At 54.7% G+C, this 56,732-nt stretch carries 58 protein-coding genes and 4 tRNA genes (1 of these 62 running past the window's edge); 57 read left to right on the forward strand and 5 right to left on the reverse strand.

The genetic code is table 11. The annotated features are described in order from the left end of the window. The first annotated feature begins 94 nt into the window (after positions 1–94). The 49 genes from birA to bfr all read left to right on the forward strand — a co-directional run bounded on the left by birA (position 95) and on the right by bfr (position 35,517). Entirely contained in the window at positions 95–1,054 is a 960-nt protein-coding gene (gene birA / locus EXW71_RS24450) for a bifunctional biotin--[acetyl-CoA-carboxylase] ligase/biotin operon repressor BirA (protein WP_134660482.1), read from the forward strand. After that, a complete protein-coding gene (locus tag EXW71_RS24455; RefSeq protein ID WP_123714346.1) occupies positions 1,044–1,793 on the forward strand; it encodes a pantothenate kinase in 750 nt (249 codons plus the stop codon). The genes birA and EXW71_RS24455 overlap by 11 nt, the downstream gene beginning before the upstream one ends. Positions 1,794–1,800: 7 nt before the next feature. Then, positions 1,801–2,247, forward strand: coding sequence for a hypothetical protein (locus EXW71_RS24460; protein WP_134660483.1), 447 nt, complete (start codon positions 1,801–1,803; stop codon positions 2,245–2,247). Between the two features lie 143 nt (positions 2,248–2,390). Further along, a tRNA-Tyr gene (locus EXW71_RS24465) sits at positions 2,391–2,475 on the forward strand. A gap of 24 nt (positions 2,476–2,499) precedes the next feature. Beyond that, positions 2,500–2,573: transfer RNA gene (locus tag EXW71_RS24470), tRNA-Gly, on the forward strand. A 26-nt stretch (positions 2,574–2,599) separates the two neighbouring features. After that, positions 2,600–2,675: transfer RNA gene (locus tag EXW71_RS24475), tRNA-Thr, on the forward strand. A 162-nt stretch (positions 2,676–2,837) separates the two neighbouring features. Further along, positions 2,838–2,913 (forward strand) — tRNA-Trp (locus EXW71_RS24480). Between the two features lie 45 nt (positions 2,914–2,958). Further along, positions 2,959–3,327: a preprotein translocase subunit SecE gene (gene secE, locus EXW71_RS24485; protein ID WP_003194658.1), complete on the forward strand. Its 369-nt coding sequence runs from the start codon at positions 2,959–2,961 to the stop codon at positions 3,325–3,327. 9 nt (positions 3,328–3,336) lie between these two features. Beyond that, a complete protein-coding gene (gene nusG, locus EXW71_RS24490; protein WP_134660484.1) occupies positions 3,337–3,870 on the forward strand; it encodes a transcription termination/antitermination protein NusG in 534 nt (177 codons plus the stop codon). Between the two features lie 117 nt (positions 3,871–3,987). Continuing rightward, on the forward strand, positions 3,988–4,419 hold the full coding sequence (rplK, locus tag EXW71_RS24495; protein WP_003176435.1) for a 50S ribosomal protein L11: 432 nt from the start codon (positions 3,988–3,990) through the stop codon (positions 4,417–4,419). After that, positions 4,419–5,114, forward strand: coding sequence for a 50S ribosomal protein L1 (gene rplA, locus EXW71_RS24500; protein ID WP_025132370.1), 696 nt, complete (start codon positions 4,419–4,421; stop codon positions 5,112–5,114). The genes rplK and rplA overlap by 1 nt, the downstream gene beginning before the upstream one ends. Positions 5,115–5,312: 198 nt before the next feature. Continuing rightward, on the forward strand, positions 5,313–5,813 hold the full coding sequence (gene rplJ, locus EXW71_RS24505; protein ID WP_123714343.1) for a 50S ribosomal protein L10: 501 nt from the start codon (positions 5,313–5,315) through the stop codon (positions 5,811–5,813). 78 nt (positions 5,814–5,891) lie between these two features. Continuing rightward, the gene (gene rplL / locus EXW71_RS24510; RefSeq protein WP_123714342.1) at positions 5,892–6,257 is read left to right on the forward strand and encodes a 50S ribosomal protein L7/L12; all 366 of its coding nucleotides are present in this window, start codon (positions 5,892–5,894) and stop codon (positions 6,255–6,257) included. Between the two features lie 219 nt (positions 6,258–6,476). Then, the gene (gene rpoB / locus EXW71_RS24515; protein WP_123714341.1) at positions 6,477–10,550 is read left to right on the forward strand and encodes a DNA-directed RNA polymerase subunit beta; all 4,074 of its coding nucleotides are present in this window, start codon (positions 6,477–6,479) and stop codon (positions 10,548–10,550) included. Between the two features lie 64 nt (positions 10,551–10,614). After that, positions 10,615–14,814, forward strand: coding sequence for a DNA-directed RNA polymerase subunit beta' (rpoC, locus tag EXW71_RS24520; RefSeq protein WP_123714340.1), 4,200 nt, complete (start codon positions 10,615–10,617; stop codon positions 14,812–14,814). A 216-nt stretch (positions 14,815–15,030) separates the two neighbouring features. After that, a complete protein-coding gene (rpsL, locus tag EXW71_RS24525) occupies positions 15,031–15,402 on the forward strand; it encodes a 30S ribosomal protein S12 (RefSeq protein ID WP_002555494.1) in 372 nt (123 codons plus the stop codon). A 118-nt stretch (positions 15,403–15,520) separates the two neighbouring features. Next, on the forward strand, positions 15,521–15,991 hold the full coding sequence (gene rpsG / locus EXW71_RS24530) for a 30S ribosomal protein S7 (RefSeq protein ID WP_002555493.1): 471 nt from the start codon (positions 15,521–15,523) through the stop codon (positions 15,989–15,991). 30 nt (positions 15,992–16,021) lie between these two features. Further along, entirely contained in the window at positions 16,022–18,127 is a 2,106-nt protein-coding gene (fusA, locus tag EXW71_RS24535; protein ID WP_123714339.1) for an elongation factor G, read from the forward strand. A 30-nt stretch (positions 18,128–18,157) separates the two neighbouring features. Next, the gene (tuf, locus tag EXW71_RS24540; protein ID WP_123714338.1) at positions 18,158–19,351 is read left to right on the forward strand and encodes an elongation factor Tu; all 1,194 of its coding nucleotides are present in this window, start codon (positions 18,158–18,160) and stop codon (positions 19,349–19,351) included. A gap of 158 nt (positions 19,352–19,509) precedes the next feature. Then, positions 19,510–19,821, forward strand: a complete 312-nt coding sequence (gene rpsJ / locus EXW71_RS24545; RefSeq protein WP_003186070.1) for a 30S ribosomal protein S10 — start codon at positions 19,510–19,512, stop codon at positions 19,819–19,821. Between the two features lie 81 nt (positions 19,822–19,902). After that, positions 19,903–20,538 (forward strand): 50S ribosomal protein L3, encoded by a 636-nt coding sequence (gene rplC, locus EXW71_RS24550; protein ID WP_003194649.1) that lies wholly within the window; start codon positions 19,903–19,905, stop codon positions 20,536–20,538. A 12-nt stretch (positions 20,539–20,550) separates the two neighbouring features. Beyond that, on the forward strand, positions 20,551–21,153 hold the full coding sequence (gene rplD / locus EXW71_RS24555) for a 50S ribosomal protein L4 (protein WP_003176424.1): 603 nt from the start codon (positions 20,551–20,553) through the stop codon (positions 21,151–21,153). Continuing rightward, positions 21,150–21,449 carry a 50S ribosomal protein L23 gene (gene rplW, locus EXW71_RS24560; RefSeq protein ID WP_002555488.1) on the forward strand — a complete coding sequence of 100 codons (300 nt, stop codon included), beginning with the start codon at positions 21,150–21,152 and terminating at the stop codon, positions 21,447–21,449. Before rplD ends, rplW begins: the two co-directional genes overlap by 4 nt. Before the next feature lie 14 nt (positions 21,450–21,463). Beyond that, the gene (gene rplB, locus EXW71_RS24565) at positions 21,464–22,288 is read left to right on the forward strand and encodes a 50S ribosomal protein L2 (RefSeq protein ID WP_003186055.1); all 825 of its coding nucleotides are present in this window, start codon (positions 21,464–21,466) and stop codon (positions 22,286–22,288) included. 16 nt (positions 22,289–22,304) lie between these two features. After that, the gene (rpsS, locus tag EXW71_RS24570; RefSeq protein WP_002555486.1) at positions 22,305–22,580 is read left to right on the forward strand and encodes a 30S ribosomal protein S19; all 276 of its coding nucleotides are present in this window, start codon (positions 22,305–22,307) and stop codon (positions 22,578–22,580) included. Between the two features lie 11 nt (positions 22,581–22,591). Further along, positions 22,592–22,924, forward strand: coding sequence for a 50S ribosomal protein L22 (rplV, locus tag EXW71_RS24575; protein WP_003103908.1), 333 nt, complete (start codon positions 22,592–22,594; stop codon positions 22,922–22,924). A 13-nt stretch (positions 22,925–22,937) separates the two neighbouring features. After that, complete coding sequence (gene rpsC / locus EXW71_RS24580; RefSeq protein ID WP_003176422.1) at positions 22,938–23,624, forward strand: 30S ribosomal protein S3; 687 nt, start codon at positions 22,938–22,940, stop codon at positions 23,622–23,624. A gap of 12 nt (positions 23,625–23,636) precedes the next feature. Next, entirely contained in the window at positions 23,637–24,050 is a 414-nt protein-coding gene (rplP, locus tag EXW71_RS24585) for a 50S ribosomal protein L16 (RefSeq protein ID WP_003176421.1), read from the forward strand. Beyond that, a complete protein-coding gene (rpmC, locus tag EXW71_RS24590) occupies positions 24,050–24,241 on the forward strand; it encodes a 50S ribosomal protein L29 (RefSeq protein WP_002555481.1) in 192 nt (63 codons plus the stop codon). The genes rplP and rpmC overlap by 1 nt, the downstream gene beginning before the upstream one ends. 2 nt (positions 24,242–24,243) lie before the next feature. Next, positions 24,244–24,510 carry a 30S ribosomal protein S17 gene (gene rpsQ, locus EXW71_RS24595; RefSeq protein WP_003176419.1) on the forward strand — a complete coding sequence of 89 codons (267 nt, stop codon included), beginning with the start codon at positions 24,244–24,246 and terminating at the stop codon, positions 24,508–24,510. A 23-nt stretch (positions 24,511–24,533) separates the two neighbouring features. Beyond that, entirely contained in the window at positions 24,534–24,902 is a 369-nt protein-coding gene (rplN, locus tag EXW71_RS24600) for a 50S ribosomal protein L14 (RefSeq protein ID WP_002555479.1), read from the forward strand. Positions 24,903–24,913: 11 nt separating this feature from the next. Further along, positions 24,914–25,228 carry a 50S ribosomal protein L24 gene (gene rplX, locus EXW71_RS24605; RefSeq protein ID WP_007896770.1) on the forward strand — a complete coding sequence of 105 codons (315 nt, stop codon included), beginning with the start codon at positions 24,914–24,916 and terminating at the stop codon, positions 25,226–25,228. Positions 25,229–25,250: 22 nt separating this feature from the next. Continuing rightward, positions 25,251–25,790, forward strand: a complete 540-nt coding sequence (rplE, locus tag EXW71_RS24610) for a 50S ribosomal protein L5 (RefSeq protein ID WP_003194642.1) — start codon at positions 25,251–25,253, stop codon at positions 25,788–25,790. A 13-nt stretch (positions 25,791–25,803) separates the two neighbouring features. Next, entirely contained in the window at positions 25,804–26,109 is a 306-nt protein-coding gene (gene rpsN, locus EXW71_RS24615) for a 30S ribosomal protein S14 (RefSeq protein ID WP_003176414.1), read from the forward strand. 208 nt (positions 26,110–26,317) lie between these two features. Further along, the gene (gene rpsH, locus EXW71_RS24620; protein WP_010566853.1) at positions 26,318–26,710 is read left to right on the forward strand and encodes a 30S ribosomal protein S8; all 393 of its coding nucleotides are present in this window, start codon (positions 26,318–26,320) and stop codon (positions 26,708–26,710) included. A gap of 12 nt (positions 26,711–26,722) precedes the next feature. Then, positions 26,723–27,256, forward strand: coding sequence for a 50S ribosomal protein L6 (gene rplF, locus EXW71_RS24625; RefSeq protein ID WP_003194640.1), 534 nt, complete (start codon positions 26,723–26,725; stop codon positions 27,254–27,256). Positions 27,257–27,266: 10 nt separating this feature from the next. Next, positions 27,267–27,617 carry a 50S ribosomal protein L18 gene (rplR, locus tag EXW71_RS24630; RefSeq protein WP_003186037.1) on the forward strand — a complete coding sequence of 117 codons (351 nt, stop codon included), beginning with the start codon at positions 27,267–27,269 and terminating at the stop codon, positions 27,615–27,617. Between the two features lie 3 nt (positions 27,618–27,620). Then, the gene (gene rpsE, locus EXW71_RS24635; RefSeq protein ID WP_003176409.1) at positions 27,621–28,121 is read left to right on the forward strand and encodes a 30S ribosomal protein S5; all 501 of its coding nucleotides are present in this window, start codon (positions 27,621–27,623) and stop codon (positions 28,119–28,121) included. Positions 28,122–28,123: 2 nt separating this feature from the next. Continuing rightward, a complete protein-coding gene (rpmD, locus tag EXW71_RS24640) occupies positions 28,124–28,300 on the forward strand; it encodes a 50S ribosomal protein L30 (RefSeq protein WP_003176408.1) in 177 nt (58 codons plus the stop codon). Positions 28,301–28,303: 3 nt separating this feature from the next. Continuing rightward, on the forward strand, positions 28,304–28,741 hold the full coding sequence (rplO, locus tag EXW71_RS24645) for a 50S ribosomal protein L15 (protein ID WP_003176407.1): 438 nt from the start codon (positions 28,304–28,306) through the stop codon (positions 28,739–28,741). Further along, on the forward strand, positions 28,742–30,070 hold the full coding sequence (secY, locus tag EXW71_RS24650; RefSeq protein ID WP_016969470.1) for a preprotein translocase subunit SecY: 1,329 nt from the start codon (positions 28,742–28,744) through the stop codon (positions 30,068–30,070). It begins immediately after the preceding gene. A 27-nt stretch (positions 30,071–30,097) separates the two neighbouring features. Next, entirely contained in the window at positions 30,098–30,214 is a 117-nt protein-coding gene (gene rpmJ, locus EXW71_RS24655) for a 50S ribosomal protein L36 (protein WP_002555468.1), read from the forward strand. A 129-nt stretch (positions 30,215–30,343) separates the two neighbouring features. Next, positions 30,344–30,700 (forward strand): 30S ribosomal protein S13, encoded by a 357-nt coding sequence (rpsM, locus tag EXW71_RS24660; protein WP_003194635.1) that lies wholly within the window; start codon positions 30,344–30,346, stop codon positions 30,698–30,700. A gap of 30 nt (positions 30,701–30,730) precedes the next feature. Next, on the forward strand, positions 30,731–31,120 hold the full coding sequence (gene rpsK, locus EXW71_RS24665) for a 30S ribosomal protein S11 (RefSeq protein ID WP_002555466.1): 390 nt from the start codon (positions 30,731–30,733) through the stop codon (positions 31,118–31,120). 18 nt (positions 31,121–31,138) lie between these two features. Continuing rightward, positions 31,139–31,759, forward strand: coding sequence for a 30S ribosomal protein S4 (rpsD, locus tag EXW71_RS24670; protein WP_003176404.1), 621 nt, complete (start codon positions 31,139–31,141; stop codon positions 31,757–31,759). Positions 31,760–31,781: 22 nt separating this feature from the next. Next, complete coding sequence (gene rpoA / locus EXW71_RS24675) at positions 31,782–32,783, forward strand: DNA-directed RNA polymerase subunit alpha (protein ID WP_003176403.1); 1,002 nt, start codon at positions 31,782–31,784, stop codon at positions 32,781–32,783. Positions 32,784–32,824: 41 nt separating this feature from the next. Further along, complete coding sequence (gene rplQ, locus EXW71_RS24680; RefSeq protein WP_003176402.1) at positions 32,825–33,211, forward strand: 50S ribosomal protein L17; 387 nt, start codon at positions 32,825–32,827, stop codon at positions 33,209–33,211. 237 nt (positions 33,212–33,448) lie between these two features. Further along, the gene (locus tag EXW71_RS24685; protein WP_123717351.1) at positions 33,449–34,897 is read left to right on the forward strand and encodes a catalase; all 1,449 of its coding nucleotides are present in this window, start codon (positions 33,449–33,451) and stop codon (positions 34,895–34,897) included. Positions 34,898–35,052: 155 nt separating this feature from the next. After that, entirely contained in the window at positions 35,053–35,517 is a 465-nt protein-coding gene (bfr, locus tag EXW71_RS24690; RefSeq protein ID WP_015886133.1) for a bacterioferritin, read from the forward strand. 66 nt (positions 35,518–35,583) lie between these two features. Here bfr and uvrA read toward each other — a convergent pair whose 3' ends face one another. After that, positions 35,584–38,418, reverse strand: a complete 2,835-nt coding sequence (gene uvrA, locus EXW71_RS24695; RefSeq protein WP_134660485.1) for an excinuclease ABC subunit UvrA — start codon at positions 38,416–38,418, stop codon at positions 35,584–35,586. 178 nt (positions 38,419–38,596) lie between these two features. Here uvrA and EXW71_RS24700 point away from each other — a divergent pair, with 178 nt between their 5' ends. From EXW71_RS24700 to EXW71_RS24725, 6 genes are all read left to right on the forward strand, one after another. Next, positions 38,597–39,991 carry an MFS transporter gene (locus tag EXW71_RS24700; RefSeq protein WP_071489835.1) on the forward strand — a complete coding sequence of 465 codons (1,395 nt, stop codon included), beginning with the start codon at positions 38,597–38,599 and terminating at the stop codon, positions 39,989–39,991. 9 nt (positions 39,992–40,000) lie between these two features. Then, positions 40,001–40,516 (forward strand): single-stranded DNA-binding protein, encoded by a 516-nt coding sequence (locus tag EXW71_RS24705; RefSeq protein ID WP_003232445.1) that lies wholly within the window; start codon positions 40,001–40,003, stop codon positions 40,514–40,516. Between the two features lie 131 nt (positions 40,517–40,647). After that, positions 40,648–41,934: a site-specific integrase gene (locus tag EXW71_RS24710; RefSeq protein ID WP_134660486.1), complete on the forward strand. Its 1,287-nt coding sequence runs from the start codon at positions 40,648–40,650 to the stop codon at positions 41,932–41,934. Next, positions 41,927–43,489 carry a site-specific integrase gene (locus tag EXW71_RS24715; RefSeq protein ID WP_134660487.1) on the forward strand — a complete coding sequence of 521 codons (1,563 nt, stop codon included), beginning with the start codon at positions 41,927–41,929 and terminating at the stop codon, positions 43,487–43,489. The genes EXW71_RS24710 and EXW71_RS24715 overlap by 8 nt, the downstream gene beginning before the upstream one ends. Beyond that, a complete protein-coding gene (locus EXW71_RS24720; protein ID WP_134660488.1) occupies positions 43,482–45,551 on the forward strand; it encodes an integrase in 2,070 nt (689 codons plus the stop codon). Before EXW71_RS24715 ends, EXW71_RS24720 begins: the two co-directional genes overlap by 8 nt. Then, positions 45,544–46,008: a hypothetical protein gene (locus EXW71_RS24725; RefSeq protein WP_134660489.1), complete on the forward strand. Its 465-nt coding sequence runs from the start codon at positions 45,544–45,546 to the stop codon at positions 46,006–46,008. Before EXW71_RS24720 ends, EXW71_RS24725 begins: the two co-directional genes overlap by 8 nt. 1 nt (position 46,009) lies before the next feature. Here EXW71_RS24725 and EXW71_RS24730 read toward each other — a convergent pair whose 3' ends face one another. Continuing rightward, complete coding sequence (locus tag EXW71_RS24730; protein ID WP_134660490.1) at positions 46,010–46,285, reverse strand: helix-turn-helix domain-containing protein; 276 nt, start codon at positions 46,283–46,285, stop codon at positions 46,010–46,012. A gap of 526 nt (positions 46,286–46,811) precedes the next feature. Here EXW71_RS24730 and EXW71_RS24735 point away from each other — a divergent pair. Next, a complete protein-coding gene (locus tag EXW71_RS24735; protein ID WP_134660491.1) occupies positions 46,812–47,282 on the forward strand; it encodes a hypothetical protein in 471 nt (156 codons plus the stop codon). Positions 47,283–47,625: 343 nt separating this feature from the next. Further along, on the forward strand, positions 47,626–48,741 hold the full coding sequence (locus tag EXW71_RS24740) for a hypothetical protein (RefSeq protein ID WP_134660492.1): 1,116 nt from the start codon (positions 47,626–47,628) through the stop codon (positions 48,739–48,741). 244 nt (positions 48,742–48,985) lie between these two features. Here EXW71_RS24740 and EXW71_RS24745 read toward each other — a convergent pair whose 3' ends face one another. From EXW71_RS24745 to EXW71_RS24755, 3 genes are all read right to left on the reverse strand, one after another. Next, positions 48,986–49,771, reverse strand: coding sequence for a hypothetical protein (locus EXW71_RS24745; RefSeq protein ID WP_134660493.1), 786 nt, complete (start codon positions 49,769–49,771; stop codon positions 48,986–48,988). 430 nt (positions 49,772–50,201) lie between these two features. Beyond that, positions 50,202–52,019, reverse strand: a complete 1,818-nt coding sequence (locus EXW71_RS28875) for a hypothetical protein (RefSeq protein WP_218569378.1) — start codon at positions 52,017–52,019, stop codon at positions 50,202–50,204. A 430-nt stretch (positions 52,020–52,449) separates the two neighbouring features. Beyond that, positions 52,450–56,732: the 3' portion of a hypothetical protein gene (locus EXW71_RS24755; protein WP_134660494.1), read on the reverse strand. Its footprint extends 313 nt past the window's final position; the window shows 4,283 of its 4,596 coding nt (coding positions 314–4,596); its start codon lies beyond the right edge, outside the window — the gene reads right to left on this strand; the stop codon is at positions 52,450–52,452.

Consider the following 56,732-nt stretch of genomic DNA (forward strand, 5'->3'; position numbering starts at 1 on the left):
ATACAAAGGGCCGATGACTGCTCGCGCTCGGCCTTTCTATGCAATGGCTTTGTGCATGGCTATCATGCGTGCCTCATCGTGAGGCGATATTTGCATGTTGACGTTGCTAGAACTTCTAAAAGATGGCCGATTCCATTCTGGTGAGGCGCTGGGTGCCGCTCTGGGTATAAGCCGTAGTGCTGTTTGGAAGCAGCTCCAGCATCTTGAGGCTGAGTTGAATCTGCCCATCCATAAAGTCCGAGGCAGGGGATATCAACTTGCGTCCCCATTGGCGTTCCTGAATGCCGAAGAAATTGCAGTCAATACAGGTTCTATGGAGTGGCCTGTCTACATTTCCGATTCTATTGATTCCACTAACGCCGAGGCTTTACGTCTTGTCGATGGCGGCTGCGTTGCGCCGTTCCTGGTACTTGCTGAGCAGCAAACGGCAGGGCGTGGAAGGCGCGGTCGCAAATGGGTCAGTCCGTTCGCGCAGAATCTGTATTACAGCCTCGTATTGCGTGTTGATGGAGGGCTGCGTCAGTTGGAGGGCCTTAGCCTTGTCGTGGGCTTGGCGGTCATGCAGGCTCTGCGTGAGTCAGGTGTGCATAGGGCTGCTTTGAAGTGGCCAAACGATGTTTTGGTTGAGGATAAAAAAATTGCCGGTATTTTGCTGGAGTTGGTGGGGGATCCTGCTGACATCTGTCACGTTGTGCTCGGCATCGGTATTAATGTGAATATGCAGAAAGCGGTCGAGGTTGATCGGCAGTGGACTTCGGTTCAATTGGAGACCGGCTCTTCTATTGATCGAAACCAATTGGTTGCCAGGCTGGGTTTGCAATTGGGGGGCTATCTGGACCGACATAAAAGCCATGGCTTCGCTGCTCTCCAGGAAGAGTGGGAGCAAAATCATTTGTGGCAGGGTAGGGCTGTGTCTCTCATAGCGGGCGTCAACCAAATTGATGGGGTAGTGCTGGGTATCGATCATCAGGGGGCATTGCGCTTGAATGTTGATGGTGTCGAGAAAACATACAGCGGTGGTGAGTTAAGCCTGAGGTTGCGTGATGATTCTTGAGCTCGACTGTGGGAATAGCTTCATCAAGTGGCGTGTGCTGGGGCCGGATAAAGCCGGAGTCTTGGCCGAAGGTGTCGTTGGTTCGGATGCTTCATTGATTGAGAGCCTGCTCTCAGTTCCAGGTCTATTGCTGACGCGTTGCCGGCTGGTGAGTGTTCGAGCGCTCGAGGAGACCGATAAGCTGGTTGAGGTGCTGCAGCAGGCGTTTGGCGTCACCGTCTCGTGCGCAGCTTCAGCGCGCGAAATGGCAGGGGTGCGTAACGGCTATGACGAGTTCGAGCGACTGGGGCTTGATCGTTGGTTGGCAATGCTTGGGGCATTCAAGTTGAGCTCAGGTGCTTGTTTGGTCCTTGATTTCGGCACGGCGGCGACGGCGGATTTTATTGCGGCCGATGGTGAGCATCTGGGCGGCTTTATTTGTCCAGGGATGCCCCTGATGCGCAGCCAGCTGCGCACGCATACGCGAAAGATCCGCTACAACGATGCTGCTGCTGAGCAGGCGCTGGAGCAGTTCTCTCCGGGGCGTACCACTGTAGAAGCTGTTGAGCGAGGTTGTACGCTAATGCTGAGGGGGTTTGTGCTGACTCAGCTTGAGCTGGCTCGAAGCTATTGGGGGGATGAATTCTCGGTGTTCCTGACGGGTGGGGATGCTGACCTGGTCTCTGAGGTCGTTCCGCATGGGCGGCTCGTTCCGGATCTGGTGTTCGTTGGCCTGGCGATGGCGTGCCCTTTGTCCTGAGGTGTTTATGCGTTGGCTGTTTTTACTTTTGCTTGTGCTCAATGTCTTCTACTACATCTGGCATCAGCAAGAGGCTCCTTTGCGTGCGAAGGATGTCACTCCGTTGAGTCTTTATAAGGGGGCTCAGCAAGATATCCGACTGCTGAGCGAGTCTTCCGATGCGGTTTCCCGGCGCGATCGAGCCAAGGCTCCGGATGCTCAAAGTACCTGCTTATACATAGGTGGGTTCTCTGATCTGCGGCAGGCCCAGTCGCTTGAGCAGCGCCTCATAAGCTTGGATATAAAGGCCAAGGTCCAAATGCTGACCGTTCCGGATGCTGTCGGTTACTGGCTTCGCGTGTCTCCTGAAAGCAGGCGTCTGGCTGACGATCTACCATTTGAAAACCTTGCTAAGGAATTCAATGAGTTAAAACATAAAATAATGTTGTGCGAAGGCGTTGCAAGTCTCGAATAGTTTGCATAGAATGGCGCCCGCTTCGCAGTGAAGGCCTTTACGGTCTACAGTGTGAGGCGAAGGTCAATGCAGCTAACCTCATATTTTTAAATGAGAAAATGCTTGACAGAAGGTCGGCGTAATGTAAAATGCCGGCTCGCTTAGGAGGGGTTCCCGAGCGGCCAAAGGGATCAGACTGTAAATCTGACGTCTACGACTTCGAAGGTTCGAATCCTTCCCCCTCCACCATTTTTAGCGTGAGCTGCAAGCTCCGCGGGTATAGTTTAGTGGTAGAACCTCAGCCTTCCAAGCTGATGATGCGGGTTCGATTCCCGCTACCCGCTCCAAGTTTGCAGGTTGTGCAAGGTGTTTAGCTCTTGTAGCTCAGTTGGTAGAGCACACCCTTGGTAAGGGTGAGGTCAGCGGTTCAAATCCGCTCAAGAGCTCCATATGACAAGGCAGATATGAAAATATCTGCCTTTGTTTTAACAGCTTATCTCGGCTTGATCCTGTTGTGCTTGGCTTCGTTGTCAGGTGGTTTCAAGTCTCTTGGGGTTGGTTGTTGTAAAGTCTTTTTCAGGCCTGCATAATGGTCGGCCTGATTTTGTTTTAGGTCAGTAGCTCAATTGGCAGAGCGACGGTCTCCAAAACCGTAGGTTGGGGGTTCGATTCCCTCCTGACCTGCCAGATTCACGTGGTGTGTCTGGCTTTCTTTTCACAGGATCTTCATAGATGACTCCTAAGGCTGAAGCTCAAAGCTCTCGTTTCGATCTGGTCAAGTGGCTTGCTGTAGTCGCATTGGTGGTCGTAGGCGTTGTTGGCAATCAGTACTACTCTGCTTCGCCGATCCTGTATCGCGTGCTCGCTTTGCTTGCTCTTGCTGCTGTAGCTGCCTTTGTAGGCCTGCAGACTGCCAAAGGCAAGTCTTTCGCGGTCCTGGTAAAGGAAGCTCGCACCGAAATTCGTAAAGTCGTTTGGCCGACTCGCCAAGAAACCACTCAGACCACATTGATTGTCGTGGCTGTTGTTCTGGTTATGGCGTTGCTGTTGTGGGGGCTCGATTCCCTGCTCGGCTGGCTTGTTTCCTTGATTGTTGGCTAAGGGTGTCCCGTGGCTAAGCGTTGGTACGTTGTGCATGCTTACTCGGGTTACGAGAAGCACGTTATGCGCTCTTTGATAGAGCGCGTAAAGCTCGCAGGCATGGAAGAAGGCTTCGGCGAGATTCTGGTTCCCACTGAAGAAGTGGTTGAAATGCGGAATGGCCAGAAGCGCAAAAGCGAACGCAAGTTCTTCCCTGGCTACGTGCTGGTTCAGATGGACATGAATGAGGGTACTTGGCACTTGGTCAAGGACACTCCTCGCGTCATGGGTTTCATTGGCGGTACCGCCGATAAACCTGCTCCTATCACCGATAAAGAGGCAGAAGCAATTCTGCGTCGTATTGCGGATGGTAGCGACAAGCCTAAGCCGAAGACGCTGTTCGAGCCGGGTGAGGTTGTTCGTGTCACAGATGGTCCGTTTGCTGATTTCAACGGCACCGTCGAAGAAGTTAACTACGAAAAGAGCCGGATCCAAGTGGCGGTGCTCATTTTCGGTCGCTCTACTCCGGTAGAGTTGGAGTTCAGCCAGGTCGAGAAGGTCTAGCTGAGCAAGCATCCCAACCCCGCAGCCTTAGGCTGTGGGGTTTTGTCGTCACTGGGATAAACGCGCAAGTAACCGGGGAGCCTTTCGAGGCGTCTGAACCCGTAATTGGAGTGCCTCATGGCCAAGAAGATTACCGCTTACATCAAGCTGCAAGTGAAGGCCGCTCAGGCCAACCCTAGTCCACCCGTCGGTCCAGCTCTGGGTCAGCACGGCGTGAACATTATGGAATTCTGCAAGGCCTTCAACGCCCGTACTCAGGGTCTTGAGCCAGGTCTGCCGACTCCAGTGATCATCACTGTATACAGCGACCGTAGCTTCACTTTCGAAACCAAGTCGACCCCGGCTTCGGTTCTGTTGAAGAAGGCTGCAGGTCTGACTAGCGGTTCCGCTCGTCCTAACACCGTTAAAGTCGGCACTGTAACTCGTGCTCAGCTGGAAGAAATCGCGAAAACCAAAAACGCGGATCTGACTGCAGCTGATATGGATGCAGCCGTGCGTACCATCGCCGGTTCTGCTCGTAGCATGGGCCTTAACGTGGAGGGTGTGTAATGGCTAAGCTGACCAAGCGCCAAAAGGCTATCGCCGGCAAAATCGAAGCGGGCAAGGCCTACAACTTTGTAGACGCCGCCGCCCTGCTGACCGAGCTGTCGACTGTCAAGTTCAGCGAGTCCGTTGACGTTGCTGTAAACCTGGGTGTTGACCCACGTAAATCCGACCAGGTCGTTCGTAGCGCAACTGTGCTGCCACACGGTACTGGCAAGACTGTACGTGTTGCTGTGTTCACCCAAGGCCCGGCAGCTGAAGCTGCTCTGGCTGCTGGCGCTGATCGCGTTGGTATGGACGACCTGGCTGCCGAAATGAAAGGCGGCGACCTGAACTATGACGTAGTTATTGCCTCCCCGGATGCAATGCGCGTCGTTGGTCAGTTGGGTCAGGTCCTGGGTCCACGCGGCCTGATGCCTAACCCTAAAGTCGGCACCGTAACTCCAGACGTAGCTACCGCGGTTAAGAACGCCAAAGCTGGTCAGGTTCGTTATCGCACCGACAAAAACGGCATCATTCACACCTCCGTTGGCAAAGTCGGCTTTGATGCCGTCAAGCTGAAGGAAAACGTTGAGGCCCTGATCGCTGATCTGAAGCGTATCAAGCCAGCCTCCTCGAAAGGTATCTACGTTAAGCGCGTTACCCTGAGCACCACTATGGGCCCAGGTCTGGTCATCGACCAAGGCTCGCTGGACGTATAAAACACAGATTGACGCACGATATGCGTCAATCGAAAAAATTGGGGTCCCTGCCTGGCGGGGGCTATCCAAGACCGTAGGCGGCGCAAGTCTTAAACCACAAGCCTACGCAGATGGTGCTCCCGGTTCCTTACCGAATCAGACACCAAAACGACATCCGGCTTCGGCCAGATGAAACGGTAACAAGCAGGAGTTAAACCCGTGGCAATTAATCTCGAAGACAAGAAGGCCATCGTCGCTGAAGTCAACGAGGCTGCCAAAGCTGCTCTGTCCGCTGTCGTGGCTGATGCCCGTGGTGTGACAGTAGGCGCTATGACCGGACTCCGTAAAGAGGCTCGTGAAGCTGGCGTATACGTACGTGTTGTACGTAACACTTTGCTCAAGCGCGCTGTTGCTGACACTGAATACAGTGTTCTCAATGACGCGTTCACCGGCCCGACTCTGATTGCGTTCTCCACAGAGCATCCAGGCGCTGCTGCCCGTTTGTTCAAAGAGTTCGCCAAGAGTCAGGATAAGTTCGAGATCAAGGCAGCTGCGTTCGAGGGCAAGTTCCTCGCAGCTAACCAAATCGACGTACTGGCAACACTGCCGACCCGCGACGAAGCCATTTCGCAGCTGATGAGCGTGATTCAAGGCGCTACCAGCAAGCTGGCTCGTACTCTGGCTGCAGTTCGCGAGCAAAAAGAAGCTGCCGCAGCCTAAGGCTGAGCCACTTCTTTCGCGTATTTTTGTTTATTTCGATGGCCGCCTAGGCCGTCCCCCAATTCAGGAAATACAGTAATGTCTATCTCCCAAGAAGATATCCTCAACGCCGTAGCTGAAATGTCGGTTCTGCAGGTTGTTGAGCTGATCAAAGCTTTCGAAGAAAAATTCGGCGTTTCCGCTGCTGCTGCTTCCGCTGGTCCAGCTGTTGCTGTTGCCGCTGCTGAAGAGCAAACCGAATTCAACGTCATGCTGACCGAAGCTGGCGAGAAGAAAGTAAACGTGATCAAGGCAGTACGTGAACTGACCGGTCTGGGCCTGAAAGAAGCCAAGGCTGTAGTTGACGGCGCTCCTGCCATGGTTCTGGAAGCTGTTGCCAAAGACGCAGCTGACAAAGCCAAAGCAGTACTGGAAGAAGCAGGCGCTAAAGTCGAGCTGAAGTAAGCATCGACCTTGCGTCTCCAGCCCAAGCGTTAAGCTGAAGGCTGATGGCTGGTGGCTCTTGCCACCGGCCTTTTTCCGTTCTTGGCTGTCGACTCGGTCGCCGCCATTAACGTGCTGTAGCCACCCAATGCGGTGGTGCAAACCATGGGGTTTGCGAGATTTTCTGGCTGCTCCCGTCGGAGGGGCCAAACAAGCAGGTGACCAAGCTGGGGAACGCTGATGGCTTACTCATATACTGAGAAAAAACGTATCCGCAAGGACTTTAGCAAGTTGCCGGACGTCATGGATGTCCCGTACCTTCTGGCTATCCAGCTGGATTCGTATCGTGAATTCTTGCAGGCGGGAGCGACCAAAGATCAGTTCCGCGACGTGGGCCTGCATGCGGCCTTCAAATCCGTTTTCCCGATCATCAGCTACTCCGGCAATGCTGCGCTGGAGTACGTGGGTTATCGCCTGGGCGAACCGGCATTTGATGTCAAAGAATGCGTGTTGCGCGGTGTTACGTACGCCGTACCGTTGCGGGTAAAAGTCCGCCTGATCATTTTCGATAAAGAATCGTCGAACAAAGCGATCAAGGACATCAAAGAGCAAGAAGTCTACATGGGTGAAATCCCATTGATGACTGAAAACGGTACCTTCGTAATCAATGGTACCGAGCGTGTAATCGTTTCCCAGCTGCACCGTTCCCCGGGCGTGTTCTTCGACCACGACCGCGGTAAGACGCACAGCTCCGGTAAGCTCCTGTACTCCGCGCGCATTATTCCGTACCGCGGTTCGTGGTTGGACTTCGAGTTTGACCCGAAGGACTGCGTGTTCGTGCGTATCGACCGTCGTCGCAAACTGCCGGCTTCGGTGCTGCTGCGCGCGCTGGGTTATAGCACTGAGCAAGTGCTGGATGCCTTCTACACCACCAACATATTCAGCCTGAAGGATGAAACCCTCAAGCTGGAGCTGATTGCTTCGCGTCTGCGTGGTGAAATTGCCGTCCTGGACATTCAGGATGAGAAAGGCAAAGTCATCGTTGAGGCTGGCCGCCGTATCACCGCGCGCCACATCAACCAGATCGAAAAAGCCGGTATCAAAGAGCTGGAAGTGCCTCTGGACTACGTCCTGGGTCGCACTACCGCCAAAGTCATCGTTCACCCGGCTACAGGCGAAATCCTGGCTGAGTGCAACACCGAGCTGACCACTGAAATCCTGGCCAAAATCGCCAAGGCCCAGGTTGTTCGCATCGAGACTCTGTACACCAACGATATCGACTGCGGTCCGTTCATCTCCGACACTCTGAAGATCGACTCCACCAGCAACCAATTGGAAGCGCTGGTAGAGATCTATCGCATGATGCGTCCTGGTGAGCCACCGACCAAAGACGCTGCCGAAACCCTGTTCAACAACCTGTTCTTCAGCCCTGAGCGCTATGACCTGTCTGCGGTCGGCCGGATGAAGTTCAACCGTCGTATCGGTCGCACCGAGATCGAAGGTTCGGGCGTGCTGTGCAAGGAAGATATTGTTGCGGTCCTGAAGACCCTGGTCGACATCCGTAACGGTAAAGGCATCGTCGACGACATCGACCACCTGGGTAACCGTCGCGTTCGCTGCGTAGGCGAAATGGCTGAGAACCAGTTCCGCGTTGGCCTGGTGCGTGTTGAGCGTGCGGTCAAAGAGCGTTTGTCGATGGCTGAAAGCGAAGGCCTGATGCCGCAAGACCTGATCAACGCCAAGCCAGTGGCTGCAGCGGTGAAAGAGTTCTTCGGTTCCAGCCAGCTTTCCCAGTTCATGGACCAGAACAACCCGCTCTCCGAGATCACCCACAAGCGCCGTGTGTCCGCACTGGGCCCAGGTGGTCTGACCCGTGAGCGTGCTGGCTTTGAAGTTCGTGACGTACACCCGACGCACTACGGTCGTGTTTGCCCGATCGAAACGCCGGAAGGTCCGAACATCGGTCTGATCAACTCCCTGGCCGCTTATGCGCGCACCAACCAGTACGGCTTCCTCGAGAGCCCGTACCGCGTGGTGAAAGACGCACTGGTCACCGACGAGATCGTATTCCTGTCCGCCATCGAAGAAGCTGATCACGTGATCGCTCAGGCTTCGGCCACGATGAACGACAAGAAAGTCCTGGTCGACGAGCTGGTAGCTGTTCGTCACCTGAACGAGTTCACCGTCAAGGCGCCGGAAGACGTCACCTTGATGGACGTTTCGCCGAAGCAGGTAGTGTCGGTTGCAGCGTCGCTGATCCCGTTCCTGGAGCACGATGACGCCAACCGTGCGTTGATGGGTTCCAACATGCAGCGTCAAGCTGTACCGACCCTGCGCGCTGACAAGCCGCTGGTAGGTACCGGCATGGAGCGTAACGTAGCCCGTGACTCCGGCGTTTGCGTCGTGGCTCGTCGTGGCGGCGTGATCGACTCCGTTGATGCCAGCCGTATCGTGGTTCGTGTTGCTGATGACGAAGTGGAAACTGGCGAAGCCGGCGTCGACATCTACAACCTGACCAAATACACCCGTTCGAACCAGAACACCTGCATCAACCAGCGTCCGCTGGTGAGCAAGGGTGATCGCGTTCAGCGTAGCGACATCATGGCTGACGGCCCGTCCACCGACATGGGTGAGCTGGCTCTGGGTCAGAACATGCGTATCGCGTTCATGGCATGGAACGGCTTCAACTTCGAAGACTCCATCTGCCTGTCCGAGCGTGTCGTTCAAGAAGACCGCTTTACCACGATCCACATCCAGGAACTGACCTGTGTGGCACGTGACACCAAGCTTGGGCCAGAGGAAATCACTGCAGACATCCCTAACGTGGGTGAAGCTGCACTGAACAAGCTGGACGAAGCCGGTATCGTTTACGTAGGTGCTGAAGTTGGCGCAGGCGACATCCTGGTTGGTAAGGTCACGCCGAAAGGCGAGACTCAGCTGACTCCGGAAGAAAAACTGCTGCGTGCCATTTTCGGTGAAAAAGCCAGCGACGTTAAAGACACTTCCCTGCGTGTACCTACCGGTACCAAAGGTACTGTCATCGACGTACAGGTCTTCACCCGTGACGGCGTTGAGCGTGATGCTCGTGCACTGTCCATTGAGAAGACTCAGCTCGACGAGATCCGCAAGGATCTGAACGAAGAGTTCCGTATCGTTGAAGGCGCGACCTTCGAACGTCTGCGTTCCGCTCTGGTAGGCCACAAGGCTGAAGGCGGCGCAGGTCTGAAGAAAGGTCAGGACATCACCGACGAAGTTCTCGACGGTCTTGAGCACGGCCAGTGGTTCAAACTGCGCATGGCTGAAGATGCTCTGAACGAGCAGCTCGAGAAGGCCCAGGCCTACATCGTTGATCGCCGCCGTCTGCTGGACGACAAGTTCGAAGACAAGAAGCGCAAACTGCAGCAGGGCGATGACCTGGCTCCAGGCGTGCTGAAAATCGTCAAGGTTTACCTGGCAATCCGTCGCCGCATCCAGCCGGGCGACAAGATGGCCGGTCGTCACGGTAACAAGGGTGTGGTCTCCGTGATCATGCCGGTTGAAGACATGCCGCACGATGCCAATGGCACCCCGGTCGACGTCGTCCTCAACCCGTTGGGCGTACCTTCGCGTATGAACGTTGGTCAGATCCTTGAAACCCACCTGGGCCTCGCGGCCAAAGGTCTGGGCGAGAAGATCAACCGTATGATCGAAGAGCAGCGCAAGGTCGCTGACCTGCGTAAGTTCCTGCACGAGATCTACAACGAGATCGGCGGTCGCAACGAAGAGCTGGACACCTTCTCCGACCAGGAAATCCTGGATCTGGCAAAGAACCTGCGCGGCGGCGTTCCAATGGCTACCCCGGTGTTCGACGGTGCCAAGGAAAGCGAAATCAAGGCCATGCTGAAACTGGCAGACCTGCCAGAAAGCGGCCAGATGCAGCTGTTCGACGGCCGTACCGGCAACAAGTTCGAGCGCCCGGTTACTGTTGGCTACATGTACATGCTGAAGCTGAACCACTTGGTAGACGACAAGATGCACGCTCGTTCTACCGGTTCGTACAGCCTGGTTACCCAGCAGCCGCTGGGTGGTAAGGCTCAGTTCGGTGGTCAGCGTTTCGGGGAGATGGAGGTCTGGGCACTGGAAGCATACGGTGCTGCTTACACTCTGCAAGAAATGCTCACAGTGAAGTCGGACGATGTGAACGGCCGGACCAAGATGTACAAAAACATCGTGGACGGCGATCACCGTATGGAGCCGGGCATGCCCGAGTCTTTCAACGTGTTGATCAAAGAAATTCGTTCCCTCGGCATCGATATCGATCTGGAAACCGAATAACACGTGACGCGAATCGAGAGCGGGGCTGTTTAGCCCGCTCTCTGCTCCGCCAGGAGGAAAGGCCTTGAAAGACCTACTGAATTTGCTGAAAAACCAGGGTCAAGTCGAAGAGTTCGACGCCATCCGTATTGGGTTGGCATCGCCTGAGATGATCCGTTCGTGGTCGTTCGGTGAAGTTAAAAAACCGGAAACCATCAACTACCGTACGTTCAAGCCTGAGCGTGACGGCCTGTTCTGCGCCAAGATCTTTGGCCCGGTAAAGGATTACGAGTGCCTGTGCGGTAAGTACAAGCGCTTGAAGCACCGTGGTGTGATCTGCGAGAAGTGCGGCGTTGAAGTTGCACTGGCCAAGGTTCGTCGTGAGCGCATGGCGCACATCGAATTGGCTTCGCCGGTTGCCCACATCTGGTTCCTGAAATCGCTGCCGTCCCGTATCGGCTTGCTGATGGACATGACCCTGCGTGATATCGAACGCGTTCTCTACTTCGAGAGCTATGTCGTTATCGATCCAGGCATGACCACCCTTGAAAAAGGCCAGCTGCTGAACGACGAGCAGTACTTCGAAGCGCTGGAAGAGTTCGGTGACGATTTCGATGCCCGCATGGGCGCCGAAGCTGTCCGCGAGCTGCTGCACGCTATCGACCTGGAGCACGAGATTGGCCGTCTGCGTGAAGAAATTCCGCAAACCAACTCCGAAACCAAGATCAAGAAACTGTCCAAGCGTCTGAAGTTGATGGAGGCCTTCCAGGGCTCCGGTAACTTGCCAGAGTGGATGGTGCTGACCGTTCTGCCGGTTCTGCCGCCAGACCTGCGTCCGCTGGTACCGTTGGATGGTGGCCGTTTCGCAACGTCCGACCTCAACGACCTGTACCGTCGCGTGATCAACCGTAACAACCGCTTGAAGCGCCTGCTTGATCTGTCCGCCCCGGACATCATCGTGCGCAACGAAAAGCGTATGTTGCAGGAAGCTGTCGATGCTCTGCTCGACAACGGTCGTCGTGGCCGCGCTATCACGGGTTCCAACAAGCGTCCTCTGAAATCCTTGGCTGACATGATCAAGGGTAAGCAAGGTCGTTTCCGTCAGAACTTGCTCGGTAAGCGTGTTGACTACTCCGGTCGTTCGGTAATTACCGTAGGCCCGACCCTGCGCCTGCACCAGTGCGGTCTGCCTAAGAAGATGGCGCTTGAGCTCTTCAAGCCGTTCATCTTCGGCAAGCTGGAAATGCGCGGTCTCGCGACCACCATCAAAGCGGCCAAGAAAATGGTCGAGCGCGAACTGCCTGAGGTTTGGGACGTTCTCGCTGAAGTGATTCGCGAACACCCGGTTCTCCTCAACCGTGCACCGACCCTTCACCGTCTGGGTATCCAGGCGTTTGAACCGGTACTGATCGAAGGCAAGGCTATCCAGCTGCACCCTCTGGTCTGTGCTGCGTACAACGCCGACTTCGACGGCGACCAAATGGCCGTGCACGTACCGCTGACACTGGAAGCCCAGTTGGAAGCACGTGCGTTGATGATGTCGACCAACAACATTCTGTCGCCAGCCAACGGTGAGCCAATCATCGTTCCGTCGCAGGACGTTGTATTGGGTCTGTACTACATGACGCGTGAAGCGATCAACGCCAAAGGCGAAGGTCGTGTGTTCGCTGACCTGCAAGAAGTTGACCGTGTGTTCCGTGCCGGCGAAGCCGCACTGCACGCCAAGGTTAAAGTGCGGATCAACGAAACCGTCAACGACCGTGACGGCGGCAGCGTGACCAGCACCCGTATCGTCGACACCACTGTCGGCCGTGCGCTGTTGTATCAAGTTGTGCCAAAAGGTCTGTCGTACGACGTCGTCAACCTGCCGATGAAGAAAAAGGCGATCTCCAAGCTGATCAACCAGTGCTACCGCGTGGTTGGTTTGAAAGAGACCGTTATCTTCGCTGACCAGTTGATGTACACCGGTTTTGCTTATTCGACCATCTCCGGCGTTTCCATCGGTGTTAACGACTTCGTTATCCCGGATGAAAAAGCCCGCATCATCGGTGCTGCCACCGACGAAGTGAAAGAGATCGAGAGCCAGTACGCTTCCGGCCTGGTAACCCAGGGCGAGAAGTACAACAAGGTAATCGACCTTTGGTCGAAGGCGAACGACGAAGTTTCCAAGGCGATGATGGCCAACCTCTCGAAAGAGAAAGTCATCGACCGTCATGGCAACGAAGTTGAGCAAGAGTCTTTCAACTCGATGTACATGATGGCCGACTCGGGCGCACGGGGTTCTGCTGCGCAGATCCGTCAGCTCGCCGGTATGCGTGGCCTGATGGCCAAGCCGGACGGTTCCATCATTGAAACGCCGATTACTGCGAACTTCCGTGAAGGTTTGAGCGTACTTCAGTACTTCATCTCCACTCACGGTGCTCGTAAAGGTCTGGCGGATACCGCGTTGAAAACGGCTAACTCCGGTTACCTGACTCGTCGTCTGGTAGACGTTGCGCAAGATCTGGTTGTAACCGAGATCGACTGCGGCACCGAGCACGGTCTGCTGATGACTCCGCACATTGAAGGCGGTGACGTTGTAGAGCCGTTGGGTGAGCGCGTATTGGGTCGTGTTATTGCCCGTGACGTATTCAAGCCGGGTACCGAGGACGTTATCGTTCCTGCCGGCACTCTGGTTGATGAGAAGTGGGTCGAGTTCATCGAACTCAACAGCATCGACGAAGTGATCGTTCGTTCGCCGATCAGCTGCGAAACCCGCTATGGCATTTGCGCCAAGTGCTACGGCCGTGACTTGGCTCGTGGTCACCAGGTGAACATCGGTGAGGCGGTCGGCGTAATCGCTGCCCAGTCTATCGGTGAGCCGGGTACCCAGCTGACCATGCGTACGTTCCACATTGGTGGTGCGGCAAGCCGGACCTCCGCAGCCGATAGCGTTCAGGTGAAAAATGGCGGTACCGTCCGTCTGCACAACCTGAAGCACGTTGAGCGAGTGGATGGCCACCTGGTTGCTGTGTCCCGTTCCGGTGAGCTGGCGATCGCTGATGACTACGGTCGTGAGCGTGAGCGTTACAAGCTGCCTTACGGTGCTGTGATTTCTGTTAAAGAAGGTGACAAGGTCGACGCTGGCGCAATCGTAGCCAAGTGGGATCCGCACACTCACCCAATCGTTACCGAAATGAAAGGTACCGTGACCTACGTGGGCATGGAAGAAGGCATCACGATCAAACGTCAGACTGACGAATTGACCGGTATGACCAACATTGAAGTACTCGACGCCAAAGATCGTCCAGCTGCCGGTAAAGACATCCGTCCAGCCGTTAAGATGGTTGATGACAACGGTAAGGATCTGTTGCTGCCAGGCACTGACGTAATCGCTCAGTACTTCCTGCCAGCCAACGCCCTGGTCGGTGTAGCGGATGGTGCGAAGATCGCGATCGGTGATGTTATCGCGCGTATCCCACAAGAAACTTCGAAAACCCGTGACATCACCGGTGGTCTGCCGCGTGTTGCCGACTTGTTCGAAGCTCGTCGTCCGAAAGAAGCGTCGATTCTGGCTGAAGTCAGCGGCACCATCGCCTTCGGTAAAGAGACCAAAGGCAAGCGCCGTCTGGTCATTACCCCGAACGACGGTTCCGATCCGTACGAAGAGCTGATTCCGAAGTGGCGTCACCTGAACGTGTTCGAAGGCGAACAGGTAAACCGCGGCGAAGTTATCTCCGACGGTCCGAGCGATCCACACGACATCCTGCGTCTGCTGGGTGTAAGTGCGCTGGCCAAGTACATCGTGAACGAGATCCAGGACGTTTATCGCCTGCAAGGCGTGAAGATCAACGACAAGCACATCGAGACCATCCTGCGTCAGATGCTGCGTAAAGTTGAGATCTCCGAGTCTGGCGATTCCAGCTTCATCAAGGGCGACCAGATGGAACTGACTCACGTACTGGTAGAGAACGAGAAGCTGGCAACGGAAGACAAGTTCGTCGCCAAGTTCACTCGCGTGCTGCTGGGTATCACCAAGGCGTCGTTGTCCACTGAGTCGTTCATCTCGGCGGCCTCCTTCCAGGAGACCACTCGCGTACTGACCGAAGCAGCGGTAACCGGCAAGCGCGATTACCTGCGCGGCCTGAAAGAGAACGTGGTCGTGGGTCGTCTGATCCCGGCTGGTACCGGTTTGGCTTACCACAGCGAGCGTAAACGCCGCCGTGATGCTGACAAGCCGTTGCGCGTAAGCGCCAGTGAAGTGGAAGCTGCACTGACCGAAGCGCTGAACTCAAGCGGTAACTGAGTTCTGCGATAAATAAGTCCGGGCCCTGGCACCCCCATTCGTCGGATCGAAGCATTATTGCTCCGGTTCGACGGGAGGGGAGGTCGGGGCCTTGCCTTGACTGGGGGCAAGATCCTCTTTAGACTCTTGTACCCCTAAATTTGGCGGGAATTCGTTCCTGCCATTTTGCTTTTCTTGCAAGACAATAGCGTCGCAAGACAACAGTGGAGCTAGTAGATGGCAACTATCAACCAGCTGGTACGTCAGCCGCGTAAGCGTATCGTCGAGAAATCCGACGTGCCTGCGCTGCAGAACTGCCCGCAACGTCGTGGCGTATGCACCCGTGTGTATACCACCACGCCGAAAAAACCTAACTCGGCACTGCGTAAAGTATGCCGTGTGCGCCTGACCAACGGTTTCGAGGTTTCCTCGTACATCGGCGGTGAAGGCCACAACCTGCAAGAGCACAGCGTGGTATTGATCCGCGGCGGTCGTGTAAAAGACTTGCCAGGTGTTCGTTACCACACCGTACGTGGCTCCTTGGATACTTCCGGCGTTAAAGGCCGTAACCAGGGTCGTTCGAAGTACGGTACCAAGAAGCCTAAGTAGTAGCGGCTTTTTGTAAACCTGAATCATCTTATTTTCTGAGTCGATAAGAGTAAGGTCGGAGGCGTCCCGAAAGGGCACCGATTCCGAGCGAACCTGAAGACCGTTTGAGGGCTTATCCATGCCAAGAAGACGCGTAGCAGCCAAGCGCGAAGTGCTTGACGATCCAAAATACGGAAGCCAAATTCTGGCCAAGTTCATGAACCACGTGATGGAAAGCGGCAAGAAAGCCGTTGCCGAGCGTATCGTTTATGGCGCGCTGGAAAAGGTTAAAGAACGCAAGAACAGCGACCCCCTGGAAATCTTCGAGAAAGCTCTCGACGCCATCGCTCCGCTGGTCGAAGTGAAGTCGCGCCGTGTAGGCGGTGCTACTTATCAGGTTCCGGTTGAAGTTCGCCCGTCCCGTCGTAACGCTCTGGCAATGCGCTGGTTGGTAGACTTCGCCCGTAAGCGCGGCGAGAAGTCTATGGCCCTGCGTTTGGCCGGCGAACTGTTGGACGCTGCTGAAGGTAAAGGTGCTGCTGTTAAGAAGCGTGAAGACGTGCACCGTATGGCTGAAGCCAACAAAGCTTTCTCGCACTACCGCTTCTAATTTTAGCTTCACTAATTTTGCGAGGGCTTTATGGCTCGTACTACTCCGATTAGCCGCTACCGTAACATCGGTATCGTCGCTCACGTGGATGCTGGTAAAACCACTACCACCGAGCGCGTACTGTTTTACACCGGCAAAAGTCACAAAATGGGCGAGGTGCATGACGGCGCCGCGACCACAGACTGGATGGTTCAGGAGCAGGAGCGTGGTATTACCATTACTTCTGCTGCTATTACCGCCTTCTGGAAAGGTTCCGAGAAGCAGTACAAAGACGAGCACCGTTTCAACGTAATCGATACCCCGGGTCACGTGGACTTCACCATTGAAGTTGAGCGTTCCCTGCGTGTACTCGACGGCGCTGTCGTTGTGTTCTGCGGCACCTCGGGTGTTGAGCCTCAGTCGGAAACCGTATGGCGTCAAGCCAACAAGTACGGCGTTCCACGTCTTGTTTATGTAAACAAGATGGACCGTGCTGGCGCCAACTTCCTGCGCGTGATCGGTCAGATCAAGCAGCGTCTGGGTCACACTCCGGTGCCTATCCAATTGGCTATCGGTTCCGAAGACAACTTCCAGGGTCAGATCGATCTGATCAACATGGAAGCGGTCTACTGGAACGATTCCGATAAAGGTATGGTTCCTGTTCGTAAGCCTATCCCTGAAGAGCTTCAGGAGCTGGCTGACGAGTGGCGCAACAACATGGTTGAGGCTGCTGCCGAAGCCAGCGAAGAGCTGATGAACAAGTACCTCGAAGGTGAAGAACTCACCAACGCGGAAATCAAGGCCGCTCTGCGTCAGCGTACTATCGCTGGTGAGATCGTCTTGGCTGTTTGCGGCTCCTCGTTCAAGAACAAGGGCGTTCCCCTGGTTCTCGATGCTGTGATCGACTACCTGCCTGCTCCAACCGATATTCCTGCTATCAAGGGTACCAACCCTGATAACGAGGAAGAAGAAATGGAGCGTCATGCAGACGACAGCGAGCCGTTCTCGGCCCTGGCGTTCAAGATCGCTACCGACCCATTCGTGGGTACCTTGACCTTCGTCCGCGTTTACTCGGGCGTGTTGGCATCCGGCGACGGCGTGATCAACTCGGTTAAAGGTAAGAAAGAGCGCGTGGGTCGTATGGTGCAAATGCACGCAAATGCCCGTGAAGAGATCAAGGAAGTACGCGCTGGTGACATCGCGGCCCTGATCGGCATGAAGGACGTCACCACCGGTGAAACTTTGTGCGACGCTGCTAAGCCAATCATCCTGGTTCGCATGGACTTCCCGGAGCCGGTTATTTCGGTTGCCGTAGAGCCTAAAACCAAGGATGACCAGGAAAAAATGGGTATCGCTCTGGGCAAACTTGCTCAGGAAGATCCATCTTTCCGCGTCAAGACTGATGAAGAGACTGGTCAGACGATCATCTCCGGCATGGGCGAGTTGCACCTGGACATCCTGGTTGACCGGATGCGCCGTGAGTTCAACGTCGAAGCCAACATCGGTAAGCCTCAGGTTTCCTATCGTGAGCGCATCACGAAGAACTGTGAAATCGAAGGCAAGTTCGTTCGTCAATCCGGCGGTCGTGGTCAGTTCGGTCACTGCTGGATCCGTTTTGCGCCTGCTGACGAAGGTCAGGAAGGTCTGCAATTCGTGAACGAAGTAGTTGGTGGTGTGGTTCCTAAGGAATACATCCCGGCTATCCAGAAGGGTATCGAAGAGCAGATGAAGAACGGTGTTGTTGCCGGCTATCCGCTGATCGGCCTGAAAGCAACCGTTTTTGACGGTTCTTACCACGACGTCGACTCCAACGAGATGGCGTTTAAGGTGGCTGCTTCCATGGCAACCAAGCAACTGGCCCAGAAGGGCGGTGGTGAGTTGCTTGAGCCAATCATGGCGGTAGAAGTTGTTACACCTGAAGACTATATGGGTGATGTCATGGGCGACCTTAACCGTCGTCGCGGCATGATCTTGGGTATGGAAGACACGGTTTCCGGCAAAGTGATTCGCGCCGAGGTTCCGTTGGGTGAGATGTTCGGTTATGCGACCGACGTTCGCTCCATGTCCCAGGGTCGCGCAAGCTACTCTATGGAATTCAAAAAATACAACACAGCTCCGGCGCACATCGCTGAAACTGTATCCAAAAAACAAGGCTGATTCAGTCCTTTAGGCAAGGAGTTAATTGTCGTGGCTAAAGAAAAATTTGATCGTTCCCTACCGCACGTAAACGTTGGCACTATCGGTCACGTTGACCACGGTAAAACCACTCTGACCGCTGCTCTGACTCGCGTCTGCTCCGAAGTTTTCGGTTCGGCTCGTGTTGACTTCGACAAGATCGACAGCGCACCAGAAGAAAAAGCTCGTGGTATCACCATCAACACCGCGCACGTTGAGTACAACTCGACTATTCGTCACTACGCTCACGTTGACTGCCCAGGTCACGCTGACTATGTGAAGAACATGATCACTGGTGCTGCCCAGATGGACGGCGCGATCCTGGTTTGCTCGGCCGCTGATGGTCCGATGCCACAAACCCGTGAACACATCCTGCTGTCCCGTCAGGTAGGCGTTCCGTACATCGTGGTTTACCTGAACAAGGCTGACCTGGTAGACGACGCTGAGCTGCTGGAACTGGTTGAGATGGAAGTGCGCGATCTGCTGAGCACTTACGACTTCCCAGGTGACGACACTCCGATCATCATCGGTTCTGCTCGTATGGCTCTGGAAGGCAAAGACGACAACGAAATGGGCACCACGTCCGTTCGTAAATTGGTTGAAACTCTGGACAGCTACATCCCAGAACCAGTTCGTCTGACCGACAAGCCGTTCCTGATGCCAATCGAAGACGTATTCTCGATCTCTGGTCGCGGTACTGTTGTGACTGGTCGTATCGAGCGCGGTATCGTTCGCGTTCAGGATCCACTGGAAATCGTTGGTCTGCGTGACACTACCGTCACCACCTGCACCGGTGTTGAAATGTTCCGCAAGCTGCTCGACGAAGGTCGTGCTGGCGAGAACTGCGGCGTTCTGCTGCGTGGTACCAAGCGTGACGACGTTGAGCGTGGCCAGGTTCTGGTTAAGCCAGGTTCGGTTAAGCCGCACACCAAGTTCACCGCAGAAGTTTACGTTCTGAGCAAGGAAGAAGGCGGTCGTCACACTCCGTTCTTCAAAGGCTACCGTCCACAGTTCTACTTCCGTACTACTGACGTGACCGGTAACTGCGAATTGCCAGAAGGCGTAGAAATGGTAATGCCAGGCGATAACATTCAAATGACTGTTACCCTGATCAAAACCATCGCTATGGAAGACGGTCTGCGTTTCGCTATCCGTGAAGGCGGCCGTACCGTTGGTGCTGGCGTTGTAGCTAAAATCATCGAGTAATTATCTCTTCTGAGATAGCTTCGATGTTTTGAGAAAGCCCCCGCTCAGCGGGGGCTTTTTTATTGGGTTGACACCTATCTGGGGCGTCTATAGAATTGCGCCTCCTTTTAACGGGCGCATTGCGCCCGGTGGGAATAGCAGCCGGAGTCTGAAATCCAATGCAAAATCAGCAAATCCGTATCAGGTTGAAGGCTTTTGACCATCGCCTGATCGACCAATCCACCCAGGAAATCGTGGAAACCGCGAAACGTACTGGTGCTCAAGTGCGTGGTCCAATTCCACTGCCTACCCGTAAAGAGCGGTTCACCGTTCTGGTCTCCCCGCACGTCAACAAAGACGCGCGTGACCAGTATGAGATCCGTACTCATAAGCGCGTACTGGACATCGTCCAGCCAACGGATAAAACCGTTGATGCACTTATGAAGCTCGATCTGGCGGCCGGTGTGGAAGTACAGATCAGCCTCGGCTAAGACTTGGGTCTTAGTCGTGTAACGCTCTGAAATGGGCGGCCATAGCGGGTGAAAGCCCCGTACACTCATGAGGTTTACAACATGACTATTGGTGTAGTCGGTCGTAAATGCGGTATGACCCGTATTTTCACCGAAGAAGGTGTCTCCATTCCGGTCACGGTCATTGAGATCGAGCCGAATCGCGTCACCCAGTTCAAAACTGAAGAAACCGATGGCTATCGTGCAGTGCAAGTCACTGTCGGCGAGCGTCGTGCTTCGCGCGTGACTGCTGCTCAAGCAGGTCACTTCGCTAAAGCAAACGTTGCAGCTGGTCGCACTGTTATGGAGTTCCGTCTTGAAGACGGCGACTACCAGGCTGGCGATCTGATCAACGCTGAAATCTTCGCCGCTGGTCAACTGGTTGATGTAACCGGTCAGTCCAAAGGTAAAGGCTTCCAGGGTACGATCAAGCGTTGGAATTTCCGTGGCCAAGACAACACTCACGGTAACTCCGTTTCCCACCGCGTCCCGGGCTCTATTGGCCAGTGCCAGACTCCTGGTCGTGTATTCAAGGGCAAAAAAATGTCCGGTCATATGGGCGCTGAGCGCGTGACCGTGCAGTCCCTCGAAGTAGTGCGCGTCGACGCTGAACGCAATCTGTTGTTGGTCAAGGGTGCTGTTCCTGGCGCTACTGGCGGCAACCTGGTTGTACGTCCAGCGGCCAAGGCTCGCGGTTAAGGGGAAGCTGACATGCAATTAAATGTAAATGACGCTCAAGCGATCGAAGTTTCCGAACTGACATTTGGCGGCGAATTCAACGAGACGCTGGTTCACCAAGCAGTCGTGGCCTACATGGCCGGCGGCCGTCAAGGTAGCAAGCAGCAAAAGACCCGTTCCGACGTACGTGGTGGCGGTAAGCGCCCTTGGCGTCAGAAAGGCACTGGCCGTGCTCGTGCCGGTACTATCCGTAGCCCAATCTGGCGTGGCGGTGGTACCACTTTCGCAGCTCGTCCACAGGATCACTCTCAGAAGCTCAACAAGAAGATGTACCGCGCAGCTCTGCGCTCCATCCTTGCTGAACTCGTGCGTACTGATCGTCTGGTCGTGGTTCAGGACTTCGCTGTTGAAAGTCCAAAAACCAAAGATCTGCTGGGCAAACTGAACAACATGAGCCTGACCGACGTTTTGATCGTGTCTGAAGCTGTTGATCAGAACCTGTACCTGGCTGCTCGCAACCTGCCACACGTTGATGTACGTGACGTGCAAGGTTCCGATCCAGTTAGTCTGATCGCATACGACAAGGTGTTGATCACCGTGTCGGCCGTGAAGAAATTCGAGGAGCTGCTGGGATGAACCAGGAACGCGTATTTAAAGTTCTGCTTGGCCCGCACGTTTCCGAAAAGGCTACGGTTCTGGCTGACAAGAAAGGCCAGTTCGTTTTCAAGGTTGCAACTGACGCAACCAAGCTGGAAATCAAGAAGGCCGTCGAAAGCCTGTTCAGCGTGAAAGTAGAGCGTGTTACTACCCTGAATGTTCTGGGTAAGAGCAAGCGCACTGCTCGCGGTCTGGGCAAGCGTAATGACTGGAAGAAGGCAGTTATCTCCCTTCAGCCAGGCCAAGATCTCGATTTCAGCAGCAGTGCTGAGTAAGGAAGGGGTGCATCATGGCAATCGTTAAATGCAAACCGACTTCCCCTGGCCGCCGTTTTGTGGTCAAGGTGGTCAACCAGGAGCTGCATAAAGGCGCTCCTCACGCACCGCTGCTCGAGAAGAAATCGAAGTCTGGTGGTCGTAACAACAATGGTCGTATTACCACTCGTCACATCGGTGGTGGCCATAAGCAGCATTATCGTCTGGTCGATTTCCGTCGCAACGACAAAGATGGCATCGCTGCCACTGTCGAGCGTATCGAATACGATCCAAACCGTACTGCTCACATCGCTCTGCTGCTGTACGCAGATGGCGAGCGTCGCTACATCATCGCCCCTAAAGGCGTGAGTGCTGGCGACCAGCTGATCGCAGGTGCTCTGGCACCGATCAAGCCGGGCAACGCTCTGCAACTGCGCAACATTCCAGTTGGTAGCACCGTACACGGCATCGAATTGAAGCCAGGTAAAGGCGCGCAAATCGCTCGTTCCGCTGGTGCTTCGGCTCAGCTGATCGCTCGTGAAGGTGTCTACGTGACCCTGCGTCTGCGTTCTGGTGAGATGCGTAAAGTGCTGGCTGAATGCCGTGCGACCCTGGGCGAAGTCTCGAACTCCGAGCACAGCCTGCGTTCGTTGGGTAAAGCTGGTGCCAAACGCTGGCGTGGCGTTCGCCCAACCGTTCGTGGTGTTGCCATGAACCCGGTTGACCACCCACACGGTGGTGGTGAAGGTCGTACCTCTGGTGGTCGTCATCCGGTATCGCCATGGGGCTTCCCGACTAAGGGCGCGAAGACTCGTGGTAATAAGCGTACCGACAAAATGATCGTCCGTCGTCGCAAGTAAATAGAGGGATACGACAGTGCCACGTTCTCTGAAAAAAGGTCCTTTTATTGATCTTCACCTACTGAAGAAGATCGAAGTGGCGGCGGAAAAGAACGATCGCAAACCAGTTAAGACCTGGTCGCGTCGTTCGATGATCCTGCCACAAATGGTCGGTCTGACCATCGCAGTACACAACGGTCGTCAACACGTCCCAGTTCTCGTTAACGAAGACATGGTCGGCCACAAACTGGGCGAGTTTGCCGGTACCCGCACTTATCGTGGGCACGTGGCAGACAAGAAAGCCAAGCGTTAAGGGGTTAGGAAATGGAAGTAGCCGCTAAGTTGTCGGGCGCTCGAATCTCCGCCCAGAAAGCCCGCTTGGTCGCCGACCAGATCCGCGGGAAGAAGGTGGGCGAAGCGCTCAACCTGTTGGCTTTCAGCAGTAAGAAAGCCGCCGAGATCATGAAGAAAGTGCTGGAGTCGGCCGTAGCCAACGCCGAGCATAACGAAGGCGCAGACGTTGATGACCTGAAGGTCAGCACCGTTTTCGTCAACGAAGGGCGTTCGCTGAAGCGCATCATGCCACGTGCCAAAGGCCGTGCTGATCGCATCGTCAAGCGGTCTTGCCATATCACTGTCAAGGTTGCTGACAAGTAACGGAGTCGAAGAGATGGGTCAGAAAGTACATCCCATTGGCATTCGCCTGGGAATCGTCAAGGAGCACACCTCCGTCTGGTACGCAGACGGTCGGACTTATGCGGACTACTTGTTCGCTGATCTGAAGGTGCGTGAGTATCTCCAAGACAAACTAAAAAGCGCGTCCGTAAGCCGTATCGATATCCATCGTCCGGCCCAAACTGCACGTATCACCATCCACACCGCTCGTCCAGGTATCGTTATCGGGAAGAAAGGTGAAGATGTTGAGAAACTGCGTCAGGACCTGACCAAGCAAATGGGTGTGCCTGTGCACATCAATATCGAAGAGATCCGCAAGCCGGAACTCGACGGTATGCTGGTTGCGCAGAGCGTAGCTCAGCAGCTGGAGCGTCGCGTCATGTTCCGTCGCGCTATGAAGCGCGCCGTACAGAACGCCATGCGCATTGGTGCCAAAGGCATCAAAATCCAAGTGAGCGGTCGTCTCGGCGGTGCTGAAATCGCACGTACTGAATGGTATCGCGAAGGTCGTGTGCCACTGCACACCCTGCGTGCCGACATCGACTATGCCAACTACGAAGCTCACACCACTTATGGTGTGATCGGTGTAAAGGTTTGGATCTTCAAAGGCGAAGTAATTGGTGGTCGCCAAGAAGAACTGAAACCACAAGCACCAGCGCCTCGTAAAAAAGCTGCTAAGTAAGGGGTACGCCAAATGTTGCAACCTAAGCGTACGAAGTTCCGCAAGCAGATGACAGGCCACAACCGTGGTCTGGCTCAGCGCGGTAGCAAAGTCAGCTTCGGCGAGTTCGCGCTGAAGTCTGTAGCTCGTGGTCGTCTCACCGCTCGTCAGATCGAGTCAGCGCGTCGTGCTCTGACCCGTCACGTAAAACGTGGCGGCAAGATCTGGATCCGTGTATTCCCGGACAAGCCGATCTCCAAAAAACCTCTCGAGGTTCGGATGGGTAAAGGTAAGGGTAACGTGGAATACTGGGTAGCCCAGATTCAGCCAGGCAAAGTCCTGTATGAAATCGAGGGTGTTTCTGAAGAGCTGGCGCGTGAGGCTTTCGCCCTGGCTGCTGCAAAGCTGCCGCTCGCCACCTCCTTTGTTAAACGGACGGTGATGTGATGAAAGCGAATGAACTTCGTGAAAAATCCGCACAGCAGCTGAACGAGCAATTGCTCGGCCTGCTGCGCGACCAGTTCAATCTGCGTATGCAGAAAGCAACTGGCCAGTTGGGGCAGTCTCATCTGCTCTCGCAAGTTAAGCGTGACATCGCTCGCGTGAAGACTGTGCTCAACCAGCAGGCAGGTAAGTGATCATGGCTGAAGCCGAAAAGACTGTCCGTACGCTGACTGGCCGTGTTGTCAGCGACAAGATGGACAAAACCATCACCGTTTTGATCGAGCGTCGCGTTAAGCACCCGATCTACGGTAAATATGTTAAGCGTTCGACTAAGCTGCACGCGCACGACGAAACCAATCAGTGCCACATCGGCGACAAGGTCACTATTCGTGAAACTCGTCCGCTGGCCAAGACCAAGTCTTGGGCACTGGTTGATGTTCTCGAACGCGCTGTGGAAGTCTAAGGACTAGGGGTCGGAGAAATTATATGATTCAGACTCAATCCATGCTCGATGTGGCCGATAACAGCGGCGCTCGCCGTGTTATGTGCATCAAGGTGCTGGGTGGCTCCCATCGTCGTTACGCTGGTATCGGTGACATCATCAAGGTTACCGTCAAGGAAGCAATTCCTCGCGGTAAAGTGAAAAAAGGCCAAGTGATGACTGCTGTTGTAGTCCGCACTCGTCACGGCGTACGTCGTGCTGATGGCTCCATTATCCGCTTTGATGGCAACGCTGCTGTTCTTCTGAACAACAAGCAAGAGCCTATCGGCACCCGTATCTTTGGGCCAGTGACCCGTGAACTTCGTACTGAGAAGTTCATGAAGATCGTCTCGCTCGCCCCAGAAGTGCTGTAAGGAGATCCGACATGCAAAAGATTCGTCGTGACGACGAGATCATCGTGATCGCCGGCAAAGACAAAGGTAAGCGCGGTAAGGTGCTGAAGGTTCTGGCTGATGACCGTCTGGTCGTTGGTGGTCTGAACCTGGTCAAGCGTCATACCAAGCCTAACCCGATGTCGGGCGTACAGGGCGGTATCGTCGAGAAAGAAGCGCCACTGCACGCTTCCAACGTCGCCATCTTCAACGGCGAAACCAACAAGGCTGATCGCGTTGGTTTCAAAGTAGAAGACGGTAAGAAAATTCGTGTCTTCAAGTCGACCCAAAAAGCGGTTGATGCTTGAACACTGCTAGGTAGATAAGACCATGGCACGACTACAAGAGATTTACCGGAAGGAAATCGCCCCTAAGCTTAAGGAAGAACTTAAGCTCGGGAACGTGATGGAAGTTCCGCGCGTTACCAAAATCACCCTGAACATGGGTCTGGGCGAAGCGATCGGTGACAAAAAAGTCATCGAGCACGCTGTTGCTGACCTGGAAAAGATCACCGGCCAGAAAGTCGTTGTGACCTACGCTCGCAAATCCATCGCTGGCTTTAAAGTCCGTGAAGGTTGGCCGATCGGCGTCAAAGTGACCCTGCGCCGTGAGCGTATGTACGAATTCCTGGATCGTCTGCTGTCGATCTCCCTGCCTCGGGTCCGCGACTTCCGCGGCCTGAATGCCAAGTCCTTCGATGGTCGTGGTAACTACAGCATGGGCGTAAAAGAGCAGATCATCTTCCCGGAAATCGACTACGACAAGATCGATGCTCTCCGCGGTCTGGACATCACCCTGACCACCACTGCCAAGAACGATGATGAAGGTCGCGCCCTGCTGCGTGCTTTCAAATTCCCGTTCCGCAACTGATTGGAGTAGGACCATGGCCAAGATGAGCATGAAAAACCGCGAGCTGAAGCGTCAGCTCACGGTTGCCAAGTACGCCAAGAAGCGTGCAGCACTGAAAGCGATCATCGTTGATCTGAACGCAAGTCCAGAAGCACGTTGGGAAGCGACAGTTGCCCTGCAGAAGCAGCCACGTGACGCAAGCGCTTCGCGCATGCGTAACCGCTGCCGCCTGACCGGTCGTCCACACGGCGTTTACCGCAAGTTCGGCCTCGGCCGTAACAAACTGCGTGAAGCGGCAATGCGTGGTGACGTACCTGGTCTGGTTAAAGCCAGCTGGTAAGTACTTTCGAAGTCCAGGTGGTTGGCGTCGCAAGATAACGACCACCGGTGACCTTGAATCTGGAACAAGCCCCTTTTGGGGCTTGTTTCATTTCCGGAGTGTGTCTAGAATACCCGGCTCGCCTGAGCCCGTGTTTTCTATGCCCGGAGATTCTCGGCGACATATGTAGCCGCAAGGCTAATTTTTTTGTATTAGGAGCGTCTAGCCCATGAGTATGCAGGACCCGTTAGCGGACATGCTAACTCGTATCCGTAATGCCCAGATGGCTGAAAAGTCCGTCGTAAGCATGCCATCTTCCAAGTTGAAGGTAGCTGTTGCCAAAGTCCTGAAAGACGAAGGCTACATTGCGGGTTATCAGATCAGCAGCGAAACCAAACCACTGCTGTCCATCGAGCTGAAGTACTTCGAAGGCCGTTCGGTCATCGAGGAAGTGAAGCGCGTTAGCCGTCCAGGCCTGCGTCAGTACAAGTCCGCTGAAGATCTGCCGAAAGTTCGTGGCGGTCTGGGCGTGTCTATCGTCTCCACCAACAAAGGTGTGATGACGGATCGTGCTGCGCGCGCTGCCGGTGTCGGCGGCGAAGTTCTTTGCACTGTGTTCTAAGGGGGGATAAGCATGTCTCGCGTCGCTAAGAACCCCGTTAAGCTGCCAGCCGGTGTCGAAGTCAAATTCGCAGGCCAACAGCTTTCGGTGAAGGGTGCCAAGGGTACTCTTGAACTGAACATCCATTCGTCCGTTGAGATCGTTGAAGAAGCTGGTGAGCTGCGTTTCGCTGCTCGCAATGGCGATCAACAAACTCGCGCAATGGCCGGTACCACGCGTGCGTTGGTAAACAACATGGTCCAAGGCGTAAGCCAAGGCTTCGAGCGTAAGCTCCAGCTGGTCGGTGTTGGTTACAAGGCGCAAGCAAAAGGCACGGTTTTGAACCTGGCCCTTGGCTTCTCGCACCCTGTGGATTACGAACTGCCAGCGGGCATCACTGCTGAGACTCCTAGCCAGACCGATATCCTGATCAAGGGCATCGACAAGCAGCTGGTAGGTCAAGTGGCCGCTGAGATCCGCGACTTCCGTCCACCAGAGCCGTACAAAGGCAAAGGTGTGCGCTACGCGGATGAAGTCGTCCGTCGTAAAGAAGCCAAGAAGAAGTAGGGCATAGCAAATGACCGACAAAAAAGTTACTCGACTGCGTCGCGCTCGCAAAGCACGCCTGAAAATGCACGAACTCGAAGTCGTGCGTCTCTGCGTGTTCCGCTCGTCGCAGCACATCTACGCCCAGGTCATCTCGGCCGACGGCAACAAAGTCCTGGCAAGCGCCTCGACTTTGGATAAAGAACTGCGTGATGGTGCCACCGGCAACATCGACGCGGCCACAAAGGTTGGCCAGCTGGTCGCTACGCGTGCTAAGGCCGCTGGCGTCTCGCAAGTGGCTTTCGACCGCTCTGGCTTCAAGTACCACGGCCGCGTTAAAGCGCTGGCTGATGCTGCTCGTGAAGCTGGGCTGGAGTTCTAAGTTATGTCAAATAACGACCAAAAGCGCGACGAAGGCTACATTGAGAAGCTGGTTCAAGTTAACCGCGTAGCCAAAACCGTTAAAGGCGGCCGTATCTTCACTTTCACCGCGTTGACCGTGGTAGGTGATGGTAAAGGGCGTGTTGGCTTCGGCCGTGGCAAGTCGCGTGAAGTGCCTGCTGCGATCCAGAAGGCAATGGAAGCTGCTCGTCGCAACATGATCCAAGTTGATCTGAACGGCACCACTCTGCAGTACGCAATGAAGTCCGCCCATGGCGCTTCGAAGGTGTACATGCAACCTGCTTCTGAAGGTACCGGTATCATCGCTGGCGGCGCTATGCGTGCTGTCCTCGAAGTTGCTGGCGTTCAGAACGTTCTGGCCAAGTGCTACGGCTCGACTAACCCAGTAAACGTGGTTCACGCCACTTTCAAAGGTTTGAAAGCTATGCAATCTCCTGAGTCCATCGCTGCCAAGCGTGGCCTGACTGTCAAGGAGATCTTCTGATCATGGCTACCGTTAAAGTAACGCTGATCAAAAGCATGACCGGCCGCATCCCTAACCACAAACTGTGCGTTAAAGGTCTGGGTCTGCGTCGCATCGGTCACACTGTAGAAGTCCAGGATACTCCCGAGAATCGCGGGATGATCAACAAGGCTTACTACATGCTGCGTGTAGAGGGTTAATCGATGAAACTCAATGATCTGAGTCCAGCGCCGGGTTCCCGTCGCGAAAAGCATCGTCCGGGCCGTGGTATCGGTAGCGGTTTGGGTAAGACTGGTGGCCGTGGCCACAAAGGTCAAACCTCCCGCTCCGGTGGCACCATCGCTCCAGGCTTTGAAGGCGGTCAACAGCCGCTGCATCGTCGCCTGCCTAAGTTCGGTTTCGTATCCCTGAAAGCCATGGACCGCGCAGAAGTGCGTCTGTCTGAGCTGGCTAAAGTGGAAGGCGACATCGTTACTGTGCAGACCCTGAAAGATGCCAACGTGATCAACGTCAACGTACAGCGTGTGAAAATCATGCTGTCCGGTGAAGTGACTCGCGCTGTCACTATCGGCAAGGGAATCGGCGCCACCAAAGGTGCGCGTTCGGCTATCGAAGCAGCTGGCGGCAAGTTCGAGGAATAAATGGCTAAGCAAGGTGCTCTCTCTGCGCTCGGCAAAGGCGGTATGTCTGAACTTTGGGCACGTCTGCGTTTTCTGTTCCTGGCGATTATCGTCTACCGAATAGGCGCACACATCCCGGTTCCAGGTATCAACCCGGACCGACTCGCAGACCTGTTTCGACAGAATGAGGGGACCATTCTTAGCTTGTTCAACATGTTTTCCGGCGGCGCGCTGGAGCGGATGAGCATCTTTGCATTGGGGATCATGCCGTACATTTCGGCATCGATCATCATGCAACTGATGACCGCCGTCAGCCCGCAGCTGGAGCAGTTGAAGAAGGAAGGTGAAGCTGGCCGTCGCAAGATCAGCCAGTACACCCGCTACGGCACTGTCGTCCTCGCCCTGGTTCAAGCTATCGGCATGTCCGTTGGCTTGGCAGGGCAGGGCGTTGCGTTCACTGGTGACTTTGGCTTCTATTTCGTCGCGGTATCCACTTTTGTGGCTGGTGCGATGTTCATGATGTGGCTGGGTGAGCAGATTACTGAGCGTGGTGTTGGTAACGGTATCTCGATGTTGATTTTCGCAGGTATCGTCGCCGGTCTTCCGAGGGCAATAGGGCAGTCTTTCGAGTCTGCTCGTCAGGGTGATATCAATATCTTCGCCTTGGTTGCCATCGGTTTGCTGGCAGTAGCGATTATCGGTTTTGTGGTGTTCATTGAGCGTGGCCAGCGTCGTATCGCTGTTCACTACGCCAAGCGTCAGCAGGGCCGTAAGGTCTTTGCTGCGCAGACCAGCCACTTGCCGCTGAAAGTGAATATGGCCGGTGTTATCCCGGCAATTTTCGCGAGCAGCATTTTGCTGTTTCCGGCTTCGTTGGGTACCTGGTTTGGTCAGTCTGAAAATATGGGCTGGCTGCAGGACCTCTCTCAGTCGATCGCTCCTGGTCAGCCGTTGAATATTCTGCTGTTTAGTGCAGGGATTATTTTCTTCTGCTTCTTCTATACGGCGTTGATGTTCAATCCGAAAGACGTAGCGGAAAACCTGAAGAAGTCCGGTGCCTTTATTCCGGGTATCCGTCCAGGTGAGCAGTCGGCACGCTATATTGATGGCGTTTTGACTCGTTTGACTCTGTTCGGTGCTCTATATATGACGGCCGTGTGCCTGTTGCCCCAGTTCCTGGTGGTTGCAGCAAACGTTCCGTTCTACCTTGGCGGGACCTCGTTGCTGATCGTGGTCGTGGTTGTGATGGACTTCATGTCCCAAGTACAATCGCACCTCGTTTCGCACCAGTACGAATCCCTGATGAAGAAAGCCAACCTGAAGGGTTACGGCAGCGGCATGTTGCGCTGAGTACCCATAAGGTTCGAGGAGTTGGTGATGAAAGTTCGTGCATCGGTGAAAAAGCTGTGCCGTAACTGCAAGATTATTCGCCGCGAAGGTGTTGTTCGAGTAATTTGCAGCGCGGAACCGCGTCACAAACAGCGCCAAGGCTGAGTGTGATCCGCTTGAAGCCCGGCAGCTAGTGCGCTGCCGGGTTGATTATTTGTTATTACAGCGATATTATCTCGCGCCCTATTTCTTGGCTTCCGGGGCGTAGGTAGCTGTCAATTGGAGTCCCACTGAATGGCCCGTATTGCAGGCGTTAACATTCCAGATAACAAGCACACTGTTATCTCGCTGACCTACATCTATGGTGTTGGTCGCACTACTGCGCAGAAAATTTGCGCAGTTGCTGGGGTAAACCCAGCCGCTAAGATCAAGGATCTGAGCGACGAGCAGATTGAACAGCTGCGTGGCGAAGTGGCGAAGTTCACCACTGAAGGTGACCTGCGTCGCGAAATCAACATGAAAATCAAGCGTTTGATGGACCTCGGTTGCTATCGCGGTCTGCGTCATCGTCGTGGTCTTCCAGTACGCGGTCAGCGTACCAAGACTAACGCGCGTACCCGTAAAGGTCCGCGTAAGCCGATCCGCAAGTAATCGCCCCAGCGAATCGACAGGAAAATTATCATGGCAAAACCTGCTGCTCGTCCTCGTAAAAAAGTTAAAAAGACAGTGGTTGATGGCATCGCCCACATCCATGCTTCTTTTAACAACACCATCGTGACCATCACCGACCGTCAAGGTAACGCGCTTTCTTGGGCTACCTCTGGTGGTTCGGGTTTCCGCGGTTCCCGCAAGTCCACTCCGTTCGCTGCTCAAGTAGCCGCTGAACGTGCTGGTCAAGCTGCGCTGGAATATGGCCTGAAAAACCTCGACGTTAACGTCAAGGGTCCAGGTCCAGGTCGTGAGTCTGCTGTCCGTGCTTTGAACGGCTGTGGCTATAAGATCGCCAGCATCACCGACGTGACGCCAATCCCGCACAACGGGTGCCGTCCGCCGAAGAAGCGCCGCGTGTAATCCAGGAGATTGTAAAGAATGGCTCGTTACATTGGTCCAAAATGCAAACTCGCTCGTCGCGAGGGCACCGATCTCTTCCTGAAGAGCGGCGTGCGCGCGATCGAATCGAAGTGCAACATTGAAGCAGCACCTGGTATCCACGGCCAGCGCCGCGGTCGCCAGTCCGATTACGGCACCCAACTGCGTGAAAAGCAGAAGGTCCGTCGTATCTACGGCGTTCTCGAGCGTCAGTTCAGCGGCTACTACAAAGAAGCTGCTGGCAAGAAAGGTGCAACCGGTGAAAACCTGCTGCAACTGCTCGAATGCCGTCTGGACAACGTTGTATATCGTATGGGCTTTGGTTCGACTCGTGCCGAATCCCGTCAGCTGGTATCGCACAAGTCGATCAGCGTTAACGGTCAGACCGTAAACGTTCCGTCCTACCAGGTTCGTGCTGGTGACGTGGTCGCAGTTCGCGAGAAAGCAAAAAACCAACTTCGCATTGTCCAAGCTCTCGATCTGTGTGCCCAACGTGGCCGCGTAGAATGGGTAGAAGTAGACACTGAGAAGAAGTCGGGCGTTTTCAAGAACGTTCCTGCTCGCAGTGATCTGTCCGCCGACATCAACGAAAGCCTGATTGTCGAGCTCTACTCCAAGTAAGGGCTAGAAAATAGGTGCATCCATGCAGATTTCGGTAAATGAGTTCCTGACACCCCGCCACATTGATGTGCAGGTTGTCAGTCCAACCCGCGCCAAGATCACTCTCGAGCCTCTCGAGCGTGGTTTTGGCCACACCCTGGGCAACGCGCTGCGCCGCATCCTGTTGTCCTCAATGCCCGGCTGTGCAGTAGTCGAGGCCGAGATTGACGGTGTGCTCCACGAGTACAGCGCCATCGAAGGTGTACAGGAAGACGTAATTGAAATCCTGTTGAACCTTAAAGGTCTGGCTATCAAGCTGCACGGCCGTGACGAAGTTACGCTGACCTTGTCGAAGAAGGGTTCGGGGGTGGTTACCGCTGCCGATATTCAGCTGGATCATGATGTCGAGATCGTTAACCCCGATCACGTAATCGCTAACCTGGCGTCTAACGGCGCCCTGAACATGAAGCTCACCGTAGCTCGTGGTCGTGGTTATGAACCGGCCGACTCGCGTCAGAGCGATGAAGATGAAAGCCGCAGCATTGGTCGCTTGCAGCTTGACTCTTCGTTCAGCCCGGTTCGCCGTATCGCATACGTGGTGGAAAACGCCCGTGTCGAGCAGCGTACCAACCTGGACAAGCTGGTTATTGATCTGGAAACCAACGGTACTCTGGATCCTGAAGAGGCTATCCGCCGCGCTGCAACCATTCTGCAACAGCAGTTGGCTGCGTTCGTCGACCTCAAAGGTGACAGCGAACCAGTGGTAATCGAGCAGGAAGACGAGATCGATCCGATCCTGCTTCGCCCGGTTGACGATCTGGAACTGACTGTACGTTCGGCTAACTGCCTTAAGGCGGAAAACATTTACTACATCGGCGACCTGATTCAGCGTACCGAAGTAGAACTGTTGAAGACTCCGAACCTGGGCAAGAAATCCTTGACTGAAATCAAGGACGTTCTGGCCTCCCGCGGTCTGTCCCTCGGCATGCGCCTCGACAACTGGCCGCCTGCAAGTCTTAAGAAGGACGACAAGGCGACTGCCTGATCGTCGTAATCACCGAACGTGAGTTTGGTAAGGAATGAACCATGCGTCATCGTAAAAGTGGTCGTCACCTGAGCCGTACCAGCTCGCACCGCAAGGCCATGTTCCAAAACATGGCGGTGTCGCTGTTCGAGCACGAGCTGATCAAAACTACACTGCCGAAAGCTAAAGAACTGCGTCGCGTTGCTGAGCCGCTGATCACTTTGGCCAAGACAGACAGCCTGGCTAACCGCCGTCTGGCTTTCGACCGTACTCGTTCGAAAGCTATCGTTGGTAAGCTCTTCAACGACCTGGGCAAGCGTTACGCTACCCGTGAGGGTGGCTACCTGCGCATCCTCAAGTGCGGTTTCCGCGCTGGCGACAACGCGCCTATGGCGTACGTCGAGTTGGTTGATCGTGCTACTGCCGGCGAAGCTGTAAGCGCCGAGTAAGACGACAAGCTGTAACGAAGAACCGGGCTTAGTGCCCGGTTTTTTGTGCGCGTAATAAAAGCGCATGCGTACAAGCCTCCACGCGTTGTGCTTGGCACTATGAGGTCTAGGCAGGTTGGTAGATATTCTCTATCGACGCCTACAATTTAATGAATTTGTAGACGTCATATTGATGATCAATACTTCCTCCAAGCCGATTAGCCGGCAGTTCCAAGTCCGACCTGAGGAAAATTGAGCATGAGCCAGAACAAAATCCTTACTACCGCCAGCGGCGCACCCGTTGCGGATAACCAGAATTCCCGCTCCGCCGGTCCGCGCGGTCCGTTGCTGCTCGACGATTTTCATCTGATTGAGAAGCTCGCTCACTTCAACCGTGAAAACATTCCTGAGCGTCGTGTGCATGCCAAGGGCTCGGGCGCTTATGGCACCTTCACCGTCACCCAAGACATCACGCAATACACCAGCGCCAAACTGTTTGAGTCCATCGGCAAGCAAACCCCGACCTTCCTGCGGTTTTCCACTGTAGGCGGTGAGCGCGGTTCGGCTGACACCGAGCGTGACCCACGTGGGTTCGCCTTGAAGTTCTACACCGAAGAAGGCAACTGGGACATCGTGGGTAACAACACCCCTGTGTTCTTCATTCGCGATCCATTGAAGTTCCCGGACTTCATCCATACCCAGAAGCGTCTGCCGCAAAGCAACCTGAAAAGCGCGCAAATGATGTGGGACTTCTGGTCGCACTCCCCTGAGGCGCTGCACCAGGTCACCATTCTGTTTTCGGACCGTGGCATCCCCGACGGCTACCGTCATATGCACGGCTTCGGCAGTCACACCTACAGCCTGATCAACGCCAAGGGCGAGCGTCACTGGGTCAAGTGGCACTACAAGACCAAGCAAGGCATCAAGAACCTGGCGCCGGCCGAAGCTGCACGCTTGGCCGGTACCGACCCTGATTACGCCCAGCGCGATTTGTTTAGTGCGATCGAGCGCGGTGATTTCCCGAAATGGCGCGTCTGCATCCAGATCATGACTGAGGCTCAGGCCAACGCTCATTACGAGAACCCTTTCGATGTGACCAAGACCTGGTCGCAGAAAGAGTTCCCGTTGATCGAAGTCGGCGAGCTGGAATTGAACCGCAACCCGCAGAACTACTTCGCTGAAGTCGAACAGGCTGCATTCGGCCCAAGCAACATGGTTCCTGGCGTAGGTCTGTCGCCAGACCGCATGCTGCAAGGTCGTGTGTTCGCGTACGCCGATGCCCACCGCTATCGCGTCGGCACCAACCACCAGCAACTGCCAGTGAATGCCCCGCGCAGCCCAGTCAACAGCTACCAGCGCGATGGCTCGATGGCATTTGGCAGCAACGGTGGCGCGGCGCCCAACTACGAGCCGAACAGCTACGCGGATGCACCGAAACAAGCACCTCAGTACGCTGAGCCGGCGTTGGCCTTGAGCGGTGCCGCTGACCGTTACGATCACCGTGAAGACACCGACTACTACAGCCACGCGGGTGCGCTGTTCCGCCTGATGAACGATGAGCAGAAAGCATTGCTCACCAGCAACATCGCCGGTGCGATGGGTGGCGTTTCCAGCGATGTGGTCCAGCGTCAACTGCAGCACTTCTATAAGGCAGATCCTGCTTATGGAGAAGCAATCGCAAAGGCGTTGGGTGTATCGCTTAACTGACTCTAAACGATAAGCAGAACCGCCCTCATTTGGGCGGTTTTTGCGTTATTTCAGCCACTTTTCTCAGATAATCTTCACTTTTCTGCCGTTAGTCTCGTGACCTTCGAGTCATCATGGTTCAAACTACAGACTTTCAAGCAGGGAGATGTAGGGCGATGCAAGGTCACCCCGACGTAATCGATTACCTCAACACGTTGCTGACGGGCGAACTGGCAGCTCGTGACCAATATTTCATCCATTCGCGCATGTACGAAGACTGGGGCTTTACCGAGCTCTATGAGCGTATCAACCACGAAATGGAAGAAGAGGCACAGCACGCCGACGCACTGATGCGCCGTATCCTGATGCTCGAAGGCACGCCGCGTATGCGTCCCGACGATCTGGATGTGGGGACCACGGTACCTGACATGCTCGCCGCCGACCTTCGTCTCGAATACAAGGTCCGTGCTGCGCTCTGCAAAGGCATCGAACTCTGCGAGCAGCACAACGACTATGTCACTCGGGAAATCCTGCGAGTGCAATTGAACGACACCGAAGAAGATCACACCTACTGGCTCGAAAAGCAGCTTGGGTTGATCAAGCTGGTCGGTCTGGAAAACTACCTGCAATCGCAGTTCTGATTCCCGGCTATAAAAAAGCCCCTGTCACCGCGAGGTGACAGGGGCTTTTTATCAGGCTTGAAAAAGTCAGGCCCGGTCGCGTTCCAACAAAGGTTTCAAGTAGTAACCAGTGTGTGACTGCGGCATTTCTGAGACCTGCTCCGGCGTGCCCACGGCGATGATCTGGCCGCCCTTGGAGCCGCCTTCCGGCCCCAGGTCCACCAGCCAATCCGCGGTCTTGATCACGTCAAGGTTGTGCTCGATCACCACCACAGTGTTGCCGTGGTCCCGCAGGCGGTGCAACACGTCGAGCAGTTGTTGGATATCCGCAAAGTGCAGACCCGTGGTCGGCTCATCGAGGATATACAGGGTTTTGCCCGTATCGCGCTTGGACAGCTCGCGAGACAGCTTCACCCGCTGTGCTTCACCACCGGACAACGTGGTCGCCGATTGCCCCAGCTTGATGTACGACAGGCCCACATCCATCAGCGTCTGAAGCTTGCGTGCCAATGCAGGAACCGCGTCAAAGAACTCCCGCGCCTCCTCGATGGTCATCTCCAGGGTTTCATGAATGCTCTTGCCCTTGTACTTGATCTCCAGGGTTTCACGGTTATAGCGCTTGCTCTTGCACACGTCGCACGGCACGTAGATGTCCGGCAGGAAGTGCATCTCTACCTTGATCAAGCCATCGCCCTGGCACGCCTCACAGCGCCCGCCCTTGACGTTGAACGAGAACCGTCCAGGCCCGTAGCCGCGTGAGCGGGATTCCGGAACGCCCGCAAACAGCTCGCGAATGGGGGTGAACAAGCCAGTATAGGTCGCCGGGTTGGAACGCGGCGTGCGGCCAATCGGGCTTTGGTCGATATCGACCACCTTGTCGAGGTGCTCGAGGCCTTTGATGCTGTCGTGGGCAGCCGCCTCCAGTGTGGTCGCACCATTCAGGGCGGTGGCGCTCAATGGGAACAGCGTATTGTTGATCAGGGTCGATTTACCCGAGCCGGACACACCGGTCACGCAGGTCAGCAGGCCCAGCGGAATTTCCAGGTCGACGTTGCGCAAGTTGTTGCCACGCGCGCCCTTGAGGTGCAGCGCCAGCTTCTTGTTGCGCGGCGTGCGTTTGGCCGGCACTTCGATCTTCACGCGGCCCGACAGGTACTTGCCGGTCAACGAATCTGGATGAGCCATGACTTCGGCAGGCGTGCCCTCGGCGACAATATGTCCACCATGCACACCTGCGCCCGGGCCAATGTCGACGACGTAATCCGCCAGGCGGATCGCGTCTTCATCGTGCTCGACCACAATCACCGTGTTGCCGATATCCCGCAGGTGTTTCAGCGTGCCCAGCAGGCGATCGTTGTCGCGCTGGTGCAAACCAATCGACGGTTCATCGAGGATGTACAGCACGCCCACCAGTCCGGCACCAATCTGGCTGGCCAGGCGAATCCGCTGGGCTTCACCGCCAGACAAGGTATCGGCACTGCGATCCAGCGACAGGTAATCCAGACCAACGTTGACCAGGAACTGCAAGCGCTCGCGAATTTCCTTGAGGATCTTGTCGGCAATTTCCCCGCGACGCCCCGTCAGCTTAAGCACGGCAAAGTACTCGCAAGCGTCACCGATCGGCAGGTTGGTCACCGCCGGCAGGGTTTTCTCACCGACCCACACATGCCGCGCCTCACGACGCAGGCGAGTGCCGCGGCAATCCGGGCAAGGCTGAGTACTGAGGTATTTCGCCAACTCTTCGCGCACGCTGGCCGACTCGGTCTCGCGATAACGACGCTCCAGGTTCGGCACGATGCCTTCGAACGGGTGAGAGCGTTTGACGATATCGCCCCTGTCGTTCAGGTACTTGAAGTCGACGTTCTGCGAGCCGCTGCCGTGAAGGATGACTTTCTGCTGCTCGGCCGGCAGTTGGTTGAACGGTACTTCCAGGCTGAATTTATAGTGCGACGCCAACGACCCCAGCATCTGGAAGTAATAGACGTTGCGCCTGTCCCAGCCGCGTATCGCGCCTTCCGCCAGGGTCAGCTCGCCGTTGACCAGGCGCTTGATATCGAAGAACTGCTTCACCCCCAGGCCATCACAGGTTGGGCAGGCGCCAGCTGGGTTGTTGAAGGAAAACAGCTTGGGTTCCAGCTCGCTGATGGCATGACCGCAGATCGGGCAGGCGAAGCGCGCAGAAAAGATGATCTCTTCGCCCGGCTCGTCATCCATCGGCGCCACCAGGGCAATGCCATCCGCCAGCTTCAATGCCGTCTCGAACGATTCCGCCAAGCGCTGCTGCAGATCCGCCCGTACCTTGAAGCGGTCGACCACTAGATCAATGGAGTGCTTCTTCTGTTTGTCGAGCTTCGGCGCTTCGTCCAGCTCATACAGCTTGCCGTTGATGCGTGCGCGCACGAAACCTTGGGCCCGCAGCTCCTCGAAGACGGAAAGGTGTTCACCCTTGCGCTCGCGAATCACTGGCGCCAGCAGCATCAGCTTCGCGCCTTCCGGCTGGGCCAATACCAGGTCGACCATCTGGCTGACGGTCTGGGCTTCCAGGGGGATATCGTGGTCCGGGCAACGCGGAATACCCACCCGCGCGTAAAGCAGGCGCAGGTAGTCGTAGATTTCGGTGATGGTGCCCACGGTGGAACGCGGGTTGTGGGAGGTCGACTTCTGCTCGATGGAGATCGCCGGCGACAGGCCTTCAATGGTGTCGACGTCGGGCTTTTCCATCATGGACAGGAACTGCCGGGCATAGGCCGACAGCGATTCCACATAACGCCGCTGGCCTTCGGCATACAGCGTGTCGAACGCCAGGGACGATTTGCCGGACCCGGACAAGCCGGTGATGACGATCAGTTTGTCCCGCGGCAGGGTCAGGTCGATGTTCTTCAGGTTGTGGGTTCTAGCCCCACGAATCAGGATCTTGTCCAAGATGGCCTCGCACGGCGGGCGTAAATAATGCCGGAGTATACGGCTAAAGACTGGATGAATATACACTGTCAAAAAGCCGCTTGCAGCTTTAGATGAAAGCTGCGCGGCAAAGCGCCGCATATACCCTCTCAATCGATGGGACTGGTAGAATCGCCGCCGGTTCACACGAGGTTTTTCCATGCACGATCCCCACAGCGAACGCATGAGTAGCGGCGAGACCCGAGCGGCAAGCGGTCTGGCCCTGGTGTTCGCCTTCCGTATGCTTGGCATGTTTATGGTGTTGCCGGTGCTGGCGACCTATGGAATGGATCTCGCAGGAGCGACCCCCGCCTTGATCGGCCTGGCAATCGGCGCCTATGGCCTGACCCAGGCGATTTTTCAGATTCCATTCGGGATTATTTCCGACCGCATTGGCCGTCGCCCGGTGATTTACCTCGGGCTGATCGTGTTCGCCCTCGGCAGTGTGCTCGCGGCCCAGTCCGATTCCATCTGGGGCGTCATCGCCGGACGGATCCTGCAAGGCGCCGGGGCCATTTCCGCTGCTGTTATGGCGTTGCTTTCGGACCTGACCCGCGAACAGCATCGCACCAAGGCGATGGCCATGATCGGCATGACGATCGGGCTGTCATTCGCGGTGGCCATGGTGGTCGGCCCGCTGCTGACGCGCGCGTTTGGCCTGCATGGGCTGTTCCTCGCCACCGGCGGCATGGCGTTGTTCGGGATCGTGATCGTGGCGTTCATGGTGCCGCGTTCCACCGGTACATTGCAGCACCGTGAGTCCGGCGTCGCGCGCAAGGCGCTGCTACCGACGCTCAAGCACCCGGACCTGTTGCGCCTCGATTTAGGTATCTTCGTATTACACGCCATGCTGATGTGCAGCTTCGTCGCGTTGCCCCTCGCCTTGGTCGAAAAAGCTGGCCTGCCCAAGGAGCAGCACTGGTGGGTCTACCTCACAGCGTTGCTGATTTCGTTCTTCGCCATGATCCCGTTCATCATTTATGGCGAGAAGAAACGCAAAATGAAACGAGTTCTACTCGGCGCCGTCGCGACGCTGATGCTCACTGAGCTATTCTTCTGGCAGTTCGGCGACAGCCTGCGGGCGCTGGTGATCGGCACGGTCGTGTTCTTCACCGCGTTCAATCTGCTGGAGGCCTCGTTGCCTTCGTTGATCAGTAAAGTTTCACCGGCGGGTGGCAAGGGCACGGCGATGGGGGTGTATTCCACCAGTCAGTTCCTCGGTTCTGCGCTGGGCGGCATCATGGGTGGCTGGATGTTCCAGCATGGCGGTTTGTCGGTTGTGTTCCTTGGATGCGCAGGTCTGGCTGCCCTCTGGCTGGCCTTTGCTGTTACCATGCGCGAACCTCCCTATGTGACGAGCCTGCGTTTGCCGTTATCGCCAGAAGCGATCCGCGAAGCCGGTCTGGTTGAGCGCCTCAAGGCCGTCACAGGGGTTACCGATGCCGTGGTTGTTGCTGAAGAAGCCGCCATCTACATCAAATTGGACACCGAATTATTGGATCGCGCGACGCTCGAGCAGTTGGTCAACCCAGTGCCGACAGCGCGCCCAGCCTAGGAGAACGTTATGGCCCGTGGGGTTAACAAAGTCATATTGGTCGGTACATGCGGCCAGGATCCCGAAGTTCGCTACCTGCCCAACGGTAACGCTGTGACCAACCTGAGTCTGGCGACCAGCGAACAGTGGACCGACAAGCAGACCGGCCAGAAGGTCGAGAAAACCGAATGGCACCGTGTGTCGATGTTTGGCAAAGTCGCCGAGATCGCTGGTGAGTACCTGCGCAAAGGCTCGCAGGTCTACATCGAAGGCAAACTGCAAACCCGCGAGTGGGAAAAAGACGGCATCAAGCGTTACACCACTGAAATCGTGGTCGATATGCAAGGCACCATGCAACTGCTGGGCGGCCGTCCACAGGGTGACCAGCAGGGCCAGGGCGGTATGTCCAACTCGGCTCCGCGCCCACAACAGTCCCGTCCGCAGCCAAGCCAGCAGCCACAGCGTGAGTCGCGCCCGGCGCCACAACAGGCCGCTCCGCAACCGGCTCCGGATTTCGACAGCTTTGATGACGATATCCCGTTCTGAAACCCAGCTTTTTCAGAACTGTAAATAATAGAAGCGAAGCCATTGATTTGGCTTCGCTTTTTTATTGTTTACAGACTTTTGTGGAGTAAGAGCTACATTTGTTAAGCGTTACCTCTCGAAGGTGTAAACAAATGGCTCTCAATTCCTACGCGGTAAAGACGCTCTTGTTGACGTCCGGTGAGCGCTTGCCGGTGCTCATTGCGCTGGCCACGGGTGCTCCCCTATTCGAGCCATCGGTTTACGTGCTCAGCGAGATTCGAGCTACCAACAGAGCAAGCAATACGATTGACCAGGTCTTGCGGTCGATCATGGTACTGCAGCTATTCCTCGACTCGAGTGGGATTGATATTGAACATCGGATCCGGCAGGGCGGAGTTTTTCGTCTGAGCGAGCTCGACGAACTTGCCCGGCACTGCAGGCGGCCTGTCGCTGATCAACTGAAGCGCAATTCACTTCCTCCTTTCCAGAAATCCGTTCGTAGAACCTCTGTGGAAAGTGTGCGCCTTATTCAACGACAACCTGCACCAGTTGAGGTGGCGGGCCATACCGCAGCTAACCGTATTCGGGTCATTCGCGACTATCTTGACTGGCTGGTGAGATACCACATGGCTCGCTATCACTTGGGGGCAACTGAGGGAGAGCGGCTTTGGAGTGAATGGGCGTCATGCAAAGAAGCGCTGAACGCGCGGCTGCCGCGTCATAAAGGCCGGAATACCATCGGGCAGCGTGAAGGGCTTCGGCCAGAGGTTGCAGAGCGACTTCTCAATGTTACGTCGCCAACATCGCCGGAGAACCCCTGGAAAGGGCAAAGCACATGCGCTCGAAACGCTCTCCTGGTCCGCTGGTTCTATGAGCTTGGCCTGCGCCGTGGCGAAGTTTTGAACATAAAGATTCCCGACATTAACTTTCAGTCGGAGGAGCTGACGGTCGTCAGGCGAGCAGACGATCCAGAGGATCCTCGAAAAGACCAGCCACTGGTCAAAACTCGCGATCGAAAGATTCCGTTATCCCCAGGCCTCTGCAAGCTGACGCGAGAATACATAACGACCACACGCCGAGTCACTGAGGGCGCAAGACGTCACCCATTCCTGTTCATCGCCATGGGCACAGGGGCGCCTCTGTCGCTCAGTGCCGTGAATGCGATCTTCGCGGAACTTCGCAATGCCTTTAATGGCGAGTTCGATGCTGTAACTCCGCATGTTCTTCGCCACACTTGGAATGACCGTTTCTCGGAGGTAATGGACAAGGCGAAGGTCTCCGAAGCTGAGGAAGAGCGCATGCGTTCATTCTTGATGGGGTGGGCACCGACCTCAAAGACCTCTGTGAATTACACCCGTCGACATGTCCGACTGAAAGCTCAGCAGGTGTCCTTGGCGATGCAAGCTAAGCAAGTAGAAGGTGTGTCAAGTGATGACTGAACACCGAGCGATTACGTGTCAATCGTCGATTCGTTTAAGCCTCCCGACCAAAGTGAGAACGCTCAGCGGAGCAGTTTTCGATCCAGATGCCAAACGTTGGACGTTCCATGATGGCCTCCAGCCAATCAATGTGAATTTCGAAAGGCTGAGCGGTTGTGCGACAGATGAGTTGATCGCGGCAGCGAAATTTCCCTTGATTTGGTATGCCGAAAACGCCCAGGCAGTAACTACTGTCAACCTGTTTGACAATTTGAGGCGATTACTTTTATCGGTATCGGCTGCACAGGGTCAGCCCGTCGGCATCATTGATGCGTCACAGCTCGCCACCTATCGAGCTTCTCTGACATGGGAAACCGAGTGGAAGCTGGGGGGCTTAAGCGCTTTTTTCAAGAAGTGGGAGAGTCTAGGCGTCCCGGGCGTAACGAAGGCTGCAGTGCGCTTGCTGAAAAGCGTTCGCCTCAAAGGAAACCGTAAGGGGGTTGCAGTCCTGACGATGGACCCGCTTATGGGGCCGCTTACTGACATCGAGCGCTCAGCCACGCAAGCAGCGCTTAACCATGCCTTTGCTGCCGGGACGGTTGCACTGGATGACTATCTTCTGGCCTGGCTTTGTTTGCTCTTGGGGCAGCGAAACATCCAGTTCGCATTGTTGAAGGTATGCGATGTCAGGGAAATTGCGAAGGATGATGGAGCTACTGAGTACGTGCTCCGCGTGCCTCGGGTTAAACAGGGGAGTGCTGCGGGGCGACGGGAACAGTTCAAGGAGCGGCTGATCACCCCCAATATTGGGAAAATGCTCATGGACTACGCGAGTAGTGTTCGCGCACGATTCGGGGGCGACGATACGTTCTCTATTGGCCCATCGCAAGCGCCTCTGTTTCCTCAAAAAAGGACGACTAAGAAGGCTCGTCCGGGCTTTCATCATCACATGTCACCAGAGGGTATCGGCAAGAGAGTCAAATCGGTATTCGAAGCTCTACAGGTATATTCGGAGCGCACTGGTGAACCCCTCAAGGTTACTAGTAAACGGCTCCGGCAAACGATGGCTACGTCCGCGGCGAGAGAGGGGCATGGCGAACTCATCATCGCTGAATTGCTCGACCATAGCGATACTCAGAATGTCGGCATCTATGTAAAAGCCACGCCGGAAATTATCGAGCGGATCGATCGTGCCCTGGCGCTTCGAATGGCCCCGCTTGCGCATGCTTTTGCCGGTGTCGTCATTGGCAGCGAGTCAGTGGCGATCCGTGGCGATGACCCAAAGAGTCGCATTGTGGACCCCCGCTTCGACGAAACGATGAAGCCGATGGGAAACTGTGGTCGCGACGGACCGTGTGCTTTTATGGCTCCTATCGCGTGCTACACCTGTAAATACTTCCAGGCCTGGGTGGATGGTCCTCATGAAGCGGTGTTGGACTACCTGCTGGTCGAGCGTGGCCGTCTGATCGCACAGGTGGATGTGCGCATCGCGACAGTGAATGACCGAACAATTCTTGCCGTTGCCGAGGTGGTCCAGCTCGCTCGAGAGAGGCGTGGGGTAACAGAGAATGCCTGACAGCGTAGTGGTGTTCACTCCTAGGGCAGAGCGGGATGCTACGGAAAACCTGGGAGAGTTTATCGAAATGAGTCGGTCTCAACTGGCGATTTTCGGTGCTGAGCTTTGCTTTGACGAAATGGTCTGGGACGTCACCGATACTGCGCAGTTGAAAGGGCATGGGAGTAAGCGGGTCCGCATCTATTTCTCTACTCAAGAAACAGTAGACAATATTCAGCCAACTCAGATGGCTGAGCCGTTTGTCTCTTTTGCAAAGGCTTACATCCGCTACATGCAGGGAGTGCGGCCGACGAAAAACCCCTCCATTCGCCTCACTGCGCTTCGAGCCCTCGATGCAGCGCATCGGATGAGTGGTCGCGTCGACCCAGTGATGATGGATGGCGACACCTTCAATAGAGCGGCGCGACTTATCGCCGAGCGGTTCTCAGGATCTACCGCCTATCGAGCGGGTTCTCAGCTTGAATTGATTGCGAAGTTCATGTCCGAGCACCGTCTGACAGTAGTTCCTCTCTCGTGGCGTAGCCCTATTAAACGCCCATTAGACTCAATTCGCGTCGGCCCAGAGTTTCACAAGCGTCGTAGCGAAAAAATGCCATCGCAAGCCGCTTTGGAAGCGCTTCCCAAGGCCTTTTACCTTGCGACTGAGGCTAATGACGTTCTGTTTTCTTCGATCGCCGCGATTCTGTGCTCTGCGCCTGATCGTATCAATGAGGTGTTACTGCTTGCCGAGAACTGTGAGGTCCATGACAAAACGGCTGGCGGCAGAGATGCCTACGGACTGCGGTGGCAACCGGCTAAGGGGGCTGATCCAATGGTTAAATGGATCATTCCCTCGATGGCCAAGGTTGTCGCTGAGGCAATCGCGAAAATCAGGATTATGACGAAAGGCGCTCGCCGCATCGCTCAATGGTACGAGTTAAACCCCGAAAGGCTTTATTTACCTCAGGATCTGGAGCATCTGAGGAGCCAAGAGCTCCTGACAATGGATGAAGTTAAACAAGTCATTTTGTTGGAGGAAGGAGCGACGTCGTTTGCGAGGCTATGGTGCACTGCCAATAACGTGCTCTTGGTCAAAAATGGACGCACAGTATGCGCGCGATTTGTTGATGTGGAAAAGGCAGCAATAGCGCAACTTCCACGTGGGTTCCCGCTGTTAAATTCGGAGATGGGTCTTAGGTTTTCGGAGGCGCTCATTGTCGTTCGGCGTAATGAACTGCACTCAAAAAGAGGAACCTTTGGATGCGTCATTGAACCGGTCAACACCAACCAGGTTAATGGCGCGCTCGGGGCGAAAGTTCAGCATGGTGGTGGTTCGATCTTTGAGCGCTTTGGTTTTACTGAGCCGGATGGTAGCCCGATTCGAGTAACTACTCATCAGTTCCGTCATTACCTGAATACCTTGGCCCAGGCAGGGGGAATGAGTCAGTTGGACATCGCGAAGTGGTCGGGGCGCGTGGATGTCCGTCAGAACGAGGTTTATGACCATGTAAGCGCCGATCAAATGGTGGCGAAGATCCGCGCGTCCATTGGTGACGAATCCCATATGTTCGGTCCGCTGGCAAATTTGCCGAAGAATATCCCTATTTCACGAGATGAGTTTGCACGGCTTAAAATTCCTACAGCTCATACGACTGACATTGGTTTTTGTATCCATGACTACACGATGACGCCCTGTGACCGGCATGCCGACTGCATCAACTGTAGCGAGCATGTATGCGTGAAAGGCGATGAAGGTAAGACAATGAGGGTGAGGCATCGGTTAGAAGATGCGAAGGAACTGCTTACACGTGCTGAAGAGGCAACGGCACAGGGTTATTACGGCGCTGACCGCTGGATGGAACACCACAAGAAGACGGTGCTGCGACTAACCCAACTTACAGAAATTTTCGATAATCCCGCAGTCGCGATTGGCTCTGTTATTCAGTTAGCGGATGTTCCGATCATTTCTTCGACGGGAGTGGAGCAAGCGCTAGAGGACCGAGCCGCATTGGATGGTTATTCGACACTAAAGCAGTTGGCGCCGGCTGACGCTAGCCGAATAAAGCGGGGCAAGCATGGCTAAAAGGCGAGCAAGAAATCTTGATGATCATGCCATCGAACGCATTGTCGGTGTGTTGGATGGGTGGTCAGGCAAGCTTTCTTGGGATCTGCTCATTGAGGCGATTGAGAAGCGCCTAGGTGTGCGTTACACGCGTCAGGCACTCGACAAGCACGCCCGGATTAAATCGGCATACCAGTCTACTAAGACGCGTCTTAGCAAGGCGCCTGGTTCGGAGCTCCATCAAAAATTATCTACTGTAGAGGTTGGAGCGCTTACAGAGCGTCTTAAGCGCTTGGAGGCCGAGAACGCTCGCCTGAAAGTGGAGAACGAAAGTTTGCTCGAGCAATTCGTCACGTGGGCCTACAACGCATATTTGAAAGGGATGACGAAAGAGTATCTGAGCACGCCCCTTCCTCGAGTGGATAGAGAACTGACTAAACTTGCCCGCACAAAGAGTTTCGCAGGCGATGAGGGTTAAGTCAGAGGCTTCCAAGTTCTTTCTGGACGCGCTCGAACAGTTGCTCGATGGTCATTGATCTGTCGCGGAGTAAGTAACTGTGGACAAGGATCGACACGGGGTGCACCTCCATGACAGATGCAATCTCGTCGAGTTTGTCGATCGTTGGGCTCTTGAGGCCCCTTTCTAGCGTGCTGAGATAGGTTCGACTGCTTACGTTTGAAAAATCCTCCTGAGTCAATCCTTTGTGGGTTCTCATCTGTTTTAGAGCTTGGCCGAAGGCCTTTTTCAGTTCCATTTCGCCAATCTCGCAAAAGGAACGATAAGGCCTTGATGAGCTCTTTAGAGCTACAATCTATAGTGTTCATTGGCCGGAGCTAAGGTATGTTCAGAACACATTTACAGGCTGAGGTGAAGGGAGCCCTTGCGTTCGGTGATGGCCTGCAGGTCTGGCGCTATGTGGAGCAAGCTATCCAATGTCCTTGGCTTTATGTGTGCTGTGCAGAGGCGTATGGGGAGGAAACCCTTCATAGCATGCTGCTGATCGCAGACATCTCGTTGTTCGAAGGGTTGTTGGCCCAGCAGACCGATGGCTGCGCGTGGAGCGTGTGCTGCTCGTTAGCCCAAGGCATCTAAATCGGAGCTCTGATTGGCTGATGGAGGGGCTCATAGAACTATGTGAGGCGATTGGCCCCTTGTGCCAGCACGTGGCCTATGTATACACGTTGGAGGGCGGAGGCACCTATTAGGATGGATATGCACAGAATCAGCATCCTACGACTCTTCGAGTAATTTATTCTCGGAAGTGACTTTGCGAGATGGCTATGGATTTAAACCAAAAAAATGAGGCGTCGTTCCTTCAGTTGATTGATACCGTTTGCTCGCGGCGCCCGCGGCAGATTTCTGAAAAGGCTCTAGCCGACTTTGCAAAGCAAGTCTGGTATGGAGAGCTGGATCTGGTTCCTCTACTTAGGGAGCACTTGGTGCAGGTTGGCGTCGTAGATGAGTCAAGGCGGCGCCTGCTCTATGTTGTCGATCGACTGACCTGCTACCCCTGCATGCTGCGTTCGAAGGCCGCTCAACTTAGGGAGTTGTTGAAGGAATGGGCTGAACTGAGGCTTGCTCAACCAACTCCTTATGCTTCCGAGCTAGCTTCCCGGCACCTGCTGGATAAGAAGGCTTTTGAATGGGGCCTAGAAGAGGACATAACACCGCAGATGAAATTGGTGCTGAAGTATCAGACTCGGCATTACGCGGCATCTCTGGGGAGGGTGACTGGATATTCTGAGCCATAATTTCCTCACCCAATCTTTTCCATTGCCGCTTACGACGTTCTGATCCTATGTGTGGTCATGGTCCCGGCTATGTGAATAGCCCCGGACTTTCTAAACTCCTTGCAAGCTCTAGGTCGCGCCGATCGTCAACGCGAGCGCCGACTCCATCGAATAGAAGTGGGGGGCGGAGTATTGGTGTTATTTTGCTATTATGGATATGAGCGCGACGTGAGGTTAATCGACTTTCCTGATCCACTAATGTTGGACTGCTCCCTCTGAGCAAAAACTAATTTGGCTGAACGAGCGATGATCCAGGATGAGTAGCTTCAAAGGTAAACGACTACCAGCAATCACGGACTCCACGATGTTCGAAAAGTTTGCCCTGGACCTCTGGAGGGCTCAGCATCCGGACTCAAAATCAACGTTGTATGGCAGAAATGGACAGGGGCAAAATGGTGTAGATGTCGTAGTGAGAACTGGCGACCGGCTGATTTGTCTGCAATGCAAGGCCGTAGGAACGTTAGATCAGAAAACCATTGAAGCGGAAGTGGAACGAGCAAAGAGCTTCACGCCTGATATTAGCGATCTAGTGGTCGTGACTACCGCACCTCACGATGCAAAGCTCGTGAGTTGCGCTGAAACGCTTACACGGCAACATAAGCAGTCGAATTTGTTCTCAGTTTCCTATCATGGTTGGGACGACCTGCTGCGTATTCTTGAAGATTATCAATGGGTTGCTCGCAAGCATTTCCCTGAGTTTTACAGTACAGCTGAAAGGGCTCCTGCGGCGCCACTTCCTGCTCTCCGCATGCCGATTGACCGCGATTTGAACATTTTGCTCACTGACGAGGAGCTCGCCTTATTTTGCTCTGAGGTGAGCTGGGAGCTTAAGAATAATCCCGACGCTTTACTTGCTGTTGATCACGTCGACGAGCGGCATGCAATTTCAATGATTGCCGAAATTGAATCTGTTGAAACTCTAGATACCGAGGCCCGAAAGACACGGTCCGCCTTTCGAGAGTATCTTGCCTATTTATCGCCGAAAATACGAAGAGCGGAAATCGCCGCTCGCCTTCTTCTTACTGATGACGTATTGCGGGCACCTTGGCTCCTCGGTGGTTGTTGGCCTGAGACAGCCGTAGTAATGAGGCGGCTTATGCCTGAGGTCATTGCTGGATCAATTTCGCACCCGGATCGGCTACCACTCAAAATCGGTGTTCCTGCTCATCCTAAAATGGTGGGTTATATTGATATTGAGGTTGAAGATAAGTCAGCCTTCAAAAATCAGTGCAAGTCATATGATCCCCACTACTTCATTGGGGGCGTAATCGATTTAGGTGCGACCCTTGGATTGAAGTACGCGTTGCCGGCTGGTATTGCGGCACTCGTGCGATATTCTACGGTACATGGCGTAACCGTTGAGCAGCTTCAGAGTGATAACACGAATAATATATATTTCTGGGGGCTGTACGCGGCGTGAATTTGCGGCAGAACCTGCTGGGAAAGCAAGAGCCATTCAATAAATTTCTTTCGTACTTGTTTGGTAGATATTGGCAGCCATTGCTTGATCCTGGATGCTCTGATGATGAGCCTAGTGTAACACTTGCTGTTGTGCCGTACAGTGATATAGCTACCATCCCGAAAGAAGGTAGCCTTTTTTATTTTATCGCGGATTAGTTCGTGCTTGTGGACTGGTAGTGAAAGTGTTGTCAGTTGTGCGAGAGTTATTGGGTTTTTATGAATTGATAGGCTAATTTCTTGAAGTTTTCTAGAGCGCTTGTGAACTCAGCACGATATAATGTATCTGCTTGCTCTCCGAAAGCGCTTACGTAAGGGTTTTCCTTAAAGCTCTCGACGTTATACATACCAATCCAAGTGTATGATCCCCACTGCCGTTTTCGATAAACTTCCATGACAAGCCGCATGGCGTTGACAAGATCGTCTTGTAAGAAAGCAATTCGATCCTCAGGAGAGCGTGTGGGTGAATCGTGACTCCAGCCGCCGGAATTAAAGCCCCTACTCCCGTATGATATCTCTTGAATTCCTTTGCTTGTGATCACGTCTGTTTTCGGAAAATTATCGTTCCACATAGCATTTATTATCTCGCTAAGCTTAGCGCTGAATTCTCTCTTAATTGTCCGCGCTTTTTCGGGGTCGTAATACTGACTCCGTACTGGCGTACCTTTTCTTTGATGGGCAATGCGCTCGGCATCGTCACGCCACTTCCTAAGCATCACGGCAGTGTAGTAGAGGGCATTCTGACTATGGTCAACTTCGTAATGACAGGTATTGCAAAGAGGTATGCAGTTGTCTAGTGAATCATAGTTTTCGATTATAGCGTGGCGAGGACCGTTAACTTTAGCTGATATGATGTGTGCGCCTTCAACAATGCTTGCATGCGAAGTATCTCCTTGGGTCGGGCCTAGCAAGTAAATGTTGCAAGTAGGGTTTGGACATATGCCTCCGCATCTTAGAATTGCAGTAGTCCTTGTTTGAGTATCAAATGCCATGCCTATTTCCTTTTGCAGTGGTGGCTTATTCTAAATGCCTTGGCTAAGGGGTTCAATAACGCCCGGGGTTCTAGTAGTGTCATTAATTTTTATGAGAGTGGTTTTTATTTTCAAATTTCAACTTGCTCAGAAATACATCAGATACGGAGCTAAGCACTGTGGACGAGCGTTGCCCACTGATTGAAGCCTGTTCGGTGCCTAGTCAGATACGGTGGGGCTCCTATGGGGAGCCCGCTTGCTTGTTCAGACACGGTTTCCATGTAGACACCATTGCTTTGGAGTGTGATCCTCCCAAAGCCGTAGGTTGAGGCGCCGCCTGATCAACTGTGCATGCTGGAGTGCAATCAGGTAATTCGAAGTGGTGTGCTGGGACATGGCCAGCGATTGGTACTGGATGACGCAATGAGTCGGTGCCTCTGGCCCCACTCCTTCATTCCTGGCATATCACGCACCCAAAAGCTCCGACCTCGGTACAGGCAGCGAAGAAGGACGACAGCAACCAATAAAGCTGGACGAAGTAGGGACTGGCGGTGTGGCCCGCTTCAATGTCCTTAAATGTTTGCTCAACTGCAGCCTTGCTCAGTGATGAGGTCACGATGGCCACCCGTTTGAAAGTGTGAGGAGCGCCCCTGCAGAAGCTCACCGCATGTCTGGACTCAGCGGGTGTACCTCGGCATGTGCGACGAATGCCTGTCCTAACCCCATTGTTGTTATAAAGCCGATTCCACAGGGCGAACTTACTGGCCATGGCCGAAGCGGGCAACGCGAGATTGCCCAGATTTTTGATAGCCTGGCTGACAGAAACGTGAAACGCGCCTGCACCGAGAGTTAAGTCGCCATGCTTGGCATGGTAGAAGGTTACTCTTGGAGAAGCCGGATCCGTTCGAAAACCAATGAAGTCGGCCCATTCATCACCGAGGTCATCGCAGACCATGACATCGTCTTCGGGGGCGATTGTCGACAGCACCGCGCCGAACGTAGAGTCGGGATCGAACGTACGATGGGCGGCGGTGAAATTACCTTTCTCACCCGTGACAGTCGCCAGCTCTGCATTTTCGAAAAGGTAGCCTAGGAACTGAGTGCCACCGTTGACCAAGGTGTCGTCCTGGTAAAGGCTGCCATCCAGATAGGCAAAACGCGGCTGGTCGAACAGGACGATGAACGTGTCCTGTTTGTCGATGAAATGCTTGAGCAGGGCGCGATCATCGTCCATCCCGAGTGCGAACTGGGTATCCTCGACGTATACATCGGCGAGCAGAGGCAGCGTAAGGCGTTTCAAGGCGATTCGCGTTTTGTTGATCGCGATCTCACCTACCTCTACGCTTGTTGCAGCCTGGGACACCACCAGCTTGCCAGCAGCGTTTTTGGCGACCCCCAAGATATCTGTCAGTTCTGCGAGTATCGGATCGACCTCTGACTTCGGCAGCTCTCGATAGCCCCCTCCGTCACGCTTGACCAAGCGGATGATTTTGTCATCAAAGATGGCCTGTCCGAGAATGGCGGTATCAACCGCAAATTGGGTAGGGCTAGCCGTTAGATCTGATAGCTCCAGCGGTCGCGCGAAAGCTGCCAGGAAAGGGGAGGAGGATGATCTTCCGGGGCTAGGGCGCAGGCGGTCGATGATACCACAAGCATAATCAACTAGCTCCAGATAGCCAGCACGATCCGCGCGAAGGGAGATCCGTCCGGTTCGCGGCGTCGTTGAAAAGTGTTCGTCCGCCTCAGTGAAGCTGTAGCCCAGCGGGGCAAATCGAGCCGAGGATGCCATACCCACGTTGTTCTGGAGGTTCTCACCTTCAAGCGTCTTGCTGCGCAACGCAAAGCGGGACAACGTCATATGCCTAAGCCGAACCCGGGCAAATACTGAGTCCTTGCTGGTCAGTCCACGGTCGACATCCTGGGCGCCGATGCGCTGCAGATGGCGCTTGGCGAAATCAGAAGGAACGTCGATCTGGGATTTAAAAATGGCGACATAATCGCGGTGTTCGACGATCAGCAAATATCCGGTTAACCGGTCGCTCACATTTTTAGTGCCAGGCAGGAAAGCCGGTGTCTTGTCGAATTGAAAGCACAGAGCAGACCAGATTGACGTTCCGTGGGGCTGCCGAATGAAAGAGAAAAGGTTGTTCGAGGGAGACGTTTGCGTCCCTCTGATTGCCCGGAACAGGGCCGTGATCGCGACTGTTGTGATCGGAATCTTTTGGCGGTAGAAGTAGCAGGATTTACTTGCTTGAAGCTCGTCTATCATGTCCGCATCCCTACGAAAATGGGTGAAGCGTGAAGTCCCTTAGACTGGAACGGTAGCCCAGTGCCATTATGATTGTCTAGATGAATACGCCTAATGGGGTACAGCTTCTTGCAGGCAATAACAGGGACCGATTCTGTTGAAAATAGTCGGTTCTTCTAGGCTGGCCGATACTGACCGCTGAAACCGCCTTTTTTGTGCGCAGATACGCGAAATCAGAGCCCCGAATCCTCTGCTCAATGCAAAGATTTTGATCTCAAGAGCGCACTTTTTTACCGTGGAAACCATGGCCGACTTTTTCAACAAAGTCGGCCAGAAGTAGACATAGAGATGAGATTTGCCGCGACAGCTTTGCGCTCTTATCTCGGCCGCTCGAAAAGTCGATACCTATCGACGAAAGCGGCCACGCTTTCGCCTCTGTCTTCGCACTTCATTATTCGAAGCTCAACATTACAGACGGGGGCGCTTTTTCACCGAACAGCTTCTCTTGGCGCTTTTTCTGGACCTTAATTGCTCTGTTGGTGATCTCTCGGCTTATCGTCGGCATAAACGTCGTGAAGATGGCTGTTGGTGCTATCGAGGCTTCGGACCATATGTCAAAACGGCCATCGACGGTTTTCATAAACAGAATGGATGCGCTCCAGAAATCCTCCTGCCGTTGGGCATTTAGCATTTTTGCATACCAAGTCTTTGCCCAAAGATTCCTTGCATACGAATCGCTCGCAGTTGAGTGGGCCTTGCCAATGAAGCCCTCGGTGCCGTGGAAGCGGGACAGAACCGCCTCAGCGTGGACGCTATCGTCGCAAAAGCCTGCAATCATGAGCGCAAGTGCTGTCTCGTATGGCCGGTCCGTGGCAAGAAGTTCATCAATGTAGGTCTGTAGAATTGCCACCTTTCCGCAGAGATGGGCTGCGATGACCTCGCGCGCGATGTCGCTGTCGCTTTGCGGTGTCCGTAGGCGCCTTTTGCATATGTCCAGCATCGCCGGGCTAGCAGTGTTGCTCCAAAGGACAACGGTCTCTACAGGGCTTTTTGCCGCGCCGCTGACACGACGTATGGTCGGGTCCAATGCCAAAATGCGGGTAATGAAGTCAGGCGCTAACGGATTGCCGCTGGTGCCGAGTGCGACCGCTACCTGTAGGGCGACGTGGTGAAGATGACGGAGCTTTCGATCGGAGGTGGCGACCAACATCCGGAGCCAGCGCTGATCACGATCAGCATCCTGTCCGATGATCGATTTGATGCCGCCGTACGTGAGGTCGGAGAGTATTAGGTCTGCTTCAACAGCCGTAAGCTCACCGGCAAAGCGTTCATAGGCGTCATTCATGCGGCGTTGGCGCTCGTCGAACTGCTCTTCCGTTTCCGAAAGCCGATTCATCCGGGATGTGAAGTCGTTTTCCGACGGAGCCCGTTCCGTTAACGAAAACAGGGGAGGCGCGAGGTCGGACACTGTCGGCGCCCCAGTCTCAATTTCCGGCAACTCCACATCACCCTCATAGTCCAATGCTTTCACAAGCGCGGCTTCGATGCGAGCGGCGATGGCATCATTCTGTCCGGCAGGTAGAGTTTCGGCGGCGAACCCGTAGTGGGACACGTTCATTCGATCAAGCGCGGACCCCGTCTCTATTAGGCCCGCTTCCAACGCCTTCAATATCGCTGTGGACCCGTGCCACTCCTCAAAACTGCTGTCGCGCTTGTTCGGCTTTTCCGCGCTCCATCCACTATCTATGACTTCCTGTAGTAATGAAGTGTCGCCGCTCGATGCGGCGAGGGCGAACGCTTCACGTTGGAGATTTTTGAGTGGAGATCGGATGAAGGCTTTGACAATAACGACGGCACGCGGTGTGAGCGGCGCTTTAGAATAGTGTATTGAGGCAAGAACTGCTGTCTGCGCATGCTCATTTTCACTCCGCAGAACACCCTCGAGCACCTGTTCCACTTTTTCCGCTGTGGCACTGCGTACGCATGAGAGCAGCTCCAGTAGGAGGGTCTCGCCCTGCATTTTTGCGATCGCGTCGAGCTGCTCGTCAGCGGTGAAATGCGGCAATGCGATGATCGCGGAAAACTGTGCCGTAAGGAATTCGTCCCGAGCGTCTTGCCCGTCTTTATACGACGCGGTGCTAGATACACTTGCCGAAAGGAAGCGTTGGGCAAGGTCTTTTGTGAGAGCCGCACTATGCCGTAAAAGCATCAATACGCCCTGAAGTCGCGCATGCCCGCTACGGCCGAGCACCCCGCTCGCGAGTGCACGGTGCGCGTGTATAGCGTCATCAGGTACGAAGCGTGCGACACCGGCCCGAGCGCCGCAGAAAAAATGGTCCTCTTGAGTCATTCCCCTGCTCATGGCAATTTTTTCTGGGTCAATCTGCCGATAGTTTCGGGCTGTCCCGATAACGTTCCCTGGTTCAACGGTATCGGGATCGCAGGGATCAACAGTGCTGTAATTTTCTTTTATAGACCAGCCTTCAAAGCGTTCTTTGTCGCGTGTGAGTTCACCGCGGATTCGGGCCCCCTCTTTGGCGTCGTCGACATCCCCGGTGCCGTACAGCATGCCAACGCGTGTCCACGCCCCCACGCTGGACGAATGTTCCGCCGGCAGCGCTTCCAATCCCTTCAAGATTGCTGATCGAGTCTCCTGCCAATCGACGCGGTTGTAGTGAAGAACCTGCTCAAACTCTGCATAGGGCACAGACGTTGATGAATTGAGTGCAGCAGAAAACCGCCAACGGACAAGATAGTTTGCGATCTCTTCTAGCGGCATACCAGCCAGAAGATAGAGAGCGAAGCGACTTATGCCATCGAACTTTGGGTGCGGAGCGATTATGAGGTTCCTAGTCATGAAGGATTGCTCGACTTCAGTGAGGGCAGCCTGACATTCTTGGATGTTAGCCAAGACTCTGTTGCGCTCTTCGTCAGCCTGAGTGACAGACCCATGGCCCGACGTCCGGTGCATCCCTCGTTCTGGTGCAAACGAATAGAAGGACAGCCAACGCTTCGTAGATTCCAAAATGTGCTGCCAAATTCCTGGCTCGTCGCGCCGGTTGAGTAGAGCGTAAAGCAGCCACTCTTTACTGGCGATGTGCTCTTGAGACAGGTATACATTTTCAGCGGCTTGCAGAAAAGCAAGCGGGGCCGATTTTGCTAGCACGGCGAAGGCGTCGGCCTGGCTGTTCGGAAGATTCTGCAGTGATACGAATTTTTCGATCAGCGCGGAACGTATCTCGGGGCTCGTTTCATCTTCAAGGCAAGCAATTTGCGTTGCGAGCAAGATAACCTTGGCCGTTTCATCAAGTGCGCTTATCGGTTCCAGTATTGTCGCTAGCTTTTCTCGAGGGTCGCGTTCGTTGCGCAACTCGCGTTCGAGTTGGTCGACGAGGTAGAGCGCTAGTGCCAGGTTAAGACCATCGATTTTTATCTCATACTGTGACGCGCGTCCTTTCACCGAGGAGAAGAACCGGCTCGATGCAACAGCTTCGAGTTGGGCTTCTTGGACGGCATCGAACAGCCTAAGATCATCTGTATTTTGTGCATTCGCTCGAGCCAATACCTTAGCTGCGAGGTCTTTCAAAAGGTCGGCGAATGCGGGCGCCGAAACTGTAGCCGCCCCGTGCTGTTCCATTCTGCGCATGTGCTCAAAGAGCAGCCGCCCGACGCTTAGCTCATCCAAAAGCTCGATAGCCTTGGCTTCTATCAGATCAATAGCGATACCAAGAAGTCGAGGGTTCCGAACGGATTCGAGAACCTCAATCCTGGTGTTGGAGAAGTCGATGCCGCGACTGCCCAATATCTGTTTCACGTCATTGATGGACCACTCGGCCAGCGGGACCGTCCTCAATGCACAAAATAGCGTTTTTTTGAGATGCACCCAGTGCTGCGTACGGGTGGTAATCACCAGGCAGCCGCCCAGTTCCTTCAAGCGTAGCGCGGCGCGATCGAGCCAACGCCCCCAGTTTGACTTGAGCGGTTGGTTGAGCCCGTCCGCTATGAGGGCTACACGGACGGAGCTTGCCGGAATGTTCGCGCGCCAAGCTTCGAAGCGGCGCCGCCAGCGCTCGATCACTTGCGGCGTAACATTTTGACCTGTCTGATAGATGAGTTTGCGAATTAGGAAGTCATCGAAGTCTTCTGCATCATCTCCGGTCAAATCGTCGGCAGGACACAGGACGAGAAGTGATTTGGGATTGGACAGATTCCAGCTCTGGACAGCCAGCCAGGATTTTCCGACTCCTTCTTCACCGACAATTGCGTAGATTTCGCTTTCTGGAGCTCCAGAGAATGCCGTTGTAAGAAGCGCACGCTCAGGTCGGTCGAGTGCCGATGGGCCGGACGGATCAAATGGGGAGAGTGGTTGGCCGAGCTCGGCGCGCGCCTGCAATTTGTCTGTGAACAACCGGCACAGCCATTCTTGGTTGAGCGTCTTGGCGTGGCCCAACCCAACGTCTGTGGCGAGTGATTTTCTGAGCGCGCTCAGCCTTGAGGGATAATCTCCGTGTTTTTCAAAGTGGTCGATTGCTTTGATAGCGGGTGCGATAAGGCCCGATCCAGGCTTTCCGGTGAGTCCTTGTTTGATAATTGCTTTGGATTTTGAACCTGCCGCAACAGTGGCGACGAGCAGCGCCCCGAGATCGTTATTTGACCAGTCCAATACTGTGAAGCCGAAGCCGTTCTTGGCCGAAAACTTTCGCCCGTCTTCGACTGTTTGGGATGCCACCTCGC

Origin of the sequence: Pseudomonas sp. BCA17, from assembly GCF_004519405.1 — a bacterium.
Lineage (GTDB): Bacteria > Pseudomonadota > Gammaproteobacteria > Pseudomonadales > Pseudomonadaceae > Aquipseudomonas.

Excerpts from the sequence above, each read along its gene's own strand:
- birA (WP_134660482.1), top strand. The coding sequence starts at position 95 with ATGTTGACGTTGCTAGAACTTCTAAAAGATGGCCGATTCCATTCTGGT.
- EXW71_RS24455 (WP_123714346.1), top strand. The coding sequence starts at position 1,044 with ATGATTCTTGAGCTCGACTGTGGGAATAGCTTCATCAAGTGGCGTGTG.
- EXW71_RS24460 (WP_134660483.1), top strand. The coding sequence starts at position 1,801 with ATGCGTTGGCTGTTTTTACTTTTGCTTGTGCTCAATGTCTTCTACTAC.
- secE (WP_003194658.1), top strand. The coding sequence starts at position 2,959 with ATGACTCCTAAGGCTGAAGCTCAAAGCTCTCGTTTCGATCTGGTCAAG.
- rplK (WP_003176435.1), top strand. The coding sequence starts at position 3,988 with ATGGCCAAGAAGATTACCGCTTACATCAAGCTGCAAGTGAAGGCCGCT.
- rplA (WP_025132370.1), top strand. The coding sequence starts at position 4,419 with ATGGCTAAGCTGACCAAGCGCCAAAAGGCTATCGCCGGCAAAATCGAA.
- rplL (WP_123714342.1), top strand. The coding sequence starts at position 5,892 with ATGTCTATCTCCCAAGAAGATATCCTCAACGCCGTAGCTGAAATGTCG.
- rpoB (WP_123714341.1), top strand. The coding sequence starts at position 6,477 with ATGGCTTACTCATATACTGAGAAAAAACGTATCCGCAAGGACTTTAGC.
- rpsL (WP_002555494.1), top strand. The coding sequence starts at position 15,031 with ATGGCAACTATCAACCAGCTGGTACGTCAGCCGCGTAAGCGTATCGTC.
- rpsG (WP_002555493.1), top strand. The coding sequence starts at position 15,521 with ATGCCAAGAAGACGCGTAGCAGCCAAGCGCGAAGTGCTTGACGATCCA.
- fusA (WP_123714339.1), top strand. The coding sequence starts at position 16,022 with ATGGCTCGTACTACTCCGATTAGCCGCTACCGTAACATCGGTATCGTC.
- rpsJ (WP_003186070.1), top strand. The coding sequence starts at position 19,510 with ATGCAAAATCAGCAAATCCGTATCAGGTTGAAGGCTTTTGACCATCGC.
- rplC (WP_003194649.1), top strand. The coding sequence starts at position 19,903 with ATGACTATTGGTGTAGTCGGTCGTAAATGCGGTATGACCCGTATTTTC.
- rplD (WP_003176424.1), top strand. The coding sequence starts at position 20,551 with ATGCAATTAAATGTAAATGACGCTCAAGCGATCGAAGTTTCCGAACTG.
- rplW (WP_002555488.1), top strand. The coding sequence starts at position 21,150 with ATGAACCAGGAACGCGTATTTAAAGTTCTGCTTGGCCCGCACGTTTCC.
- rplB (WP_003186055.1), top strand. The coding sequence starts at position 21,464 with ATGGCAATCGTTAAATGCAAACCGACTTCCCCTGGCCGCCGTTTTGTG.
- rplV (WP_003103908.1), top strand. The coding sequence starts at position 22,592 with ATGGAAGTAGCCGCTAAGTTGTCGGGCGCTCGAATCTCCGCCCAGAAA.
- rpsC (WP_003176422.1), top strand. The coding sequence starts at position 22,938 with ATGGGTCAGAAAGTACATCCCATTGGCATTCGCCTGGGAATCGTCAAG.
- rplP (WP_003176421.1), top strand. The coding sequence starts at position 23,637 with ATGTTGCAACCTAAGCGTACGAAGTTCCGCAAGCAGATGACAGGCCAC.
- rpmC (WP_002555481.1), top strand. The coding sequence starts at position 24,050 with ATGAAAGCGAATGAACTTCGTGAAAAATCCGCACAGCAGCTGAACGAG.
- rpsQ (WP_003176419.1), top strand. The coding sequence starts at position 24,244 with ATGGCTGAAGCCGAAAAGACTGTCCGTACGCTGACTGGCCGTGTTGTC.
- rplN (WP_002555479.1), top strand. The coding sequence starts at position 24,534 with ATGATTCAGACTCAATCCATGCTCGATGTGGCCGATAACAGCGGCGCT.
- rplX (WP_007896770.1), top strand. The coding sequence starts at position 24,914 with ATGCAAAAGATTCGTCGTGACGACGAGATCATCGTGATCGCCGGCAAA.
- rplE (WP_003194642.1), top strand. The coding sequence starts at position 25,251 with ATGGCACGACTACAAGAGATTTACCGGAAGGAAATCGCCCCTAAGCTT.
- rpsN (WP_003176414.1), top strand. The coding sequence starts at position 25,804 with ATGGCCAAGATGAGCATGAAAAACCGCGAGCTGAAGCGTCAGCTCACG.
- rpsH (WP_010566853.1), top strand. The coding sequence starts at position 26,318 with ATGAGTATGCAGGACCCGTTAGCGGACATGCTAACTCGTATCCGTAAT.
- rplF (WP_003194640.1), top strand. The coding sequence starts at position 26,723 with ATGTCTCGCGTCGCTAAGAACCCCGTTAAGCTGCCAGCCGGTGTCGAA.
- rplR (WP_003186037.1), top strand. The coding sequence starts at position 27,267 with ATGACCGACAAAAAAGTTACTCGACTGCGTCGCGCTCGCAAAGCACGC.
- rpsE (WP_003176409.1), top strand. The coding sequence starts at position 27,621 with ATGTCAAATAACGACCAAAAGCGCGACGAAGGCTACATTGAGAAGCTG.
- rpmD (WP_003176408.1), top strand. The coding sequence starts at position 28,124 with ATGGCTACCGTTAAAGTAACGCTGATCAAAAGCATGACCGGCCGCATC.
- rplO (WP_003176407.1), top strand. The coding sequence starts at position 28,304 with ATGAAACTCAATGATCTGAGTCCAGCGCCGGGTTCCCGTCGCGAAAAG.
- secY (WP_016969470.1), top strand. The coding sequence starts at position 28,742 with ATGGCTAAGCAAGGTGCTCTCTCTGCGCTCGGCAAAGGCGGTATGTCT.
- rpmJ (WP_002555468.1), top strand. The coding sequence starts at position 30,098 with ATGAAAGTTCGTGCATCGGTGAAAAAGCTGTGCCGTAACTGCAAGATT.
- rpsM (WP_003194635.1), top strand. The coding sequence starts at position 30,344 with ATGGCCCGTATTGCAGGCGTTAACATTCCAGATAACAAGCACACTGTT.
- rpsK (WP_002555466.1), top strand. The coding sequence starts at position 30,731 with ATGGCAAAACCTGCTGCTCGTCCTCGTAAAAAAGTTAAAAAGACAGTG.
- rpsD (WP_003176404.1), top strand. The coding sequence starts at position 31,139 with ATGGCTCGTTACATTGGTCCAAAATGCAAACTCGCTCGTCGCGAGGGC.
- rpoA (WP_003176403.1), top strand. The coding sequence starts at position 31,782 with ATGCAGATTTCGGTAAATGAGTTCCTGACACCCCGCCACATTGATGTG.
- rplQ (WP_003176402.1), top strand. The coding sequence starts at position 32,825 with ATGCGTCATCGTAAAAGTGGTCGTCACCTGAGCCGTACCAGCTCGCAC.
- EXW71_RS24685 (WP_123717351.1), top strand. The coding sequence starts at position 33,449 with ATGAGCCAGAACAAAATCCTTACTACCGCCAGCGGCGCACCCGTTGCG.
- bfr (WP_015886133.1), top strand. The coding sequence starts at position 35,053 with ATGCAAGGTCACCCCGACGTAATCGATTACCTCAACACGTTGCTGACG.
- EXW71_RS24700 (WP_071489835.1), top strand. The coding sequence starts at position 38,597 with ATGCACGATCCCCACAGCGAACGCATGAGTAGCGGCGAGACCCGAGCG.
- EXW71_RS24705 (WP_003232445.1), top strand. The coding sequence starts at position 40,001 with ATGGCCCGTGGGGTTAACAAAGTCATATTGGTCGGTACATGCGGCCAG.
- EXW71_RS24710 (WP_134660486.1), top strand. The coding sequence starts at position 40,648 with ATGGCTCTCAATTCCTACGCGGTAAAGACGCTCTTGTTGACGTCCGGT.
- EXW71_RS24715 (WP_134660487.1), top strand. The coding sequence starts at position 41,927 with ATGACTGAACACCGAGCGATTACGTGTCAATCGTCGATTCGTTTAAGC.
- EXW71_RS24720 (WP_134660488.1), top strand. The coding sequence starts at position 43,482 with ATGCCTGACAGCGTAGTGGTGTTCACTCCTAGGGCAGAGCGGGATGCT.
- EXW71_RS24725 (WP_134660489.1), top strand. The coding sequence starts at position 45,544 with ATGGCTAAAAGGCGAGCAAGAAATCTTGATGATCATGCCATCGAACGC.
- EXW71_RS24730 (WP_134660490.1), bottom strand. The coding sequence starts at position 46,285 with ATGGAACTGAAAAAGGCCTTCGGCCAAGCTCTAAAACAGATGAGAACC.
- EXW71_RS24735 (WP_134660491.1), top strand. The coding sequence starts at position 46,812 with ATGGATTTAAACCAAAAAAATGAGGCGTCGTTCCTTCAGTTGATTGAT.
- EXW71_RS24740 (WP_134660492.1), top strand. The coding sequence starts at position 47,626 with ATGTTCGAAAAGTTTGCCCTGGACCTCTGGAGGGCTCAGCATCCGGAC.
- EXW71_RS24745 (WP_134660493.1), bottom strand. The coding sequence starts at position 49,771 with ATGGCATTTGATACTCAAACAAGGACTACTGCAATTCTAAGATGCGGA.
- EXW71_RS28875 (WP_218569378.1), bottom strand. The coding sequence starts at position 52,019 with ATGATAGACGAGCTTCAAGCAAGTAAATCCTGCTACTTCTACCGCCAA.